Source organism: Methylosinus sp. H3A (assembly GCF_015709455.1).
Classification (GTDB): domain Bacteria; phylum Pseudomonadota; class Alphaproteobacteria; order Rhizobiales; family Beijerinckiaceae; genus Methylosinus.
This window is the reverse complement of sequence record NZ_JADNQW010000005.1, coordinates 53952-111311: the sequence shown is the minus strand read 5'-3', so window position 1 is coordinate 111311 and position 57360 is coordinate 53952. Positions and strand designations below refer to the sequence as shown.

52 protein-coding genes, 3 tRNA genes and 1 pseudogene (2 of these 56 running past the window's edge) are annotated in these 57360 nt (G+C 63.2%); 26 read left to right on the top strand and 30 right to left on the bottom strand.

The window, feature by feature from the left end; all coding sequences use genetic code 11:
• On the top strand, positions 1-1343 hold the 3' portion of the coding sequence (mutL, locus tag IY145_RS03375; protein WP_196406916.1) for a DNA mismatch repair endonuclease MutL. It extends 487 nt beyond the left edge of the window; the window shows 1343 of its 1830 coding nt (coding positions 488-1830); its start codon lies beyond the left edge, outside the window; the stop codon is at positions 1341-1343.
• A gap of 160 nt (positions 1344-1503) precedes the next feature.
• Positions 1504-2577 (top strand): hypothetical protein, encoded by a 1074-nt coding sequence (locus tag IY145_RS03370; protein WP_246721754.1) that lies wholly within the window; start codon positions 1504-1506, stop codon positions 2575-2577.
• 33 nt (positions 2578-2610) lie between these two features.
• Here IY145_RS03370 and IY145_RS03365 read toward each other — a convergent pair whose 3' ends face one another.
• Positions 2611-3075 (bottom strand): YidB family protein, encoded by a 465-nt coding sequence (locus tag IY145_RS03365; RefSeq protein WP_409455318.1) that lies wholly within the window; start codon positions 3073-3075, stop codon positions 2611-2613.
• A gap of 65 nt (positions 3076-3140) precedes the next feature.
• Between IY145_RS03365 and IY145_RS03360 the strand changes: the two genes are divergently transcribed.
• From IY145_RS03360 to IY145_RS03350, 3 genes are all read left to right on the top strand, one after another.
• Positions 3141-3641, top strand: coding sequence for a DUF4265 domain-containing protein (locus IY145_RS03360; RefSeq protein WP_196406914.1), 501 nt, complete (start codon positions 3141-3143; stop codon positions 3639-3641).
• Positions 3642-3752: 111 nt separating this feature from the next.
• Positions 3753-4151 carry a DUF4265 domain-containing protein gene (locus IY145_RS03355; RefSeq protein ID WP_196406913.1) on the top strand — a complete coding sequence of 133 codons (399 nt, stop codon included), beginning with the start codon at positions 3753-3755 and terminating at the stop codon, positions 4149-4151.
• 313 nt (positions 4152-4464) lie between these two features.
• Entirely contained in the window at positions 4465-5211 is a 747-nt protein-coding gene (locus tag IY145_RS03350) for a YebC/PmpR family DNA-binding transcriptional regulator (RefSeq protein WP_196406912.1), read from the top strand.
• Positions 5212-5321: 110 nt separating this feature from the next.
• Here the strand turns inward: IY145_RS03350 and IY145_RS03345 are convergent, their stop codons facing one another.
• Both IY145_RS03345 and IY145_RS03340 read right to left on the bottom strand, forming a co-directional pair.
• Positions 5322-5660, bottom strand: a complete 339-nt coding sequence (locus IY145_RS03345; RefSeq protein ID WP_196406911.1) for an integration host factor subunit alpha — start codon at positions 5658-5660, stop codon at positions 5322-5324.
• A 229-nt stretch (positions 5661-5889) separates the two neighbouring features.
• A complete protein-coding gene (locus tag IY145_RS03340; RefSeq protein ID WP_196406910.1) occupies positions 5890-6714 on the bottom strand; it encodes a carbon-nitrogen hydrolase family protein in 825 nt (274 codons plus the stop codon).
• A 161-nt stretch (positions 6715-6875) separates the two neighbouring features.
• Between IY145_RS03340 and IY145_RS03335 the strand changes: the two genes are divergently transcribed.
• A tRNA-His gene (locus IY145_RS03335) sits at positions 6876-6952 on the top strand.
• Between the two features lie 75 nt (positions 6953-7027).
• A complete protein-coding gene (locus IY145_RS03330; protein WP_196406909.1) occupies positions 7028-7360 on the top strand; it encodes a sensor histidine kinase KdpD in 333 nt (110 codons plus the stop codon).
• Between the two features lie 79 nt (positions 7361-7439).
• Here the strand turns inward: IY145_RS03330 and IY145_RS03325 are convergent, their stop codons facing one another.
• Positions 7440-8615, bottom strand: coding sequence for a DUF5666 domain-containing protein (locus IY145_RS03325; protein ID WP_196406908.1), 1176 nt, complete (start codon positions 8613-8615; stop codon positions 7440-7442).
• Positions 8612-9475, bottom strand: coding sequence for a DUF6502 family protein (locus IY145_RS03320; protein WP_196406907.1), 864 nt, complete (start codon positions 9473-9475; stop codon positions 8612-8614). Before IY145_RS03320 ends, IY145_RS03325 begins: the two co-directional genes overlap by 4 nt.
• Before the next feature lie 227 nt (positions 9476-9702).
• On the opposite strand from IY145_RS03320, the gene IY145_RS03315 reads away from it, so the two are divergent.
• From IY145_RS03315 to IY145_RS03305, 3 genes are all read left to right on the top strand, one after another.
• Entirely contained in the window at positions 9703-11181 is a 1479-nt protein-coding gene (locus IY145_RS03315) for a glycosyltransferase family 1 protein (RefSeq protein WP_196406906.1), read from the top strand.
• 42 nt (positions 11182-11223) lie between these two features.
• Positions 11224-11367 carry a hypothetical protein gene (locus tag IY145_RS03310; protein WP_196406905.1) on the top strand — a complete coding sequence of 48 codons (144 nt, stop codon included), beginning with the start codon at positions 11224-11226 and terminating at the stop codon, positions 11365-11367.
• A gap of 73 nt (positions 11368-11440) precedes the next feature.
• The gene (locus IY145_RS03305; protein ID WP_196406904.1) at positions 11441-11980 is read left to right on the top strand and encodes an NYN domain-containing protein; all 540 of its coding nucleotides are present in this window, start codon (positions 11441-11443) and stop codon (positions 11978-11980) included.
• Positions 11981-12001: 21 nt separating this feature from the next.
• Here the strand turns inward: IY145_RS03305 and IY145_RS03300 are convergent, their stop codons facing one another.
• From IY145_RS03300 to IY145_RS03280, 5 genes are all read right to left on the bottom strand, one after another.
• A complete protein-coding gene (locus IY145_RS03300) occupies positions 12002-15283 on the bottom strand; it encodes an efflux RND transporter permease subunit (RefSeq protein ID WP_196406903.1) in 3282 nt (1093 codons plus the stop codon).
• Entirely contained in the window at positions 15280-18399 is a 3120-nt protein-coding gene (locus tag IY145_RS03295; protein WP_196406902.1) for a multidrug efflux RND transporter permease subunit, read from the bottom strand. Before IY145_RS03295 ends, IY145_RS03300 begins: the two co-directional genes overlap by 4 nt.
• A 41-nt stretch (positions 18400-18440) precedes the next feature.
• On the bottom strand, positions 18441-19841 hold the full coding sequence (locus IY145_RS03290; RefSeq protein ID WP_196406901.1) for an efflux RND transporter periplasmic adaptor subunit: 1401 nt from the start codon (positions 19839-19841) through the stop codon (positions 18441-18443).
• 41 nt (positions 19842-19882) lie between these two features.
• Positions 19883-21373 carry an efflux transporter outer membrane subunit gene (locus IY145_RS03285; RefSeq protein ID WP_312030552.1) on the bottom strand — a complete coding sequence of 497 codons (1491 nt, stop codon included), beginning with the start codon at positions 21371-21373 and terminating at the stop codon, positions 19883-19885.
• Positions 21374-22187: 814 nt separating this feature from the next.
• Positions 22188-23432: an MFS transporter gene (locus IY145_RS03280; protein WP_196406899.1), complete on the bottom strand. Its 1245-nt coding sequence runs from the start codon at positions 23430-23432 to the stop codon at positions 22188-22190.
• Positions 23433-23889: 457 nt separating this feature from the next.
• Here IY145_RS03280 and IY145_RS03275 point away from each other — a divergent pair, with 457 nt between their 5' ends.
• Positions 23890-24897, top strand: a complete 1008-nt coding sequence (locus IY145_RS03275; RefSeq protein ID WP_196410388.1) for an LLM class flavin-dependent oxidoreductase — start codon at positions 23890-23892, stop codon at positions 24895-24897.
• On the opposite strand, the gene IY145_RS03270 is transcribed toward IY145_RS03275, so the two are convergent.
• From IY145_RS03270 to IY145_RS03255, 4 genes are read right to left on the bottom strand one after another with little or no spacing between them, the layout of a single operon-like run.
• The gene (locus IY145_RS03270) at positions 24822-25616 is read right to left on the bottom strand and encodes an ABC transporter ATP-binding protein (RefSeq protein WP_196406898.1); all 795 of its coding nucleotides are present in this window, start codon (positions 25614-25616) and stop codon (positions 24822-24824) included. The two genes, IY145_RS03275 and IY145_RS03270, sit on opposite strands and share 76 nt — an antisense overlap.
• On the bottom strand, positions 25607-26641 hold the full coding sequence (locus tag IY145_RS03265; RefSeq protein WP_196406897.1) for a FecCD family ABC transporter permease: 1035 nt from the start codon (positions 26639-26641) through the stop codon (positions 25607-25609). The genes IY145_RS03270 and IY145_RS03265 overlap by 10 nt, the downstream gene beginning before the upstream one ends.
• Positions 26610-27620 carry an ABC transporter substrate-binding protein gene (locus tag IY145_RS03260; RefSeq protein ID WP_196406896.1) on the bottom strand — a complete coding sequence of 337 codons (1011 nt, stop codon included), beginning with the start codon at positions 27618-27620 and terminating at the stop codon, positions 26610-26612. Before IY145_RS03260 ends, IY145_RS03265 begins: the two co-directional genes overlap by 32 nt.
• Positions 27621-27643: 23 nt before the next feature.
• Positions 27644-29911 carry a TonB-dependent receptor gene (locus IY145_RS03255; protein ID WP_196406895.1) on the bottom strand — a complete coding sequence of 756 codons (2268 nt, stop codon included), beginning with the start codon at positions 29909-29911 and terminating at the stop codon, positions 27644-27646.
• A gap of 616 nt (positions 29912-30527) precedes the next feature.
• Between IY145_RS03255 and IY145_RS03250 the strand changes: the two genes are divergently transcribed.
• Together IY145_RS03250 and IY145_RS03245 are read left to right on the top strand one after the other, a co-directional pair.
• Positions 30528-32087 (top strand): leucyl aminopeptidase, encoded by a 1560-nt coding sequence (locus tag IY145_RS03250; protein ID WP_196406894.1) that lies wholly within the window; start codon positions 30528-30530, stop codon positions 32085-32087.
• A 119-nt stretch (positions 32088-32206) separates the two neighbouring features.
• A tRNA-Glu gene (locus tag IY145_RS03245) sits at positions 32207-32282 on the top strand.
• A gap of 300 nt (positions 32283-32582) precedes the next feature.
• Here IY145_RS03245 and IY145_RS26130 read toward each other — a convergent pair.
• Positions 32583-32831 (bottom strand): transposase family protein, encoded by a 249-nt coding sequence (locus IY145_RS26130; RefSeq protein ID WP_196406893.1) that lies wholly within the window; start codon positions 32829-32831, stop codon positions 32583-32585.
• A gap of 840 nt (positions 32832-33671) precedes the next feature.
• Between IY145_RS26130 and lptG the strand changes: the two genes are divergently transcribed.
• The 6 genes from lptG (at position 33672) to accC (ending at position 40653) form a co-directional block, all read left to right on the top strand.
• Entirely contained in the window at positions 33672-34757 is a 1086-nt protein-coding gene (gene lptG / locus IY145_RS03235; protein ID WP_196406892.1) for an LPS export ABC transporter permease LptG, read from the top strand.
• Positions 34757-37381, top strand: coding sequence for an LPS-assembly protein LptD (locus IY145_RS03230; protein ID WP_196406891.1), 2625 nt, complete (start codon positions 34757-34759; stop codon positions 37379-37381). The genes lptG and IY145_RS03230 overlap by 1 nt, the downstream gene beginning before the upstream one ends.
• A gap of 46 nt (positions 37382-37427) precedes the next feature.
• Complete coding sequence (locus IY145_RS03225) at positions 37428-38210, top strand: DsbA family protein (protein ID WP_196406890.1); 783 nt, start codon at positions 37428-37430, stop codon at positions 38208-38210.
• A gap of 83 nt (positions 38211-38293) precedes the next feature.
• Complete coding sequence (aroQ, locus tag IY145_RS03220; RefSeq protein ID WP_196406889.1) at positions 38294-38737, top strand: type II 3-dehydroquinate dehydratase; 444 nt, start codon at positions 38294-38296, stop codon at positions 38735-38737.
• 6 nt (positions 38738-38743) lie between these two features.
• Positions 38744-39283 (top strand): acetyl-CoA carboxylase biotin carboxyl carrier protein, encoded by a 540-nt coding sequence (gene accB, locus IY145_RS03215; protein ID WP_196406888.1) that lies wholly within the window; start codon positions 38744-38746, stop codon positions 39281-39283.
• An 11-nt stretch (positions 39284-39294) separates the two neighbouring features.
• Entirely contained in the window at positions 39295-40653 is a 1359-nt protein-coding gene (gene accC / locus IY145_RS03210; protein WP_196406887.1) for an acetyl-CoA carboxylase biotin carboxylase subunit, read from the top strand.
• Between the two features lie 9 nt (positions 40654-40662).
• On the opposite strand, the gene IY145_RS26305 is transcribed toward accC, so the two are convergent.
• The 3 genes from IY145_RS26305 to IY145_RS03195 form a co-directional block, all read right to left on the bottom strand.
• Positions 40663-40986, bottom strand: coding sequence for a transposase (locus IY145_RS26305; RefSeq protein ID WP_196406886.1), 324 nt, complete (start codon positions 40984-40986; stop codon positions 40663-40665).
• 203 nt (positions 40987-41189) lie between these two features.
• The gene (locus tag IY145_RS03200; RefSeq protein WP_196406885.1) at positions 41190-42272 is read right to left on the bottom strand and encodes a helix-turn-helix transcriptional regulator; all 1083 of its coding nucleotides are present in this window, start codon (positions 42270-42272) and stop codon (positions 41190-41192) included.
• Positions 42273-42362: 90 nt separating this feature from the next.
• Positions 42363-43319 (bottom strand): UDP-glucuronic acid decarboxylase family protein, encoded by a 957-nt coding sequence (locus tag IY145_RS03195; protein WP_196406884.1) that lies wholly within the window; start codon positions 43317-43319, stop codon positions 42363-42365.
• Positions 43320-43570: 251 nt separating this feature from the next.
• Here IY145_RS03195 and IY145_RS03190 point away from each other — a divergent pair.
• A tRNA-Thr gene (locus IY145_RS03190) sits at positions 43571-43646 on the top strand.
• 325 nt (positions 43647-43971) lie between these two features.
• On the opposite strand, the gene IY145_RS03185 is transcribed toward IY145_RS03190, so the two are convergent.
• Positions 43972-45390 (bottom strand): aminotransferase class V-fold PLP-dependent enzyme, encoded by a 1419-nt coding sequence (locus IY145_RS03185; protein ID WP_196406883.1) that lies wholly within the window; start codon positions 45388-45390, stop codon positions 43972-43974.
• Between the two features lie 199 nt (positions 45391-45589).
• Here IY145_RS03185 and IY145_RS25565 point away from each other — a divergent pair, with 199 nt between their 5' ends.
• Both IY145_RS25565 and IY145_RS26540 read left to right on the top strand, forming a co-directional pair.
• Positions 45590-46090: an Ada metal-binding domain-containing protein gene (locus IY145_RS25565; RefSeq protein WP_246721748.1), complete on the top strand. Its 501-nt coding sequence runs from the start codon at positions 45590-45592 to the stop codon at positions 46088-46090.
• A gap of 99 nt (positions 46091-46189) precedes the next feature.
• Positions 46190-46333, top strand: a pseudogene (locus IY145_RS26540) (DNA-binding response regulator); the annotation flags it as partial.
• A gap of 225 nt (positions 46334-46558) precedes the next feature.
• Here the strand turns inward: IY145_RS26540 and IY145_RS03170 are convergent.
• Entirely contained in the window at positions 46559-47152 is a 594-nt protein-coding gene (locus tag IY145_RS03170; RefSeq protein WP_196410387.1) for a hypothetical protein, read from the bottom strand.
• A gap of 154 nt (positions 47153-47306) precedes the next feature.
• On the opposite strand from IY145_RS03170, the gene IY145_RS03165 reads away from it, so the two are divergent.
• Both IY145_RS03165 and IY145_RS03160 read left to right on the top strand, forming a co-directional pair.
• The gene (locus IY145_RS03165; protein WP_196406882.1) at positions 47307-48095 is read left to right on the top strand and encodes a hypothetical protein; all 789 of its coding nucleotides are present in this window, start codon (positions 47307-47309) and stop codon (positions 48093-48095) included.
• 124 nt (positions 48096-48219) lie between these two features.
• A complete protein-coding gene (locus tag IY145_RS03160) occupies positions 48220-48666 on the top strand; it encodes a hypothetical protein (RefSeq protein ID WP_024881887.1) in 447 nt (148 codons plus the stop codon).
• 164 nt (positions 48667-48830) lie between these two features.
• Here the strand turns inward: IY145_RS03160 and IY145_RS03155 are convergent, their stop codons facing one another.
• The 7 genes from IY145_RS03155 to IY145_RS03125 form a co-directional block, all read right to left on the bottom strand.
• Complete coding sequence (locus IY145_RS03155; protein ID WP_196406881.1) at positions 48831-49382, bottom strand: hypothetical protein; 552 nt, start codon at positions 49380-49382, stop codon at positions 48831-48833.
• A gap of 19 nt (positions 49383-49401) precedes the next feature.
• Entirely contained in the window at positions 49402-50055 is a 654-nt protein-coding gene (locus IY145_RS03150) for a hypothetical protein (protein ID WP_196406880.1), read from the bottom strand.
• A 6-nt stretch (positions 50056-50061) separates the two neighbouring features.
• A complete protein-coding gene (locus IY145_RS03145) occupies positions 50062-50685 on the bottom strand; it encodes a hypothetical protein (protein WP_196406879.1) in 624 nt (207 codons plus the stop codon).
• Positions 50686-50929: 244 nt separating this feature from the next.
• Positions 50930-51244, bottom strand: coding sequence for a hypothetical protein (locus IY145_RS25560; RefSeq protein WP_246721746.1), 315 nt, complete (start codon positions 51242-51244; stop codon positions 50930-50932).
• 451 nt (positions 51245-51695) lie between these two features.
• Positions 51696-52058 carry a hypothetical protein gene (locus IY145_RS03135; RefSeq protein ID WP_210332613.1) on the bottom strand — a complete coding sequence of 121 codons (363 nt, stop codon included), beginning with the start codon at positions 52056-52058 and terminating at the stop codon, positions 51696-51698.
• Entirely contained in the window at positions 52051-52389 is a 339-nt protein-coding gene (locus IY145_RS03130) for a hypothetical protein (RefSeq protein WP_196406877.1), read from the bottom strand. Before IY145_RS03130 ends, IY145_RS03135 begins: the two co-directional genes overlap by 8 nt.
• A 243-nt stretch (positions 52390-52632) precedes the next feature.
• Complete coding sequence (locus IY145_RS03125; protein WP_246721744.1) at positions 52633-53361, bottom strand: LuxR C-terminal-related transcriptional regulator; 729 nt, start codon at positions 53359-53361, stop codon at positions 52633-52635.
• On the opposite strand from IY145_RS03125, the gene IY145_RS03120 reads away from it, so the two are divergent.
• A complete protein-coding gene (locus IY145_RS03120; protein WP_246721743.1) occupies positions 53337-54446 on the top strand; it encodes a sensor histidine kinase in 1110 nt (369 codons plus the stop codon). The genes IY145_RS03125 and IY145_RS03120 overlap by 25 nt on opposite strands.
• On the top strand, positions 54443-55219 hold the full coding sequence (locus IY145_RS03115) for a LytTR family DNA-binding domain-containing protein (protein ID WP_196406876.1): 777 nt from the start codon (positions 54443-54445) through the stop codon (positions 55217-55219). Before IY145_RS03120 ends, IY145_RS03115 begins: the two co-directional genes overlap by 4 nt.
• Positions 55220-55257: 38 nt before the next feature.
• Here IY145_RS03115 and IY145_RS03110 read toward each other — a convergent pair whose 3' ends face one another.
• The 3 genes from IY145_RS03110 to IY145_RS03100 form a co-directional block, all read right to left on the bottom strand.
• On the bottom strand, positions 55258-56091 hold the full coding sequence (locus IY145_RS03110; protein WP_196406875.1) for an ankyrin repeat domain-containing protein: 834 nt from the start codon (positions 56089-56091) through the stop codon (positions 55258-55260).
• 404 nt (positions 56092-56495) lie between these two features.
• Entirely contained in the window at positions 56496-56921 is a 426-nt protein-coding gene (locus IY145_RS03105; RefSeq protein ID WP_196406874.1) for a hypothetical protein, read from the bottom strand.
• Positions 56922-56961: 40 nt separating this feature from the next.
• On the bottom strand, positions 56962-57360 hold the 3' portion of the coding sequence (locus IY145_RS03100; RefSeq protein WP_196406873.1) for a hypothetical protein. 282 nt of this gene lie beyond the right edge of the window; the window shows 399 of its 681 coding nt (coding positions 283-681); its start codon lies beyond the right edge, outside the window — the gene reads right to left on this strand; its stop codon occupies positions 56962-56964.

Sequence of the window (57360 nt, the reverse complement as noted above, 5' to 3'; positions counted from 1 at the left end):
GCGCCGAGACGGCCGCCGTCGCCGATGTCGTCAAGCGGCTCGCCATGGCCAATCCTGCCGTGCGCTTCTCCTTTGCGGCCGATATCGGCGCGGGCTTCGACTATCCCGCCTGCGGCGCCGGGGAGGAGGGGCGGGCGCGGCGCGTCGCCCAGGCGCTGGGGGCGGATTTTGCGGCCAATTCCATCGCGCTGCGGGCCGAGCGGGAGGGGTTTTCGCTCGAGGGGCTCGCCGGCCTGCCGACCTTCCATCGCGCCAATGCGCTGATGCAATATGTCTATGTGAACGGCCGCCCGGTGCGCGACAGGCTGTTCTCGGGGGCCATTCGGGCCGCCTATCTCGATTTTCTCTCCCACGACCGCCACCCGGCGCTGGCGCTGTTTCTCGAATGCGATCCGCGCGTCGTGGATGTGAATGTGCATCCGGCCAAGGCCGAGGTGCGCTTTTCCGATCCCGGCCGTGCGCGGGGGCTGGTGGTGGGGGCGCTCAAAGAGGCGCTGGCCGCCGCGCTCCATCGCAGCGCCGACACGCCGACCCGCGCCGCGCTGGATGTGCTGGCCGCGCGCGCGCGGGCGGCGACGGGGAGCGGGGGCGCTTTTTCGTCTTTCGGCGCGCCGCCGCGGAGCTGGCCGCTCGATTGGAATCTGCGGAGCTCGCCGAGCGCCCCGGCCGGTTTTGCGGAGGCGCCGCAGGCGCGTTTCGACGTCGGGCCGCCCTCTGCCGATAGCCGGCCCGCCGTCGCGCCGCTCCCGGCCGCGGCCGTCGAGACGCCGCTCGGCGCCGCGCGGGCGCAGCTCCATGAGACCTATATCGTCGCGCAGACGCGGGACGGCCTCGTCATCGTCGATCAGCACGCCGCCCATGAGCGCCTCGTCTATGAGAAGCTCAAGGCGCAGCGGGAGGCGGAGGGCGTCGCCCGCCAGCTGCTGCTGGTTCCGCGGGTCGTGGAGCTCGACGCCACGCGGCTCGACGCGCTGCTGTCGGCGGAGGCGGAGCTTGCCGCGCTCGGCCTCTCGTTCGAGCCTTTCGGCCCGGGCGCCGCGCTCGTCCGCGAGACGCCCGCGGCGCTCGGCGACATAGACGTCGGCCGGCTCATCGAGGATGTCGCCGATCTCCTCGCCGAGGAGGGCGACTCCCGCGGGCTGACGCGCCGGCTCGACGCGCTGCTGGCGCGCGTCGCCTGTCATCATTCGGTGCGCGCCGGCCGCCGGCTGACCGCCGAGGAGATGAACGCGCTGCTGCGCGAGATGGAGCGCACGCCGGGCGCCGGCCAGTGCAATCACGGCCGCCCCACCTATGTGGAGCTGAAGCTCGGCGACATAGAAAAATTATTCGGCCGAAGCTGAGCGCTCCGAGCGAAAGCGCCCCTGCGGGAAAACGCTTAAGCCTCGGCGCGGCGGAGCGCTTTGATTTCAGGCCGGCGACGTGGCATTGTCGCAGCGCGACATTCGGCCCCCCGAGGGAAATTCAGAACGCCCGAGCGCCAGAGCGAAGGAACGCCGCGCCTTGATCGAACAAGCGATGTTTTTCGCGCTCGGGTTCCTCGCGGCCGGGCTCTTCACTCTGATGTTCCTGCCCGCCTTTTGGCGGCGCGCCATGCGTCTGTCGTTGCGCCGGCTCAATATGCTGACGCCGCTCTCGATCGAGAAAATGGTCGCGGAGCGCGATCTGCTGCGTGGCGAATTCGCCGTGCGCTATCGCCGGCTCGAGCAGCAGATGGCGGTGGTCCGCTCGACCAAGGCGCAGGATATGGTCGAGATCGGCCGCAACGCCGCCCGCGTCGCCCAGCTCGACGGCGAGCTCACCGCGGCGCTCGCTCGCGGCGACGAATTCGAGCGCAAATTCACCGAGACGAGCGGCTTTCTCGACGAGCGGACGGCGTTGCTGCAATCGACGGAAACGGCGCTGCACGACATGACCGACCGAGTGGAGACGCTGATCTACAATCTGCGCAATATCGAAATGGACAAGGAGCAGCTCGCGCGCATCAGCGACGAGAGCCGCGCGCAGGTCGCGACGCACGAGTCGAGCATCGCCAGCTTTCATGTGCAGAACGCCGAGCTGCGCCAGCGGCTCGACGCATTGCAGACGGAGTTCGCCTCCGTCTCGGCGGTGGCGGAGCGCCTTTCCGCCGTCGACGGCGTGCTGGCGCGCACGACGCGCGAGCTCGATGCGGCGGTGCTGGAGAAGGCCGATCTGAAGAAGGATCTGGACGAGACGCGCGTGAGGCTGGCGGCGCTGGAGCGCAGCTCGGCGGCCGAGATCGAGCATCTCGAATCGGCTCTGCGCGTCGCCCGCGCGGAGGAGCGCGACCACGCCGATCGGCTGGAGGCCGCGCGCTCCGACAATGCGCTGCTGCAGGGCGCGATGGACGCGCTGCGCAAGGAGCACGCGCATATGCGCGAGACGCTCTCGGCCGGCGCGGCGGGCGCCGCTGCGGCGCCCGCCGAGGCGACGACAGGCGACCGCGAGGTTCTGGTTCTGCGGCAGGCGATCGTCGATCTCGGCGCCCGCATGGCGGAGATCGCCGCCGCGACCACCGCCGATCCCGGCGAGGCCGCCCAATCGAAGCGCGCCTGAGCGGAGCTCGTTCGGCTCCGCTCGGCGTCATCCTCAGTGCTGCTGCTGAGGCGGAAGCTTGCCTTCGGGCGTCGCCTTGTCGACGACCTTGGGCAGATATTCCGCCAGAGCGGCCGAGACCTTGTCCATCGGAATCCCGAATTTGCTGCCGAGCTCCTTTACCCGCTCGGAGCCCAGCGTCTGCTGCACCTGCTCGGCGGAGATGGGCAGATTGGGGCCGGTGCCGACCCAGGACTTGACCTTCTCGCCATAGCCGCTCTTCTCGAAGTCCTGGATCACATTCTGCAAGCCGCCGCGCTTCTCGATATAGCCGTTGATGAGCGTGGCGAGCTCGACGCCGATCGCGCCGCCGATGATTCCATCCAACAGACCCATGTGATTCTCCTTCGCGTGGCCTGGACCTTGACCGTTACGGCCGGACCGGCCGCGACGACGCCGGTCACATAGGGCGCGCCATGGCCGAGTCGATGCGGCGCGGCGACGGTCTCGCCCGGCGATGAATTGACGTGGACGCGCACGCTCGTCTACGTATCCCCTGGTCCTAGCATCAGGGAAATTTGGGAATGGCCATGCTGGAAAACAAGCTGAAAATCTTGTTTCGCCTCGACCAAGAGGACTGGCACGGCCATGCGACCGAAACGCTCTGGGCCGAGCATGTCGAAGGAAGCAATTGGACGAGATTTACAATTCTGAATTCCCCGTTCCTCGTGACCGGCTTGTCGTTCTTGGATGTCGTATGCGCCGCCCCGAGGGTCGAGGATCACATTTTTGATTTTACGAGCGTCGCCGAAAGATGCGGTCACTCGACCTATATGCTGCTCGTCGATGACGAAGACGCATTGGCCTGCCGCGACTGGAGGCTGCTGAAGACGATGGGCTGCTTCTATGAGAGCATGCATATAGATCTGACCATCGGGCGAAAATTGCTCCTGAGCGTCGACATTCCCGATCTCGTCGATATCGCCGAGGCGCATGCGATCATCGCGGACGGCGAAGCAAAAGGCCGCTGGCTCTATCAGGTCGGCGACACGACATTCACAGCGGGAATGCTGCCGATATTTTGATTGCCGGAGCCCCAGCATCGAATGGAAGAGCGCAGCCAAATTCTGATCAGTCTGAAATTGGACTCGGACTCCTGGCACGGGACCGACAGCGAAGGAGTTTGGACGAAATTCGTGACGGCGATCGGCGACAAAGCGATTGTCGAAGTCGGCAATATTCCGTTTTTCTCCAAGAGCGTGAGCCTCGGGGACCATTTGCTCGTCGCTCTCGTCGACAATTGCCTCGTGATAGAGAGTGTCGTCGAGAGAGGCGGCCACTCGACATACAGAATATTTATCGAGCAAAGGAATGACGAAGCAACCGCTTTGCTCGGTCTGCTGAAGGACCGCGGGTGCGACTGGGAGAAGACATTCTTCAGAGGCGGAGAGCTATACGCCGTGGACGTTTTTCCGGAGACAGATATTCACGACGTTTACCAGCTGCTCGAAATAGGCCAGAGAGAGGGAGCCTGGCTGTTCGAAGAGGGCTATGTCGGACATGCTTTCGAGGGGCCTGCGCTCCGTCGTGATTAGGCCTGCCAGCGGAAGCTCCGGGCTTGATGAAGCTGGCTTCCGTCGCGATGACACACGCCCTGGCGATGCGCGCAGGGCAAATGGGTGAAGGTTTCCTCATGCTGTGCGCCGCTTTCTGGAGCTCGCCCTCGCGCTTCGAGACGGCTCCTGCAGAGCGTCCTCAGCATGAGGGCGAGGGTGATTGCCCTTCACCCGATTGCTCTGGCGATGCGCGCCGCCTTTCTTTATTTCCGGGATGGGCCGGCGTATATGACGCGACGGAGACCGCGCGGGCGCGCGGGACGAGAGGCGGGACTTTCCAAGGGCTGGGACGATGGCAGGGCATAGTCAGTTCAAGAACATCATGCACAAGAAGGGCAAGCAGGATGCGATTCGCTCCAAGCTCTTCTCCAAGCTCGCCCGCGAAATCACCGTCGCCGCCAAAATGGGCCTGCCCGACCCCAATATGAATGCGCGCCTGCGCGCCGCCATGCTCGCGGCCCGCGCCGAGAACATGCCCAAGGACAATATCGAGCGGGCCATCAAAAAGGCCTCGGGCGCGGACGCCGAGAATTACGACGAGGTGCGCTACGAGGGCTATGCGCCGGGCGGCGTCGCCGTCATCATCGAGGCGCTGACCGACAATCGCAACCGCACCGCCGGCGAAATCCGCTCCTATTTCACGAAGGCGGGCGGCGCGCTGGCCGAGACCGGCGCCGTCTCCTTCATGTTCGACCGCGTCGGCCTTATCGAATTCCCCCGCAAGGCGGCCTCCGAGGACGCCATGATGGAGGCAGCGATCGAAGCCGGGGCGGAGGATGTCTCCACCACGGAGGAGACGCATGAGATCGTCACCTCCGTCGAGGGGTTGCGCGACGTCGCCAAGGCGCTCGAGGCCAAGTTCGGCGAGCCGAAGAAGGCGGCGCTGGTCTGGCGGCCGCAAAACACCGTCGCCGTCGACGACGAGGCCGGCGAGAAAATTCTCAAGCTGATCGGCGCGCTCGAGGACAATGACGACGTCCAGAACGTCTATGCCAATTTCGAAGTGTCCGACGCTCTGGTCGCGAAACTCTCGGGCTGAGCGGCGAGGGAGGGACGACGGCCCCGCTCGAAAGGATGCGAGCCTGAAGGCTCGCGGTCCAATGCATCCTGGACCGCGAGCCTTCAGGCTCGCTGCACGTGGAAGCGGCGTCAGTCCGCCTCTTCCAAATGCTCGATCGGCAATCCATTCACCTGGGCGATGAGCACGGGCGAGGCCTTGAAGGTGAGAACCTTGCGGGAGCAGATCGGCGCTTCGACGCCGGTCTTTGGATTGCGGCCGACGCGTTCGCGCTTGGCGCGGACGTTGAAGCTGCCGAAGGAGCGCAGCTTGACCGACTCCCCCCGCACCAGGGCTTCGCTGATCTCCTCGAAGGTGGCGTCGAGGATTTGGCGGGCTTCTGCTCGCGACAGCGTCGGACAACAGCTGTACACGGCTTCGCGCAGGGCCGCCCGCGTCAAAGTGCGCCCTGGCTCGATCTTCTTCGTCATGCTACCGGTGCGGGCGCAAGCCTGCCCGCTTCGCGGCTCTGATTTCGCGAGGCCATTATTTTTGCTCCCCCCTCTGCCGGCGCCTTTTTGCGGCGCGCCGATCCTGTTTGCGGATTGTCGGCAGTCTAAACAATAATGTAGCCACACTTTGCCGAATCGCGCAAGTGCGCCTCGGATTTCTCCTGACAGCTCCGCTGGTTAGAACGAAACAGAGGCTCGGCTGGCCGGCTCATGCAGGCAGCGTCACCCTATGGCTCGCGACCGGAATCATGGCGCGGACCTTGCGGATGCGGTCGCGATCGATTCGCGTCGAGACGAGGCCGACGCCCTCCGATGCGCGGCCGACGACATGGCCCCAGGGGTCGGCGATCAGAGAATTGCCGTAGCTTGCGCGCGTCTCATGCCCGGCCTTGTGCGCGCCGGTCTGATTCGGGGCGCAGACATAGGCCTGGATCTCGATCGCGCGGGCGCGGGCGAGCACCTCCCAATGGTCCTTGCCGGTGACGAGGGTGAAGGCCGAGGGCAGCGCGACAATGTCCGCGCCCTTGTCTGCGAGGGCCTGGAACAAATACGGAAAACGCAGATCGTAACAAATGGCGCAGCCGACGGTGAGGCCGTCGCAGTCATAGGTGACGACGGCGTCTCCCGGCTTGAAGGCCGCGCTTTCACGATATTGCGCGCCATCGGGCGCGGTAATGTCGAACATATGGATCTTGCGGTAGCGCGCGATCTCTCTGCCGCTGCGGTCGAAGGCGACGGTGGTGTTGTGGAGCCGTTCCTCGCCGGGAACCTTCTCGAGAATGGAGCCGGCGTGGATATAGACGCCATATTCCCGCGCCAGGGCGCTGCAGAGCGAATAGGCGGGGCCGCCCGGCAGCTCCTCGGCGGCGGCGGCCTTGTCGGCGCGATTGCCTCCGATGAAGTCGAAGACCTCCGGCAGACAGATCCAGTCGGGGCGCTCCTCGCGGACGGCCTGGTCGATCAGGGCGCGGGCTGCGGCGAGATTGGCGGCTTTGTCGCTGACCGAATTCATCTGGACCAGTGTGACTTTCATCGCTTGCGTCTCTCGAGCTTCGAGCAGGCGGGGGCGGCCGCCGTCGGAGGGATATTCTAGCCCGGCGCGGCGGCGGCGAAACGGGTAATTTTTCGATCCGGCTCCTGCATTTCCGCATTGCATTGGCGCGGCGTTGCTTCTAGTTTCCGGCCCGCCGACGTGCCGCCATAGCTCAGTTGGTTAGAGCACCAGATTGTGGATCTGGGGGTCCCCCGTTCAAGTCGGGGTGGCGGTACCACTCAACTTACTGAAAAATTGGAGTGTTTGGAGGCCTTAGCCGGGGCGGCCCGGGCCGCCGCCGGAGCCGGTCGTCGTGAAGGGAAGCCGTCGCGCGATCGAAGCGGTCATCGCCAATCTCGTCGACAATGCTCTGCGCGCGGAGCCCGTGGGAGGAGTCGTGAGCGTGGTCGTCGGCGCCGATGCGTCGATCGCAGTCGTCGACCATGGGGCGGGCGTCGAAGAATCGGACCGCGAGCTGATTTTCGAACCATTCTGGCGCAAAAACGACCTCACGCCGGGCACGGGACTCGGCTTGGCGATCGTACAGGAGCTCGTTGGTCTCCACGGCGGCGCGATCTCGGTGTCGACGACGCGCGGCGGCGGCGCGAAATTCGAAGTGACCTTTCCAATGACCGATCGCCGCTGACTCTAATTCGGCGCAAGCCGGTCCGTGATCGTTGCGCTGAGGTTCGGATCTGGTGGCCGGCCGGATGATCGGCTCTCGATTATCGTGTCGGCCGGCCGCCGCCGTGGCTCGGCCCGCCGCCGCCGAAACCGCCTGGCCCTCCGGGCATGCCGGGACCGATGGGGCCGCCCGGGGCGACGGGAGTTCCGTAGCCGCGCGGTCCATCCGGAACGCCGAAGCCCGACGGAAGGTCGACGCCGATCGACGGGGATGTCTCCTGTCCGGCAGGGCGGCCAGACGGGCTCGGCAGCTCAGAGCGCTCGCGCCGCTCCTTGGCGGCTCCCCGGTTGCCGAGAGTCTCGCTGGCGTGGAGCGAGCGGATGGACCAAGCGCCAACGGATGTCGCATCTATGCCGACGACAGCCCGAACGACGCCCTGAAAGGCCAGATCGCCGCCGCCGAGCTCCAAGCCGCTCGCGGTTTTCACTGTCGCGCCGCGACGTTCGAGATAGGTCTCCACGAGGAAATTATCCGGCCCGCGCGGCAGCCAGGCGTCCGCAGAGGTCGACGTCACATCCAACGCGCCCGCCGTCGCGGCGCCGCGCACCATGATTCGTTGACCGAGCATGGCTTCCGCGACCCCCGATAGCGGCTGTGCGCCGATCGCCAATCGTCGATCCGACGATCGGGTGACGACGCCGACGAGCTGAGCCGCGCCCGGCGCGGCGATTTCGACGAGGCTGGCGACGATCGTTTGATCGGGTAGGCGCAGGCCGCTCACCGCGACATGCTGGCCCACCGAAAAAGCGCTGGTCTTTTCGATCTTCGCGCCACGCCCGAACTCGACCGTCTGCCCGAGAACGCGCAGGCCATGGCCCGAGATTTTTTCGATCGGCCCGACCACTTCGCGGAGCACGCCGATCTTCTTTGTCGTGAGCTTCGTCCCGTCGCGCTCTGCGACGAGCGACACCACATGGCCGATTCGCAGATCGCCGACGCTCGCTTGGCGACCGTCGATGCGGACATCGGCGTCTGCGGGATAGGAGACGCGAAGGCCGTTGACGATGATGCTGCCGAAAGCGCGTATCGTTCCGACGACGCCGGTTCCGCCTATGCCATTGTCGCGATCGGGAAAGGCGGAGATGTAGCCCGTTCCGCCTATGCCATTGTCTCGCGGCTTGTCTCCGGCGGCTCGCGCGCGCGTCGAAACCGAGGACAGGAGCCACCCCAGAAGCGTCGTGAACTGGCGTCGGGTCGGATTTCGAAGCGGGCTCACGAGCGGACGCCTTTTTGTCCGTTGGTCGGCTCCTGCGGCGGTCGCTCGTCCTCTCGATAAACATAGATGCCGAAAGTCCAGCGCCAGTTTCCACCTTCCCCACTTTGCTGGAGCGTCTGAGCTTCACGATTGGCGGCGATCAGCCCCTCCATCGCCAGCTCGCGGGACAGCGTCTCGAGTCGCCGCGCGCTGTCTTCCGACAGCCCCTCGTAGTGAACCGCGCGTTCCATGAAGGGCGCCGGCTCGCTGACGATATTGGCGACGGCCGCGGCAATGTGATCGTGGAGATTGCGACCGAAATAATAGAGCTGGCGCTCATCGCTCTTATTGGGAGCGATCGCCGCTTCGCCGAGCGCGACTCTGCCGTCCTTGTCGATCGACACGATCTTGCGGTCGAGCCATTCGTCGAGAACTGCGCGTGGACGCACGTCTCGCGTCACCTCTTCGACGAGGGCTTCGAAAGTCGGCCCGCGCCCGTCCGATCCGGCTCGCCGCAGAGGCGCCGGAGCGCCTTTCCTGTCGGTGAATCGTCGGTCGCCAAGCCATAGCGCGACGATTTGCGACGTGCGCGATACGCTCGCGGGAACGGTCCGCACTGGGGCGCCGGCCTCCCGCAGGCGTCGGACCTCCTTGCGGTGAATGCCGGTGAGCAGGCTGATGCGGCTGTCGGTCTGCTCTTTGTCGGGCAGCGCGAAGTCATGAACCGCGACATTTACGTAGAGCTCGCGCAGCAGATCGCAGAGCGCCGGAAAGGTCGCTCCATAGCGAATGAACAGGCGCACCAGCGGACGCAGCACCCGAGCGATCGGCTGCTGGAGACGCGCGGCGTCGGAAAGCCCATTTTCGTCGCTGTCGGCCATGGCCGAAGGTAACCCGCCGGTGCGTGGGATACAATCCCACGTACTCTTGACAGCCCCGATTTTTGTTCGCAAATTGCGTGGGATATTTTCCCACGCAATGTCGTGGGGCGGTGTCACACCTGGAACGCTCCTTCTCGAGCACCGGACGGCCCGGCGCATGGCCGTTTGTCGCGTTCCAAACGCGCGACAGAGCGACATCCGTCGAAGCCTTCAGGACTCTTCGAGCCATGAACATGCATGCAACGCCAGACTTTCCGATCGACGGCCGCTCATCCGCTCGCTCCACCGGCGTTCAGTCGCCGCAGGATGATGCGACCAAAATCGCTCTCTATCTGGCTGCGCAGATCCAAAAGGAGCATCTCGAGCTCTATCGACAGCGTGTCGCTGGAGCCGTCGATCCGATCACGGCGCATGTCTATCGGAAGATAAAAGAGCTACTTTGGACGACCACGCGATTGCTCGGACTTGCGCATTTGCACGACGGCACGCAGAAGCGCACCCCGAGGCCTCGCCATCCGCCGCTTCCTCTGTGCGACCGAGATCCGACACATGTAATTCTCGCCGCCACTTCGCCTCGTCTGTTCATCGATGTGACGCCCACATTTCGTTTCGGAGGAAACCAGGGAATCCAACGCGTCGTGCGAGAGGTCGCCAAGAGAACGCTTCGCGGTGAGGGATCGATTCCCGTGGTGATCGAAAACGGAACGCTCGTTCCCTATTTCGGGGCTTCGCGCAGGAGGCGGTCTATCGAATTTCGAAAAGGCGACAAATTCCTGATCTTGGACGCGAGCTGGCTGGTGACCGACGAATATGTTCCGATCATCGAAGAGCTGACCGAGGCCGGCGGACAGCTCGTGACGCTCGTCTATGATCTCATCCCTCTGACGCAGCCGCTCAGCGTCGCTGCTCCGATGACAGAACAATTCCGAGCGTGGTTCGACGCCATCGTTCTGAAGAGCGATCGAATCCTGTGCATCTCTCGAAGCGTCGCCGACGATCTCGTGTCCTATGTCTTGCACGAGGGGGTTCGGACAAAGCCTGATCTACGAGTCGGCTGGTGGCGACTCGGCGCGGATTTCGACGATCAGGCCGAAACATCGATCTCGGCGGATGTGCTGGAGCTAACGGCGACAAAGACACCGATTTTCTTGAGCGTCGGCACGCTCGAGCCGCGAAAGGGATATCCGATCGCGCTCGAAGCCTTCGATCTCCTATGGCGCGCGAACATCATCGACGCGCGCTATGTCATCGTCGGCCGCGCGGGTTGGCAGAGCGAGGCTTTGCAGCGTGACATCCTAAACCATCCGGAATACGGCCGTCGTCTCTTCTGGTTGAACGACTCGAGCGATGCAGATCTCAGACATTGCTACGAGCACGCGCGCGCCTTGATTTTTCCATCGATGATCGAAGGATTCGGTCTCCCCCTGGTGGAAGCGGGGCGCCGCGGCATTCCGGTCATCGCCTCGGACATTCCGGTGTTTCATGAAATAGGGGGCGCCGATGTCCGCTATTTCGATCTTCTCGATCCGATCGATCTGGCCGACGAGATCTTGCGCCTGTCACGCGAGGCGCCGACGAGAAGCCGATCGTCTTACGTCACTTGGGACGCCGCCGCCGAGGCGCTTCTGGAACTCGTTTCGACCGACGCCTATCAAGCGCCAATCGGCCGCGCGGCGTCTGCGCGCGGATTCTCCGCCCATGCCTGATCTGCATTGCGCATTCGAAGTCGCGCCGCGAGAGGAGACTCTATGAATCTCTCAGTGATCATGACGATCCAACCGCTCATCGAAAAAGCCACAGATTTTCTCTGGATCTTGGGCAATGGTCTCGTCGTCGTCGATCTCGCGGGGTTCCTCGTGGTTCTCGGCTTTCTGATCTTCGAGCTCTTTTGACGCGGTCGTCCGATGGGCGCGGCGGCGACCGACGCGTCAGCGCGCGAGGCGCCATGCGGATGCGAGAAAGAAAATGCGAAATTTCGAACGAAGCGCAATATTCATCGACGGCGCAAATCTGCATCTGGCGGTCAGTTCTCTCGGCATCGATCTCGACTACGCGCGGCTTTTGCGCCGGCTTCGAGGAAAATCACATTCGGCCCAGGTCTTCTACTACGCTGCGTTGACGGAGGCGCAAGCCAATGGGCCGACAAATCGACTGACCGAATGGCTCGGCTGCAACGGATATGTCGTCGTCAGGAAGCAAATCGCGGAATCGGTCGATGGCTTTGGCCGTCACCGATTTAGAGGAAGCATCGACGTCGACCTCGCGGTCGCCGTGATGGCGATGACCGAGCGTGTCGATGCGATGACCTTGGTTTCCGGCAATGGCGCGTTTCGATCGCTCGTCGCGGCGGTCCAGCGCAAAGGAGTGCGCGTATCCGTCATTTCGACGATCAGGACGCCGCGGCCGATAATCGCCGAAGAATTGCGTCGTCAAGCCGATGAATTCATCGACATCGACGATCTCTCGAATGAAATTCGGCGTGTGTCCGCCCAGCGGGTCGGGTGACGCGCAAACGGAGCCTTCGCTTTAACTGCGCTGCGAGCGGAGCCATCCGAAAAGGCGCGCGATGCGAAGGCCCGCGATCTTGTCGCGCATGTCGCCGAATGTCAGATAGAGAACGGGCGTCGTATAAAGCGTCAGCAATTGGCTGAGCACGAGACCGCCGACGATGGTGACGCCGAGCGGACGCCGAATTTCGGCGCCATCGCCATAGCTCGCCAAGAGCGGAAGCGCGCCGAGAATCGCCGCTGCTGTCGTCATCAGTATGGGACGAAGGCGAAGCCGGCAAGCCTCGACGATCGCGTCATATTCGCTCATCGCCCGCATACGCTGCGCATCGAGCGCGAAGTCGATCATCATGATCGCATTCTTTTTGACGATGCCGATGAGCAGGAACAAGCCGATCAGCGCGATGACGCTGAGCTCTGATCCGAAAGCGAACAGAGCCAGAAGCGCGCCGACTCCGGCCGATGGCAGTGTGGACAGTATCGTGATCGGATGCACATAGCTCTCATAGAGAACGCCGAGAACGATATAGACTGCGACCAGCGCCAGGACGATCAGCAGTGGCTCGCTGTCACGGGACGCTTGAAAAGTGCGGGCCGTGCCCTCCATGCCGCCATGCACGGTCGCCGGCATATGAATCTCGGCGATCGCCCGATCGAACTCCGTGACAGCGTCGCTGAGCGACGCTCCCGGGGCGAGATTGAAGGAAATCGTCGCGGCGGCGAAGGGGCCTTGATGATTGATCGCGAGCGGCGTCGCGCCTCGCTTGAAGCGCGTGAAGGCGATCAGTGGCGTCATGGTCTCGACGGTCGTGCTCACCGCGGCGCCGCTCGAGGCGCCGCCCCGGCCGGAATTGGCGATCGCATTGGTCGAGGCGTTGCGCGCCGAGTCGAGCGAGGCGTTCGCCGTCGATCCGCTTCCGCCGACGGATGTCACGGAGCCGATGGGGAGGACGGAGGCGGCGGAGCCGCTCGCGGGCTTCGCCGCCGTGCTCACATAGATTTCACGCAGGATCTGCGGGTCTTGCCAATAGCGCGGCGCGACCTCCATCACGACATGATATTGATTGAGATCACTGTAGATGGTCGACACCTGCCGCTGCCCGAAGGCGTCATAGAGAGTATTGTCCACCTGCACCGGCGTGAGGCCCAATCGTGACATCGTATCGCGGTCTATCTCTATGAAGCTCTCGACGCCATTCTGCTGCTGATCGGTGTTCACATCCACGACGACGCCGCTCTTCTGCAGCGCCTCCATGAGTTTTGGCGTCCATTCGACGAGGTCGGCGGAATTGTCGGCGAGGAGCGTATATTGATAGAGGGCGCCGCCCGGCCGCCCACCGGCGCGAAGATCCTGAACCGACTGGAGGAACAGCCTCGCGCCGGCGACCTGCGCCAATTTGGGGCGCAATCGCTCGATGATCTGGGCCGGGCTCACGTCGCGTTCGGAGAGCGGCTTGAGTGCCGCGGATATCGATCCGCTGTTCACGGAGCCGGCGCGCCCGCCGCTACCCGCGCCGGTGTTGCCCGTAACCACGTCGACAGCGGGATCGCTACGCAAGATCGAGACGAATTCACCGAGCTTCTCGCTCATCGCTTGAAACGATATGCCTTGATCCGCCTGGATAGAGCCTTGCAGGCGTCCGATGTCCTGCTCGGGGAAAAAACCCTTCGGAATGACGATGAAGAGCTCGATGGTCAGCGCGAGCGAAGCGACGAGGGCGAATATGATCAGTAAGCGATGATGCAGCGCCCAAATAAGGCTGCGCGCATAGCCGCTCGCCACTTTCGAGAAGAAGCCGCTCCAGTGCTTCTCGCGCCGCGGCCCGGCTCTCAGAAAGACGGAGCAGAGCATGGGCGTCGTCGTCAGCGAGATGACGAGCGATACGAGGATCGCCATCGAGAGCGTGACGGAAAACTCACGGAACATTCGTCCGAGCAGGCCGCCCGTGAGCAGCAGCGGCAGGAACACCGCGATGAGCGACAGGCTGATGGAGAGGACTGTGAAACCGACTTCGCGGGCGCCTAGCAGCGCCGCCTCGCGCCGAGGGATCCCCGCCTCGAGATGTCGCTCTATGTTCTCGAGCACGACGATCGCATCGTCGACGACGAATCCGGTCGCGATCGTCAGCGCCATGAGCGAAAGAATGTCGAGGCTGTAGCCGAGAAGATACATCGCCAAGAAAGCGCTGACGATCGACACGGGCACTGCGATCGCCGGCACCAGCGCCGCGCGCCATTCACCGATGAACAGAAAAACGACGGCTATTACGAGCGCGACGGATATGACGAGCGTCAATTCTGTGTCACGGAGCGAGGCGCGGATCGTCGTGCTTCGGTCCGACGCCTCGATGATCTCGATATCATTCGGCAATGCCGCCGCGAGCTTTGGAAGTTGAGCTTTGATCTGCTCGACCGTCTCGATGATGTTCGAGCCCGGTTGGCGAAAGATCGTCACCAATATGGCGGGCTTGCCTTGCGCGAGCGCGGCGTTGCGGAGGTCGGCGACCGAATCCTTCACTTCCGCAATGTCGGATAGGCGCACCGGATTGCCATTGCGATAGGCGATGATCAGCGGCAGATAATCCCGCGCATAGCTGGCCTGGTCATTGGTGTAGATTTGCCAGCGTTCGCCATTGCGAACGATGTCGCCCTTGGGGCTATTGGCGTTGGCGGAGGCCAAGGCCGCGCGCACGTCCTCGAGGCCGACGCCATATTTGAACAACGCCGCGGGATTGAGCTCGACGCGCACTGCCGGAGCGGCCCCGCCATTGATCGAGACTTGCCCGACGCCCGTGATCTGCGACAGGCTCTGTTGAAGCACATTGCTGGCGGCGTCATAGAGCTGCGCGCGGGTCAGCGACGTCGACGTCAAGGCGAGTATCAGGATCGGCGCGTCGGCCGGATTGAACTTGCGATAGCTCGGGTTGGAGGTCAGCCCGGTCGGTAGATCCGCCGCCGCGGCGTTCACCGCCGCCTGCACGTCGCGGACGGCTCCGTTGATGTCGCGATCGAGGCCGAATTGCAAAATGATATTGGTTTGGCCCGTATTGCTCGACGAGGTCATTTCGGTGACGTCGGCGATCGCGCCGAGTCGCCGCTCCAAGGGACCAGCGACGCTCGTCGCGACCGTTTCCGGCGAGGCGCCGGGAAGCGACGCGGTGACCGAGATCGTCGGCAGATCGACCTGAGGCAGCGGCGCCACCGGCAGCCGGGTGAAGGCCAGCGCGCCAGCGAGCGTGAGGCCTATCGTGAGCAGAGTGGTGGCGATGGGCCGCGTGATGAAGGGCGCCGAAATATTCATTCCGTCGCCTCGCTTCGTTCGCTTTCGTCGGAGGCGCCGACTCGGGCGAGATAGAGCGCGAGCCGATCGAAATAGAGATAGACGACTGGCGTCGAGAAGAGGGTCAGCATTTGGCTGACGACGAGTCCGCCGACGATCGAGGCGCCGAGTGGCTGACGCAACTCCGATCCGACGCCGGAGCCGAGCATGAGCGGCACGGCGCCGAGCATGGCCGCCATCGTCGTCATGAGGATGGGCCGGAAGCGCAACAAGCAGGCGCGATAGATCGCGTCACGGGGCGAGAGGCCGTCGACGCGCTCTGCCTCGAGGGCGAAATCGATCATCATTATCGCGTTTTTCTTGACGATGCCGATGAGAAGAATAATGCCGATGACGCCCATGACGTCGAGATCATGGCCGGTCAGGATCAGCGCGAGCAAGGCGCCGACGCCGGCCGAAGGCAGCGTCGAGAGAATGGTGATCGGATGGACGAAGCTCTCGTAGAGCACGCCGAGCACGATATACATCGTCACGATCGCGGCGAGAATCAGCAGCACTTGGCTACTCGAGGTGGCAGTGAAGGCTGCCACTGCGCCTTGCATGGCGAGCGCGAAGCTTTCGGGGAGCTCGATCTCTCGACGCGCCGCCTCTATCGCTTGAACCGCGGCGCCGAGCGATGCGCCTCGCGCGATGTCGAATGAGATCGTCGTCGCCGGGAACTGGCCGAGATGTGTGATCTGGAGCGGCCCGTCGCGTTCTTCCATATGCATGATCGCGGCGAGTGGAACTTGACCGCTCGACGAGGAGGACGATGACGGGAGATAGAGGCCAGACAGCGCGTCATGCGACGCTCGGCGCTCGGGGTCGAGCTCGAGAATGACGCGATATTGGTTCGACTGTGTATAGATCGTCGAGACGATACGCTGTCCGAAGGCGTCGTAGAGCATATTATCCACAGCGGCCATGGTGATGCCGAAGCGCGCGGCCGTGGCGCGATCGATGACGATATCGAGGGCCTTGCCGCGGTTCTGCAGGTCGCTCGCGACATTCGCGAGCTCTGGAGCCTCGCGCAGGCGTTCGACGAGCTTCGGCGTCCACTCTCTGAGCGACGCGACATTGGCGTTCTCGAGCACGAAATGATAGGCGGCCTTGCTCACGGTCGAATCGATCGCCAGATCCTGGACCGGCTGCATATAGAGCTGCGCGCCGGGAATTTGCGCCGCCGCAGCCTGCAAACGCGCGATCACTTCGGTCACGCTCGACTTTCGTGTCGATGTCGGCTTCAGAGCGATGAAGAAGCGACCGCTGTTGAGCGTCGCGTTTTCGCCGTCGACGCCGACCGAGGAACTGATGGAGGCGACGTCTGGATCGCGAAGGATCGCTTCGCCGAGCTCATGTTGCTTTTCGACCATGCCGACGAAGGAAATCTCCTGCCGCATTTCGGAGATGGCCTGGATCGCGCCCGTATCCTGCGGTGGAAAGAAGCCTTTCGGAATGACGGCATAGAGCACGCAGGTGAGCGCGAGCGTCGCGACGGTCGCGGCCAGCATGAGCGGCTGGCGTTGCAGAACGACATCGAGCGCGCGCCCATAGAGGCGAATCATTCCGTCGATGCAGCGTTCGGAGGCGATATCGAAGCGGCTGCGCTGCGCAAGGGTTCTGTGGCGCAGGAGTCTCGCGCAGAGCATCGGCACGAGCGACAGTGCGACGAATGCAGAAATGACGATGGTCACGGCGAGCGTGACGGCGAATTCATGGAAGAGCCGCCCCACCACATCGCCCATGAACAGCAGAGGGATGAGCACTGCGACGAGGGAAACGGTCAGCGAGACGATGGTGAAGCCGATCTGCGCGGAGCCGCGCAGCGCCGCCTGCATCGGCGCCATTCCGGCCTCGATGTAACGCGCGATGTTCTCGATCACGACGATGGCGTCGTCGACGACGAAGCCCGTCGAGATGGTGAGCGCCATGAGGGACAGATTGTCCAGGCTGAAGCCCATCAGATACATGGCGACGAAAGCGCCGACGAGCGACAGCGGCGCCGAGAGACTGGGGATGAGAGTCGCCGGCAGATTGCGCAGGAACACGAAAATGACGAGAACGACCAAGATGACGGCGAGCATGAGCTCGAGCTCCACATCCTCGACGGAAGCGCGGATCGTCGTGGTGCGGTCGCTGAGCACAGAGACTTCGAGCGAGGGCGGCAGCGAGGCCTGCAGCCTCGGCAACATGGCTTTGACGTTCTCGACGACGTCGATGACATTGGCTCCGGGCTGGCGCCTTATGTCGAGGATGATCGCCGGCGTCGAATTGGCCCAGGAGGCGATCTTGTCGTTCTCGGGACCGTGTCGGACTTCCGCCACGTCGGAGAGGCGAATTGGATTGCCGTTTCGATAGGCGATGATGACATTGCGAAATTGCGCGGGATCGTCGATCTGGTCGTTGGCGTTGATCGTCGTGGATTGCTTCGGCCCGTCGAAGCCGCCCTTGGGCGCATTGGTGTTGGTGTTGCCGATGATCGTGCGCAGATCGTCGATATTGAGCCCATATTTTGCGAGCGCCTTCGGATTGAAGCGAACGCGAATCGCGCGCCGCTGACCGTGTCCGACGCCGACGAGACCCACTCCAGGCAGTTGCGACAGCTTTTGCGCGAGCCTTGTCTCGATGTAGTCCTCGACATCGATCAGCGGCATCGATTTCGAAGTGACGGCGAGTGTCATGATCGGCGCATCTGCCGGGTTTATCTTGGCGTAGATCGGCGGAGTGGGCAGATCCTGAGGCACGAGATTGCCGCCGGCGTTGATCGCCGCCTGCACCTGCTGCTCGGCGACGTCGAGGCTCAGGCCGAGATCGAATTGCAATGTGATGATGGACGCGCCGGCCGAGCTCGACGAGGTCATCTGATTGAGGCCCGGCATTTGTCCGAATTGCCGCTCGAGCGGCGCGGTCACAGCGGAGGTCATGACTTCCGGACTGGCGCCAGGGTAGAAAGTCTGCACCTGTATCGTCGGATAGTCGACAGCCGGCAAGGCGGAGAGTGGCAGCATCCGATAGGCGAACAGCCCTGCGAGCATGATGGCCGCCATCAGCAGTGTCGTGGCGACCGGACGGTTGATGAAGAGCTGCGACGGGTTCATGGATCAGACGCGCCTCGGTCGAATGGAAGTGGTCGGCGAGATCACTGCGTTTCCGTCGGCTGGCGTTTCGGACGGCGCTCTCTCGCCCGCTCGGGATCGAAGCGCTTTTCGGAAGGTTGAGCCTCCGGCGCAAGATTGTGGGGCGGAGGCGGCTTCGAGGCGTCTGCGGCCGTGCGATGCTCGCGATCGCCGCCGTCGGCGATCGTGACCTCGGCTCCTTCGCGCAGGCGATCCGCGCCTTCGACGACGATGCGATCGCTTTCGGCCACGCCCTGCAGGATCTCTATGCGGCCGTCATTATATCCGGCGACATCATCGAAATTCTCGCCTCCCGCGGGAATGACAGGTTGCATTACGACACGATTCTCGCCCGTCACTTTATAGACGAAATGGCCGGCGGCGCCCTTTCGGATCGCGGTCTTCGGCAGAGTGAGCGCCTGCTCGCGCACCTCGACGAGGAGATGAATATTCACGAATTGATTGGGATAGAGCTTCTCGTCCCTGTTCTCGAATTCGGCTCTCGCGCTCACCATGCCGGTCGACGGGTCGATCGTATTGTCGAGCGTGTGTAGTCGTCCGATCGCGAGTTGCTTCGTGTCGGAACGATCGAAGGCGATCACTTCCAGCGCGCCATTCTTCTTTTGCGCGCGTAGAATGTCCGGAATATAATCCTCGGGCACGCCAAAGATCACGGAGATGGGATCGATCTGGGCCACGAGCGCAATGGCGTCCTGCGTCGTGACATAGCTTCCTGCGTCGACCTTTCGCAGGCCGACGCGTCCTGCGATAGGAGACACGATGCGCGCATAGGTGAGGTTCAGAGTCTGATTGTCGACGAGGGCTTGATCGGCTTTGACGGAGCCTTCGTATTGCTTGACGATCCAGACTTGGTTTTCCGCCTGTTGATGTGCGATCGAATCGAGCTTCTTCAAGGATTGATAGCGGCGCAGGTCGTCGCGCGCTTGGTTCAGGAGGCCCTGATCGCGAAGCAATTGTCCTTCATATTGCGCCTTCTGCGCTTCATAGGGACGTGGATCGATCTGCGCGAGAAAATCGCCCTTTTGAACGTATTGTCCTTCCTTGAAGCCGATCTCGGTGAGATAGCCGCCGAGCTGCGTCTTGACGGTGACATTGGCGATGGGCGTCACGGAGCCGAGCAGGCCGTGGCGGACGATTTTGATGTCGCTGCGCGCGACGGTCGCGACTGCGACAGGCGGAGGTCCGCCAAAGGCGCCGCGCCGTCCAGGCTTTTGGATCGACTGATCCTTCGGAGAGATCACTCGATAGCTCACATAGCCGAGTGACGCGACGATGAGCGCTGTGAGACCGATCGCGACTGGCGAGCGCCGCGAGCCGTTGCGCTTCAAAAAAGCAAGACCTTTTCGCGCGCCGGAAGGTTCGGCGCAGGCGGCGGGCTCGTGTTGGGTGACCTTCTCGTCCATGTTTTTCTCTTCGACCTGTGCGACCCGAATGGCTCGATCCTCTACTGCGCGTTCGCGGCCGAAAGGGCGGCGGAAAGCGCGCTCGCCGGGACAGGCGGGGGCGGGGTTGCGATGTCGGTGAGCGAGTCGATCGCAGGCAAATGCGAGGCGGCCCAGCCGCCGCCCAGAGCGCCGATGAGATTGACGGTGGCAATGAACAGATTCTGCCGCGCCGTCAATGAGGCCTCAATTCCGGAGAGCAGAGTCGCCTGAGCGGTGACCACCGATGTGAAGGAGACCGTGCCGACGCGATATTGGTTGAGATAGACGTCCACGGCCTCGCGCGCCTCTCGCACGGCGCGATCCAAGCGTTCGACTTCTCGGGCGATCAGCCGGATCGCAGCGAGATCGTCCTCGACCTGCTGGAACGCGGTGAGGACGGTCTGGCGGTAGTTCGCGACCGCTTGCCGGTAGGAGGCTTCGGCGGCCTTGTGTTGCGCGTCGAGCAAGCCGCCGTCGAATATAGTCTGCGTAGCGCTGCCCAGGAGCGACCAGGCCTCGTGCGCGGCCGTCACCGGCCAGGGTTTCGTCGCGGCGAAGCTCAGCGCGGGAGAGAGTGTCACGCGCGGATAGAAATTGGCGACGGCGACGCCGATCAGCGCATTCTGCTGCTGCAATTGCCGCTCCGCTGCTGCGATATCGGGACGACGCTCCAACAATTCGGACGGAACGCCAGCGGGAACGGCCGGCGGCGTCCGTGTCGTCCATCGGCGCTTGGGAAGCGAGAGCTCGGAAGGGCTGCGCCCGATCGAGACGGCGATCGCATGCTCATATTGCGCGCGTTGCAAGCCGACGCCGATCGCCGTCGCCTCGGTCGAGAGCACCTGATTGTCGGCGGTGATGTAATCGGCTCGCGACGTCGTGCCGATCGTATATTGGTTTTTCAATATGTCGCGCGTGCGTCGGAATAAAGCGAGCGTGTTCTCGATCGAGGCCTGGAGCTCGTCCGAGGCGCGCAAATTGAAATAGGCGACGGCGAGCTGGACTTGCGCCGCGAGCTTCGCATTGGCGAGATCGGCGGCGCTCGTTTGCGTCGCGGCGGCGTCGGCCTCGATTGTTCGCCGGATACGTCCCCATACGTCGATTTCCCAGCCGGCGTTGGCGGCAACCGAGAAGTTTTTGGAATAGACGCCGGAGCCGGTCGAGGAGGTCGACCGGGATCTCGACGGCGTGTAGCCGGTCGTGATGGTCGGGAAAAGGCCGGCTTGGCCCTCTCGAACGATCTGCCGCGCTTGGTCATAGGCCGCAGCGGCGGCCGCTACGGTTTGATTGGAGATTTCGACCTGGTCGACGAGCTTGGTCAGTTCTGGGTCTTTGAAGACGAGCCACCAGGAGCCGCGATCCGCTTCATCGAGCGGCGTGATCGGCTTCCAACCCTTGCGCTGCTTCGTATCCGCCTCGTTTGTTGCGCCTTCTTTGAATTTGGTCGGGACGACATCGGCTGGCCGGACATAGTCGGGCCCCGCCATGCAGCCGGCGAGCGATGCGATCACTGTTCCCGCCACGCCGGCGAACCCCATCCCGCGACGTAACCCATCCGCCGAGAGAGGCGATCGCCTTCGTGTTGTCGTCCATGCGCGCGCGATCGCCTTTATCACGAAGCGTCCAGCCCTTTTTACATGCGGCTCCGATGCGCCGCGTCGTTCGCATTCGTCGGTGCGGCGCATCGGAGCCACCGTCGGCGGGAGATTGTCGCCCCGAGTCGCTTTCGCGGGCTTTCCTCGTCGCCGAGCGAGGCTATGCCGGATGGAGGACACGGTCTAGTTACAGTTATTTAATTTAGATTCGAAGGGCCATGTCGCGCCGCAATGAATAGCCTGGGCGGTCGCGCGAGCTCGCGCCGCGACGATTCGAAATTCGCACGTGCGTGCGCGTCATTCGAGATGATCGGGGCCGCGCCGAGAATGATGTGAAGGCCGACGACGCAGCGCTGGCTCGCAACATAGGCACAGTGCTTCAGAACGCTTGACCGCTCGTCGCCTCCTGGGCGTCAGCGTATGCCGCGGGCGATGGCGCCCATCCGGCGGGGGACGGCGGTCCCGATTTCAGGGGGGCGGCGGCCACATGTGATCGCCGCGGCCGATGTCGCGAATTCTATGTCGAGAACGGTCAAGGCGGCAGTTCTCCTCGGTGGTAACGTTCGGAGTGGCCCGAAAACGATGGCCGACGGGTGTCGGCCGGCTCGGTAGAAGCATGTACTTTTATAGCTGACATGGTCCTTTCATCGACCTTCGACAGGAATAGAGTCGTCGCCTTCGCCGACTGCGCGTGGTCGAGGCGGGGGCCGGACATTGTGACCGTCCGTTTCTATTTGCTGTTCGAATGTTCCATCATGCCATCGCTATGGCGATGCGCCGTCCTTTGCGTCTCAGCGGGAAGGAAGACGGCGAGCAATCCGATCAGCGGCAGGACCGAGCAGGCCCGAAACACGAATTCTATGCTCGTCCAATCTGCTAGTTCGCCGAGCGCCGCCGCGCCGACGCCGCTCATGCCGAATGCGAAGCCGAAGAACAGGCCGGAGACTGCGCCGATACGGTTGGGCGTCAGCTCCTGCGCATAGACGAGGATCGCCGGAAAGGCCGAGGACAGCATGAAGCCGATCACGGCGCCGAGACCGACTGTCGCGGGTAGGCCGACATAGGGCAACGCCAGAGTGAAAGGCAGAACGCCGAGAATCGAGCCCCAGATCACGCGCTTGCGGCCGAGCCGATCGCCGACGGCTCCGCCGATGACCGTGCCCCCGGCCGAGGTGGCGAGGAAGACGAACAAATAGACCTGCGCCTCCTGCGGCGGCGTGTCGAACCGGCTCATCAGATAGAAGACATAGTAATTGCCGAGGCTGGCCAGATAGACGAATTTCGAGAACATCAGCGCGACAAGAACGGCGAGCGCGCGGCGACGCTGCTTGGCGGAAAGGCCAATGTTCCCGTGCGGCGCGACGCTCGACCGCGGCCGGGCGTGGCCATTGTTCCGGAACCAATGTCCGAGCGCCGTCACCACGCCGACGCCGCCGAGCGCCACGAGCGCGAACCAGGCGAGGCTGCTCTGCCCGCGCGGCAAGATGAAGAAGGCGGCCAGCAGCGGCCCGAGCGACGCGCCGAAATTGCCGCCGACCTGAAAGAGCGATTGCGCGAGTCCATGCGCGCCGCCCGACGCGATACGGGCGATGCGCGACGATTCGGGATGAAAGATGGAGGAGCCGATTCCCATCAGCATCGCCGCGGCGAGCAGAGCCGCATAGCTCGGCGCAAAGGCCAGCGCCAGCATTCCGAACAAGGTCGAGCACATGCCCACGACCAGCGAATAAGGTTGCGGCCGACGGTCGGTATAAAGGCCGACGAGCGGCTGCAGCAGTGAGGCGGTGATCTGATAGGTGAGGGTGAGCAAGCCGATCTGCCCGAAGTCGAGATCGAATCCGCCTTTCAACAGCGGATAGACCGCCGGAAGGAGCGATTGCATCATGTCATTCAAGAAGTGGCAGAAGCTGATCGCGCCCAGCACCGGAAATGCGGGAGCGCCGGCGTCCGGCCGGTCGGCGACGGAACGATTCAAGGATATCGACCTTTCTCACTGGGCGCGTAGGCTGCTGCGGCCCGCGGAACGAGGGGCCTCGACAAAATTCGGCGCCCGAGCGGGGCAATTCATACGAAGCAAAGCGCGGGCCGTCTACGACCGAAACCGGGCGCCCCCTCTGCGACGTCGCTCTCCATGAGGCGATGGTCTCGTCATCCATCTTGCGAAACGCGATAGCGCTCTCAGCCGCGATCGTTTGCCGCCGAGCTGCGTCAGAAAACCGTGCTTGAGCATGGAGTTGAGGCAATATATAACAGACTAACATAACGCATTGGAGGGTCGATTGATCCATGAGGAGAGCGGACCGGCGATCCCGGTCCCCGACGGCGCGCCGATTTCCGCGACGTCTTCGAGTGAAAATGGTCGGTCGCATGAGCGCTTCCGCATTGGCCTGTCCGGCTGCGGCGGCGGGCTGGAATCGGTGTCGACCTCGCAATTGCTCGAGCTCGCCGAAAAGGTCGAGGCGCTCGGTTTCGACGCGATCTGGATCAACGAGGAGCATTTCCAGGGCAGCATCATCGAGGTGGAAGGGCGGCGCTGCCATTCTCCCATCGCTCTGGCCGCGGCCGTTCTCGCGCGCACGCGGCGACTGCGCGTCGGCTTCTCGGTCCTGCTGCTGGCTTTGCATCACCCGATACGCTTGGCCGAAGAGATCGCGACGCTCGACGTATTGTCGAATGGCCGCGTCGACTTCGGGATTTCGCGCGGCGGCAATGGGCGTTATCTCGACGCCTATGGCATTCCCGCGGACAGGGTGAACGACTTGTTCCGGGACAATCTGGCGCTGATCCTGAAGGCCTGGGGAGAGGAAAAGATCATGATCGGCGAGAGCGCGCTCTCCGTCGAGCCGAAGCCGCTCCAACGTCCGCATCCGCCGATTTTCATGGGAACCTACACAGATGAAACGGCGGCCTGGGCGGCGCGCGAGGGCCATGCGATCATCTTCCACGGCATCACCAGCATGGCCAATCAGCGACGCCTGATGAAGGCCTATGTCGAGGCGGGAGGCGATCCGGCCTGCGCGCCCTTCGGCCGCTTCGTCTATGTGAGCGAGACCGACGAAAGCGCGCGTAAGGAGCTGTGGCCGACGATCGAGAAGCTGACCGCGCGTCTGCGCGGCTTCGGCCTGTTCAACCGCAAAGGCGTCGTCGCGGAGGCGGATCTCGAGCCGGAGAATTTCTATCGCGACATGGTCATCGTCGGCTCGCCGCAGACTTGCGCGCGCGCGATGCTCGCCTTGCACGACGAGCTCGGAATTGCTTACCTCAATGCGTTGAGCGCATTTTTCGGCTTTCTGCCGCTCCCGCTGCTGGAGAAATCGCTCGAGCTGCTCGCCCGCGAGGCGCGGCCGCTCGTCGAGGCAGGACTTCAGTCGAGGTCCGGGGCGAAAGCGACGACGCCTTTCGCGTCTTCGGCGACGAGCGTCAGCATCGGCGCGCCATAGAGTCGGCTCACCGAGTCGCGGTCGCAGACCTCTGCGGCCGCGCCGACCGCGACCAGCCGTCCGGAGCGAAGCAGCGCGACGCGCGCTCGGAGATTGAAGGCTTGATCGGGCAGATGCGTCGTCATGACGACGGTCTTACCGGCCGCCGCGAGATTTTTCATCAACTTCAGCACGCGGCCTTGATTTCCGAGATCGAGGCTGGAGGTCGGCTCGTCCATGACGATGATCGGCGTATCCTGCGCGACGGCGCGCGCGATCAACGCGAGCTGCTGCTCGCCCCCGGAAATCTGCGTGAAGGGTTTCTTTCGCAGATGGTCGACGCCCATGTCGATCATGGCGCGTCGCGCGATCTCATGATCCTGCGCGGAAGGCGAACCGACGCCGTCGATATGCGTCGTGCGGCCCATCAGCACGATTTGCTGCACGGTGAAGGCGAAGGCGCTGTGCCCCGCCTGCGGCACATAGGCGATGCGTTTGGCGATTTCGCGCCGGCCTAGCCCACGCAGCTCGTCGCCCAGCGCGCGGACATGACCTTGTTCCGGCGTCGTAAGTCCGAGCAGGCAATGAACCAGCGTGCTCTTGCCGGCGCCATTGGGGCCGAGCAGAACGAGCAATTCGCCGGCATGGGCCGTGAGCGAGATCGAATCGAGGACGAGCTCGCGCCCGGCGGCGCGACGGAAGGAGAGATCGGCGATCTCTATGGCTGCGGTCAGGACCATTGCTCGTTGCGCGTCCGTATCACCAGGAAAAGGAAGAATGGCGCGCCGATCACCGCCGTCATGACGCCGAGCGGAATTTCGATCACCGACGCCGAGCGCGCCACATCGTCGACGCCGAGCACGAAAAGTGCGCCCAGGATCGCCGTCGCGATCATCGCGCGGCCGGGCTCCATGCCGAACAGCATTCGCGCAATGTGCGGAACGAGCAGCCCGACCCATCCGACGATCCCCGCGACGCAGACTGTCGCCGCGGTCATCGCCGTCGCACAAAGGATGACGATGGTCCTGAGCCGCGCGACATCGGCCCCGAGCGCCGCCGCTTCATGCTCGCCGAGCGCGAGCAGGCTTATGCGCCATCTCAGCGCGAACAGCGTCGCCCCGCCGAGAACGACGGGGGCCGAGATCGTGGCTGCGTCGACCACATTGGCTTTGGCGAGGCTTCCCATCAGCCAGAAGGTGATGGTCGCGAGCGTGTCGACCGGATCGGCGACATATTTGACGAGAGAGATCATCGCCTGAAACAAGGCCGACATCACCATGCCGCAGAGAATGAGCGTGACGAGCGAATTGCCTTTGACGCTGCTCGCGGCGAGGAAGGAGGCGGCGACCGCGGCGAGCCCGCCGATGAAGGCGGCGGCCTCGACGGCGACGGTGGGAAGATGGAAGAGCAGCGCGAGCGATGCGCCGAATCCGGCTCCCGCGGAGACGCCGAGCAGAGAGGGCGAGGCCATGGGATTGCGAAACACCGTCTGATAGGCGGCTCCGGCCAGTGAAAGTCCGGCGCCGACCATCACCGCCGTCGCGACGCGCGGAAGGCGAACGAGCAGCAGAATGGTCTCGGCCGTCGCGCGGTTCGGCGAGCCGTCGCCGCGACCGAGAAGCGTGTCGACGATCGTCGCCAGCGACAACGGATAGCGGCCGATCGCGAGCGACGCCACGATCAGCGCGCAGAGCGCTGCGACGAGCGCGAGCAGCAGCCCGCGTCCTTCGACGTCAGCGGCCGGGGGAGCCCGCCAATATTTCATCGAGCTGCTCTTTCGAGAGAGAGATGTGAAAGAAACGATCGTAGAAGGATTGCATCTCGCTCTCGAGCATCTCGCGCGCAAATTTCTCGGGATGGAGAATCGAGGCCGCCCAGAGAACGGTGAGCGGCTGCTCGATCGTTCGATTCGCCCAAAGATGCGCGCCCGCCGGCGCGACATGCGCGCGTTTGCTTCGCACGGCCGCGACGTCGCGCAGCCGCGGCTCGGCCATCACCAGATCGAGCTCGCCGCGATCCGCGACAATCAACACCTGCGGATCCCAGGCGATCAATTGCTCCAGTGAGAAGGTGACGCTCTCCTCATTGCGGCCGTCGTCGGTCAGGCTGCGGCCGCCGCCGCGCGGAATCCACCATTCGGCGATTCGGTGCGGCTGCGTGAGGCGTCTATAATTCACATAGAGCACGCGAGGGCGCTTCGACTCCGCGACGGCGCCGAGCGTCGACGCGATCCGCGCGAGCGTGGCGTCGAAATAGCGGATGTATTCCGCGGCGATGTTTCGCTGGTCGAGAATGTCGCCGAGCAGCCCCATCAGCTTTTTGATATCGTCAGGCTCCCTCCATTTCAGCAGCACGGCCGGCAGACCGAGACTGGCGAGCTTGTCGGTCATGGCGCGGTCCATCGTCAGCACGAGATCGGGACGTAGCGCGACAATGTCCTCCACCGCGAGACCGCTCGCCGAGCTCTGCACGATCGGGCGCGTCGCGAGATCGGGCGCGAAGACGAATTGGAATTTCCGCGTCAGCTCGCGCGGCAGCCCATTGGCGATCGCCTGCTGCCGGCCGAAGGCGAAGAGAAAGCCGTTGAGAACCGGAACGGGGCCGACCGTGACGATGCGCGAGATTTTCTCGGGCAGCGTCACGCTCCGCCCCTCCATGTCGACGATCGTCCGGCATTCGCCCGCGACAGCCGAGGCCAGCAGCGCCGCAGCGAAGCAGATGATGCGCGTGATATGCGACGCCATGAGCGCTCCTCGACGCATCGCCCTCAGAATGACGCCGTGACGCCGGCAAAGATCGTTCGCGGCGCGCCGACATAATAGGAGGTGCTGCTGAGATTCGTCTCATTGACGGAGATCGAGCTGATATAGCGATGATCGAAGAGATTGGTGACGCCAGCCGAGACGGTCATCGGCGCGAGGCCGAGCTTCGTGCCGAATTCGTAAGAGGCGGTGACGTCGACGATGGCGAAGGGGCTCACCGCCTGCGTATTGTCGGCGAGGCCATAGCGTGTGCTGTTGAAGCGGAAAACGGGTGTGATCTCGAAGTCGTCGCGGTGATAGCTCGCCGCGAGCTTGGCCTGATAGCGCGGCGTATAGGGTGTCTGCTTGCCGCCGATCTGCATCATGGAGGACGAGCCGGCGACGATATCCGCCACATAGGTCTCGGCGGCGATCGTCGCGCTGCCGGTGAGCGTCAGCCATTCATTCGCTTTCCAATTCGTCTCGAGCTCGAAACCGCGGCCGACGGTCGCGGCGTTGCTCTGATAATAGCTCTGCCCGACGGCGGGATCATAGACGAGCACTTCCTTCTTATGCGTCCAGAAGCCGAAGAAGGTTGGCGCGATCGTCACATCGCCGCTCTGATACCGCAGGCCGACATCGACGGCGTCGACGGTCTCGGGACGAATCCGCCCCATGAGCGTCGCGAGCGTGATTCCCTTGGCCAGAAAGGCGGCTTCCGCGCCGAGGAAGGAGCTCGCCTGCGGTCCCCAATCCGGGCGACCGACTTTGCGCGAATAGCTCGCGCTGGCGCTCCATTCCTCGGAGAGGCGATGACGCAGGCCGAGATTGGGCAGCCATTCGTAATAGGTCACCTCCGGCGCGCCGGCGTTCGCATCCGGCGCCGGATGGAAGCCCCACACATCGTCGTAGGTGACGTCCGGCAGCCTGGTTCGGTTGAAATATTGCAGATGCGGCGTGCTCTCTATGTGCAGGCGCAAGCCGCCGGAGACGGTCGTCGCTCCGAAGGTCTGCGTATATTGCGTGTAAGGGCTCACGAATTTGTGTGTGTCGCTCGTCGCGAGAGTGGACCAGCTGGCGAAATTCAGCGTGCCGAGCGGCGTGACCGTATAGAGCTTCTGATGCAGCGGCGGCGGCTCGGGCTCCGCCGACTGGCCCCAGAAGCCGAGCGCGAAATCGGCGTCCCAGGGCAGATGCTTGCGATATTCGATCGTCCCGCCGAGATTGTAATTGCTGACCGGCCACAGGCGGACGCTCGCGCCGGAGGTCGTCTCCTGATAGCCCGTGTTGCGCCAGTAATAGGGCTTCAGCACGATCGATTGCGTAGGATCGATATGATAGGCGATCTCCGCGAAGATCGCATTGGTGACATAGCGCGTGCGATTGAATGCGTAATAGCTCGCGTCGACGCCGGATTTTCCGGTGAAGCTCGTATTGTAGTCGAAGAAGGCCGTTGCGCCGAGGTTTTGCGTCTGCACGAAAGTCAGAGGCAGATAGGTGTTCGCCTTCTGATCGTTGTGAACGCCATAGACAGCGACCTCGAGCTGGTCGCCGAGCGATTGCGTGAGGCCGAAGGCGACATTCTTGCGCCGCGCGTCGCCGTCGCCCTTCCATTTCTCGGCGTCGGAAATCGAGCCGGAGACGAAGAAGGAGGTTCCGGTCGGCAGACGGCCGGAGTCGATGCGGGCGAAGGTGCGGTGAAAGCCGTTCGATCCTGCGCCCTGGGAGATCGTCCCGCTCAATTTTTCCTTGGGCGGAAGAAGGTTGAGATCGAGCACGCCCGCAGCGTTGGCGAAACCGAGTCCCTGATTGGCGGGAATGCTTCCGCGGTAGAGATCGACGCGGCCGATGTCGTCGAGATCGAACAGATCGGCGCCGCCGACGATGCCCTGGATCGGCAGGCCGTTGATGGTTCGCGCCAGAAAAAAATCCGACACGCCGCGCACGGTGATGCTGCGGTTGAAGGAGAGACCATAGGGGTCGGCGGAATCCTCGATGACGCTCGGCAGCATATCGAGCGCCTTATAGGAGCTCGCCTGCGCCGGGCCGCCGAGAATCTGTATGCCTGCCCGCGTCACCGAGCTCTTGGGAGTCGGCGCATTGTCGGTCGCCGGATCGCTCAGCGCATCGCCGGGATGCGCGGATCGAAACGGATCGTGGGAGGCTTTCGCCCCGGCGATCCGTGGAGCGCTTTCGCCGCCGACGTCGATTGTCGGCAGCTCTTCGAGGCCCAGGGCAGGGGAGGCGATGCAGAGAAGAGCTAGGATGGATACGCCATATACATAGCTTTCCATGACACGAAATGGCTTCAGATTTCGTTTCATTTGCAGTCCCCCATTCCGTGTCGGAGCATATTCGTCATATAGTAGCGCTATATAGACACGGTCGGCATCTGTCTATGGCCGAGTTCGCGTTTGCCCGCGATTAAAAAAATGCCTATTTTCCAACATCATGCCTCAATTCTCGTCATATCGATCGCAAAGACGTCAATGTGCCGAATGGGCGGACGAACGTCGCGGAGAGACGTCGATCGGCGCGGTTGCGCTCGAGGTTATTATCGATCCGTCCAAACAAAGCACAATAAAATGCTCGAGCTATGAATGTATTGTTGGATTTCTGTCGCTCGCGGACGGAGCGTCTGCGCAGGGAGGACGCTCTATATCGGCATGCTCGACGAGCAGATTTAGACGCACGACTTCGAGCGCTTGGCGCGCTGGACGCTATCGCTTTGCTCGAGCCGTCAAATTTTCGAAATCACGCCGAGTTCTGCGAAATCGATCGCAGGAAATTCCAACCGACCTGCGTCCCGTCGACGACCAACGTTGACCCTCGGCGGCGTCGGGACGATAGTGCGTCAACGTCTCCGCGTAATCGCGGTAAGCGCCTGTTTTCCCTGTGAGAGGTTCAGAAATGTCCGCCTATGTGAAAATCGAAGCATTGTCTTTCGGCGAGGCGGAGCGGCGCTTGTCGGCGGCTCCGGAGGAGGGCGGCAGACCTCTCGTCCTGATCGTTCTCGCCGGCGCCAAGCTCCGCTTCGGCTCGGAATCAGAAACGATCCTGAAAGAGACGCTTCCCCAACTGACGCGCGCCGCCGCCGCGGCGAAATTCACAGGCAAGCGCGGAACGTCGCTCGATCTCTACGCCCCTCAGGGGCTGCCTGCGGTCGGCCGCCTGCTCGTTCTCGGCGTCGGCGCCGCCTCGGAGGGCGAAGCCGCCGACAAGGTCGAGACGTTCGACGATTTCCTCGGCCTCGGCGGCCATGCGGCGGCCAAGCTCGGTCAGGGCCAGGCTGCGCTGGTCGTCTTCGATCCGCCCGAGGCCCCGGCCGATCTTTCCGCCGCGGCAGGCCAATTCGCGCTCGGAGCGGAGCTGCGCGCCTATAAGTTCGACCTCTATCGCACCAAGAAGAAGAAAGACGATTCCGAGCGCGAGGGCGCGAGCGAGGCCGCTGTGGCCATCGCCGATCCCGAAGCCGCCCGCGGCGCGATCGCGCAATCGCTGGGCCTCGCGGAGGGCGTCGTCATCGCCCGCGATCTCGTCAACGAGCCCGCCAATGTCCTCTATCCGGAGGAGTTCGCCCGCCGCGCCGCCAAGCTCGCCGATCTCGGCGTGGAAGTGGAGATTCTCGACGTGCCTGCGCTGCAGGCCCTTGGTTTCCGGGCGCTTCTCGGCGTCGGCCAGGGCTCGGCCCGTCCGAGCCGCGTGGTGATTCTACGCTGGAACGGCGGCGCCCCCGGCGCGCAGCCCGTCGCCTTCGTGGGCAAGGGCGTCTGCTTCGACACCGGCGGCATTTCCATCAAGCCGGCGGCCAGCATGGAGGATATGAAGGGCGATATGGCCGGCGCCGCGGCGGTGACTGGCCTTCTCCATGCGCTCGCGACGCGCAAGGCCAAGGCCAATGTCATCGGCGTGCTCGGCCTCGTCGAGAACATGCCCTCGGGAGAGGCGCAGAGGCCGGGCGACATCGTCACCTCGCTGTCGGGCCAGACGATCGAGATCATCAATACCGACGCGGAAGGCCGGCTCGTGCTCGCCGACGCGCTCTGGCATGTGAAGGACAAATACAAGCCGGCCTTCATCATCGATCTCGCGACGCTGACGGGCGCTATTCTGGTGGCGCTGGGGCAGGAGCATGCGGGCCTCTTCTCCAACAATGACGAGCTGGCGGGTCGCATCCTCGAGGCCGGCAAGGCGACGGGCGAGAAGCTCTGGCGCCTGCCGATGGGCCCAGCCTATGACAAGCTCATCGATTCGAAATTCGCCGATATGAAGAACACGGGCGGCCGCCACGCCGGCTCGATCACGGCGGCGCAATTTTTGGAGCGATTCGTCGACAAGACGCCCTGGGCGCATCTCGACATAGCCGGGACCGGCATGGGCTCGCCGAGCTCGGACATCAACCAGAGCTGGGCTTCTGGCTGGGGCGTGCGGCTGCTCGACCGTCTGGTGAAGGATTATTACGAAGGCTGACAAGCGCGCCGCCCCGCCGACCGTCGGCAGGGCGGCAAGTCGCCGATGGCGCGGCGGATAACCTCTGTCGGATAACCTCTTGCTCGACCGACCGGAGCAGTCTATAGACCCCCTCGTCCGCTCCCTTCGTCTAGTGGCCCAGGACGTCGCCCTCTCACGGCGAAAACACCGGTTCGAGTCCGGTAGGGAGCGCCACGGTTTAAAAACTATTATTTTTCAATTAGTTACGAGATTTCGGCAGACCGAAAAATCGGCCTGAATGCCGAATAAATCCCGACGGAATGACGAAAATCCGGCCCTCCGATTCGAGCCTAAAAGTCGATGTAAGGTTTAGGTTCACGGCACTCGATGGGCTTGGCGATGGCGGCTAGAGTAGGGGGCCTTTGGAGCCCCCTCTTAACCATGTCGGAAGATTTTTTGGGGAAATCGCTTCGCGTAGACGTCAGCCCCTTGACAATCTGGTATCGACTTTATCGGCTTCGTCACGCTTAGGCTCTATGTTCCATAATCTGTTTTAGTGTTGCGTCGTGCGAGCGGCTTGGCGGGGTCGGGACCATGCGGCAGATCGATGATCTCGGCGAGATCGTGTTCATTGGCGGCGGCGAAATCGGCGATATCGACGCAATTCTTGGCCCCGCACAGCGTCGCCATCAGGGCGACGAACAGCATAGACGCGCAATCGTGCCGGGCGTTGATGTCGCGAGGATCGTGAACTTGGCGGAAAATCGAGATGAGAGCCTGCACGGGAGCCTCCCCGAATCGAGAAGCCTCCTGAATGAATCCTTCTCTACCTCCCGCGCAATGCCCTTATACTCATCTGCGATTCCCCTGCCTACTGAGGAGGCCAGCGAGAGCTGGCATGAGGGATTAGGAAGAGCCGGCCTCGCCTATTTGGACAGCGCTCCGCGAAAATAAGGTGGAATCCTGCCGGGGTTTGCCGAACGCGGGGCTTTCGCGATTTTGTTGCGGTGTCGGGAGGGCGTAGGCCGAGCAGACGGGGCGGAGCGAGAGGGCGGCCAACCACAACTCCCGACGCAATCGGTACGGCGCAAGAAACCTGGGAATGAGAAGGAGGCGGGTCGCCGACCCGGCGCCCTCGGCCCAGCGGCCGAGGAAAATAGCCGGCTCCGCCCCAGTGGGACCGAACCCGAGGGCCGCACGCGCTCGGCGATCAACATTATGATGTTGCTATATTTTTGTCTCGCTCTAGCTTCGGCTGGCCACGAATGCCCGGCCGACGGGAGACGGCGCCCGGCGGCGTGATGTCTTCGCAACGCAGGGCGGAGCGGTCGTCGGACTTGGGGCGCAAGGTGAGCGCTCGCCCCGGCGGCGTTCGGCCGACAGAGCGCCGGCGAGGCGCTTCGCCCAGGAAAAGCCTCGAGCGCGAGGCAGCTTCTATCGGGCGCGACGGACCTCGGCGCCGGCCTCGGCTTGCGCCGCGGCGGCGGAGCGTCTAGCGAAGCGGCTCGGAATATGGGGCGCGCCGGACCGGGGAGCGCGGCGCATGGGGGAGGGGCGGCGACAGGCGATGGCGATCGATTCCGCGCGACATATGCCGCCGTCGCCCCGCCGCGCGAGGTCCGCATGATCGGAGCCACGATCACGCGCTATCTGGCGGCGCGATTCGCCAAGACGATCATGGCGATCTTCGTCACCATGTTCTGCCTCATGTTCGTCGTCTATTTCGTGGAGCTGCTGCGGCGCGCCGGCGACATTCCGCAGGCCGGCGCCGGCACGGTGGCGCTGATGACGGTCCTGCGCGTGCCGGCGACGGCGGAGATGATTCTCCCCTTCGCAGTGCTGTTCGGCTCCATGGCGACTTTCGTCGATCTGACCCGCAAGCTCGAGCTCGTCGTGGCGCGCGCCTCCGGCATGTCGGTCTGGCAGTTCCTGCTGCCGCCGGCGCTGGTCGCGGGGACGATCGGGGTCGTCTCGGTCACGCTCTATAATCCGGTCTCGGCGAATATGAAGATGCGCTCGGATCAGATGGAGCTCGATCTCTTCGGCGTCGAAGGCAGCGTGCGCGTCGACCATGGCAAATGGTTCCGTCTCAACGGCGTCGACGGCCAGGCGATCATGCATGCGGTCAATGTGCGGGCGGGGGGCCTCGCGCTCGACGGGATCAGCGTCAATGTCTATCAGAAGGACGGCGTCTTCCTCGAGCGCGTCGAGGCGGCGCGCGCCAGGCTGCTCGCCGGGGTCTTCGTGCTCGAGGACGCCCGCGTCAGCGCGCCGGGCGAAGAATCGCGTGCGGTCGGCTCCTATCTGCTGGCGACCGATCTGACGCCCGAGCAGCTCGCCTCGGCGGCGACACCGCCGCAGGGGGCGCCCTTCTGGGATCTGCCGCGGCTCGGCGACAGCACGCGCGACGCGGGCCTCGACGCCACCGGCTACACGCTGCAGTTTCAGACACTTCTGGCGCGGCCGCTACTGCTCGTCGCCATGGTTCTCGTCGCCGCTTCCTTTTCATTAAGATTCTTTCGATTTGGCGGAATCGCACGGACCATTTCGGGTGGCGTCGTATCGGGCTTCGTGCTTTATATCGGCACGAAAATCTTTTCCGATCTGGGTGGCGCAGGCGTCATCAGCCCGCTGGTCGCTGCTTGGTCTCCTGCTCTTGTCGGAAGCATGTTGGGTGCGCTCGCTCTTTTGCATTCGGAGGACGGCTGATGGGCCTTCGCCGTCGTCGCCGCTCTCGCGAAACTAAGCTGGAGGCGGAGCTCGCTCGCTCCGCGCCCGCGCGTTCGCGTATCGTCTCTAGGCTCTTCCCCGTTCTGGCGGCGCTCATCGCCGCGGCGCCCGTTGCCGCACGCGCGCAGCCGCTCGCCGTTCCGCCGCCCGAGAGCGCGCAGCGCATGGTGGTGGAGGCCAAGGAGCTCGCCTATGACGAGCGCCGCAACATCGTCACCGCGCGGGGCGCGGTGCAGATCTATTACAAGGGCCGGGTGCTGGAGGCGGATCGCGTCGTCTATGACCGCAATACGCAGCGCGTCTTCGCGGAAGGCCACGCCAAGCTGACCGAGAAGGACGGAACGGTCGCCTACGCCGATCGCTTCGACTTCACCGACGACTTCAAGAACGGCTTCATCGACAGCCTGCAGGTCGAGAGCGCCGAAAGCACCCATTTCACCTCGCCCCACGCGGAGCGCACGGGCGAGGTCATGACCTTCGAGCAGGGCTCCTATACGGCCTGCGACGCTTGCCAGGACGATCCGAGCAAGCCGCGGCTGTGGATGGTCCACGCCAAGCGCATCATCCACGACAATGACGAGAAGGTGATCTATTACGAGGACGCCTCGCTCGAGCTGTTCGGGACGCCGATCGCCTATGTCCCCTATTTCTGGTCGGCCGACCCTTCGGTGAAGCGCAAATCGGGCTTCCTCAATCCGCAGCTGACCTATCGCCAGCAGCTCGGCCTCGGCATCGGCGTGCCCTATTACTGGGCGCTCGCGCCCGATTACGACCTCACTGTCACGCCGACGGGCTTCACCCGGCAGGGGCCTTTCCTCTCGGCGGAATTCCGCCACCGGCTGGAGAACGGCTCCTATATCATCCGCGCCGAGGGCACGCATGTCAGCGACCCCAGCGCCTTCACCATCGCGCCCTATGGCGCGCGCAACGAGCGTTGGCGCGGCTCGGTTTATTCGAATGGCGAGTTCGCGATCAACGACTATTGGCGCTTCGGCTGGGACATCACCGCGCTCAGCGATCGCTATTTCCTGCAGGACTATAAGCAATATAACAGCTTTCTGCAGAACTACTTCTTCCGCGAAGCGTCCTCGACCGTCTATTTGACCGGGCAGGGACCGCGGAGCTATTTCGATCTGCGCGGCTACTACTTCCAAGGCCTGTCGGCCAATGACGTGCAGGCGCAGCAGCCGGTCGTGCATCCTCTGCTCGACTATAATCGCGCTTTCGACGTCGATCCCGCCAAGACCTTCGGCATAGGCGGCGAGATCACGCTGGACGCCAATTTCACCAGCACCTCGGCGAGCATCGCCAATTACGAGTCGATCCAGCCGCGCACGCTCGATTCGCTCTATGGCCTCTACAATGTCTGCCAGCTCTACTCGCCGTCGGTCGACCCTTACAAGAGCGGCTGTCTGCTGCGCGGCATCGGCGGCGACTATCAGCATGCGACGGCGATGGCCTCCTGGCGGCGCCGGATCATCGATCCCATCGGCGGCGCCTGGACGCCCTTCGCCTTCACGCGCGTGACGGGCTCCTATCTCGACTATGACACGAACAATTCCTACGCCGCCTACAACAGCATGGGTCAGCCGATCCCCAATTCCGCGCAGTCGCTGTTCGTCAATGGCGCGGACAGCGTGTTTCGCGGGCAGGCGACGCCGGGCGGCGGCGTCGAATGGCGCTATCCCATCCTCGCCCGCAGCAATCTCGGCGATCTCGTCGTCGAGCCGATCGCCCAGGTGGTGGCGCGGCCGAACCAGTCGTCGATCCCCTCGCTCGTCAATATGGACGCGCAGAGCCTCGTCTTCGACGATTCGAATCTGTTCGAATGGAGCAAATATTCCGGCTACGATCGTTTCGAGACCGGCACGCGCGTCAATTATGGCGGCCAGGGCACGCTGACCTTCGCCAATGGCGGCTTCGTCAACGCGCTCGTCGGCCAATCGCGGCAACTGGCCGGCAAGAACGGCTATTCCACCGCCGACGCGGCAAATGTGGGCCTCTCCTCCGGCCTCGACACGCGCACCTCGGACTGGGTCGGCCGTCTCGCCGTCGCGCCCTCGTCCTTCTTCAGCATCGTCGGCAAGGGGCGTTTCGATCCGGACGGATTGCGCGGACGCCGCATCGACGTCGTCGCCTCGTTCAAGCTCGATCCGCTCACGGTCAATCTGCAATACGCCAATTACGCGTCGCAGCCGGTCATCGGCTTCGACCAGCGCCGCCAGGGCATGTCCGTGAACGGCCGCTACGATATCACCAAGAATTATTTCCTCACCGGCTCCGCCACCTTCGACATGAGCCGCTATCTCTATAATTCCTTGACCATATCTCCGGCGAGCAATATCACGCTGACCGGCAGCACCATCACGGGATCGGCACCTTTGTTCTCGGTCGCCGCGCTGGGCCTCGGGGGCGGCTACAAGGACGAGTGCACCACTTTTTCGATCAATTATTCGTCGGTCTTCCAAGGGAACACCTCGACCGGGCTCTCGCGGAACCAGACGATCATGGTGTCGTTGCAATTGCGCACGCTGGGCGACGCCAAGTTCAACTATGGGCTCGGCTCGCTCCAACTCAACGACGGCGTGCGCACACTGCCCTGACGAGCGAACGTCGCCGCGACGTTCCGAACCCTTCGAGGAGATCCCCATGCGGCTCGCCCAATTTTTTGACGGAAGCGCTCTGGCCCGCGCCACTGTCGCCGCGGTCGTCGGCCTCGCCGTCGTCGCGCCGCTGCGCGCGCAGACCGCCGTCCCGCAAAAAGCCGAGATCGAGAAGATCGTCCACGACTATCTGATCGCCAATCCGGAAGTGATTCGCGACGCGATCGACGAGCTCGATCGCCGCCAGAAGGTCGCCGAGGCCGATTCCCGGCAGAAGGCCGTGACTCAGAGCGCCGACCGGCTGTTCAATTCGCCCAATCAGGCGGTGATCGGCAATCCGTCGGGCGACGTCACTCTGGTCGAGTTTTTCGACTATAATTGCGGCTATTGCAAACGCGCGCTGGACGATGTCGCCAAGCTCATCGACGGCGACTCGAAGCTGCGCGTCGTGCTGAAGGATTTCCCCGTGCTCGGCGCCGGCTCGGTCGAGGCGGCCGAGATCGCGACCGCCCTGCGTCTGCAGTTCAAGCCGGAGAAATTCTACGAATTCCACCGCAAGCTGCTCAATACGCGCGGCTCGGTCGGCAAGGCCCAGGCGATCGCCGTCGCCAAGGAGCTGGGGGCCGACACCGCCAAGCTCGAGAAGGACGCCAAGAGCCCCGAGGTCAAGGCCTCGATCAAAGAGGTCATGGAGCTCGCCGACAGCCTCAATCTGAGCGGCACGCCCTCCTGGGTGCTGGGCAAGGAGGTCATCGTGGGCGCGGTCGGCTATCAGCCGCTCAAAGCCAAGATCGACAATGCGCGCAAATGCGGCAAGACGGTCTGCTGACGGAGGCGGGGCTTCCTTCGCGGCGGCAATGAGGCTAGAAGGGGCCCCGCCGGCGCGGCGCGCGCCCTTCGTCCAGGATCCTCATGCCCGCCGTCCACGTCATCAACGGCCCAAATCTCAATCTGCTCGGGACGCGCGAGCCCGACATTTACGGTCGCGCGACCCTCGACGATATCGAGGCGCGGCTGGCCGAGATCTGCGCCGCCCGCGGGCTCGGGCTCATATTCCGGCAGTCCAACCATGAGGGCGACCTCGTGGACTGGATCCAGGAGGCGGGCAGGGCGGGCGCGCCGGTGATTCTCAACGCTGGGGCCTTCACCCATACGTCGATCGCGCTCCACGACGCCATCAAGGGCTCGGGAGCGACGGTCGTCGAAGTGCATCTCTCCAATGTGCATGCGCGGGAGAGTTTTCGGCGGCACTCCTTCATCGCGCCCGTGGCTCGCGGCGTCATCGCCGGTTTCGGAGCCCAATCTTATGTTCTGGCGCTGGACGCTTTGTTCGATCGAGAAGAAAGAAAGACCTGAGCAATCATGGCGCGCAAAGTACAAACTCGTCGCCCTTCCACCCCCGCCGCGAAACCCAAAGCCGCCGCCGGAGCCGCCGGCGTCGACACCGAGCTGCTGCGTGAGATCGCGCGCCTGCTCGGCGACAGCGATCTGACCGAGATCGAGGTCCAGAAGGGCGATCTGCGCATTCGCGCCGCTCGCACGCCGGCCGCCGCGCCGACCCATGCGACGATCGCTCTGCCGGCCTATGCGCCGGCGCCCGTCGCTCCGCCGCAGGCGCCCGCCGCTCGGGGCGCTACGCCGGGGCCCGCCGCCGCGCCGGCCGAGCACGCCGACGCGCTGAAATCGCCCATGGTCGGCACCGCCTATCTGCGGCCGAGCCCGGACGCCAAGCCCTTCGTCGAAGTCGGCGCGCGCGTCACCGCCGGCGACAAGCTGCTGCTCATCGAGGCGATGAAGACCTTCAACGACATTGTCGCGCCCAAGGGCGGCGTGGTGACGGCGATATTGGTCGAAGACGGACAGCCGGTCGAATATGGCGAACCGCTCCTCGTGATCGAATAGGGCGGGCGCGCATGTTCGACAAGATTCTCATCGCCAATCGCGGCGAAATCGCGCTTCGTATTCTACGCGCAGCCAAGGAACTCGGCATCGCCACGGTGGCCGTGCATTCGACGGCCGACGCCGACGCCATGCATGTGAAGCTCGCCGACGAATCGGTTTGCATCGGGCCGCCGGCGGCGCGCGAATCCTATCTCAACATTCCGGCGCTGCTGTCGGCCTGCGAGATCACCGGCGCCGACGCCGTGCATCCGGGCTATGGCTTCCTCTCCGAGAACGCCCGGTTCGCCGAGATCGTCTCCGAGCACGGGCTCACCTTCATCGGGCCGAAGGCCGAGCACATTCGCCTGATGGGCGACAAGATCGAGGCCAAGGCCACGGCGCGTCGCCTCGGCATCCCCTGCGTGCCGGGCTCCGACGGGCCGATCACCGACGACAAAGAGGGCGCCGAGGTGGCCGCGAAAATCGGCTATCCCGTGCTGGTGAAGGCGGCCTCCGGCGGCGGCGGCCGCGGCATGAAGGTCGCCCGCAGCGAGGCCGAGCTGCACTCCGCCCTCGGCACCGCGCGCGCCGAGGCGAAGGCCGCTTTCGGCGATGACACCGTCTATCTCGAGAAATATCTCGACAAGCCGCGGCATATCGAAATCCAGGTGTTCGGCGACGGCAAGGGGGAGGCGATACATCTCGGCGAGCGCGACTGCTCGCTGCAGCGTCGCCATCAGAAAGTGTGGGAGGAGAGCCCTTCGCCCGCCCTCAATGACGAGCAGCGCGGCGAGATCGGCGAAGTCTGCGCCAAGGCGATGCGCGAAATTCAATACGCCGGCGCCGGCACGATCGAGTTTCTCTATGAGAACGGCTCCTTCTACTTCATCGAGATGAACACGCGCATCCAGGTCGAGCATCCGGTGACGGAGGCGGTGACCGGCGTCGATCTCGTCAGCGAGCAGATTCGCGTCGCAGCCGGCTCGCCTCTGTCGCTGCGGCAGGAGGATATCTGGTTCTGGGGCCATGCGATCGAATGTCGCGTGAACGCCGAGCATCCGTCGAGCTTTCGGCCCTCGCCCGGACGCATCGCCTATTATCATCCGCCGGGCGGCGTCGGCGTGCGCGTCGATTCCTCGGCCTATCAGGGCTATACGATCCCGCCCAATTACGATTCGCTGATCGGCAAGCTCATCGTCCACGGCCGCAACCGCACCGAGGCGCTGATGCGTCTGCGGCGCTCGCTGGACGAGTTCATCATCGACGGCGTCGACACGACGCTGCCATTGTTCCGCACGCTGGTGCGCAACGCAGACGTTCAGAACGGGGTCTACGACATCCACTGGCTCGAGCATTTTCTGGCGACGGGCGGCATAGATCCGAGCTTCTGATCGGCGTGCTCAGCGCGGCGTGCGGCGGCCGGGCAGGGCGCAGACGGCGGTGAGCGCGGCCTGCAAATCCGCCCTCTCCGCGCATGTCGCCTCCGCGAGCAGAACGCGCCATAGGCCGCTCTCGGACCACCGCAGAAACTGCCGGTAGACCGAGCTCCAATTGCCGAATTCTGGAGGCAGGTCTCTCCAGGCGGCTCCCGTCAGCGCGATCCAGAGCACGCCATCAATGACGCGGCGATGGTCGCGCGGCGGTCGTCCGCGCTTTGCCCCCGTTTCGATGACGAAGCGCGCGCAGAGCGCCCATTCGTCGTCGTCTAGTCGATCGTCGATCACCTTGGTCTCTATCGGCTGCGCCGACGGCCGGGCGCGGCGTCGCTCGCCGCCGCCGGAGCTCTCCCAATGTGATCGTCTAGACTGGACATGCGTTCCCCCCGAAAATCCTCGACTCGCGCCGAGAACGCCGCGCCCTTCCCTATATCGGGCGCGTTCGGGGCGTATCCCCCAAATGGAGGAGATGGCAGGGAAGAAGGGGCGGCTCAGGGCAGCGTCGCGCCCGACAGCAGCCGGACGAGGTCGACCTGGCGCGAGACGCCCGTCTTTGCGAAAACAGCTCTGAGCTGGGTCCGAACGGTCTCCGCCGAGACGCCGTGCGCGCCGGCGATCTCGGAGGCTGGCCGGCCCGCGGCGATGGCGCGCGCGACACGCGCTTCGGCGGGGGTGAGATCGAACAGGCCCTGGAGCAGAGCGGCGTCGGGAGTCGCGCCGATCGTCAATTCGGTGACGATCAGCAATATGTCGCCGGCCGCGAACACATCCTGAGCCGCGCCGCGGATCGGCGCGAGATGCAGGACCAGCGGCCGGTTCCCCTCTCGAGCGGGAACCGGCAGGGATTGCAGGCCCGCCGGCGCGCCGACGATGCGCAGCCGGGCGAGCGCCTGCGCGAACAGCGCATCGACGCGCATATCGGTGATGATGGCGCGTTCGCGCCGATCCTGCACCAGCGACGGGACGAAGCGCGCGAACAGATCATTGGCGAGCAGCAGCCGGTGCGACCGCGACAGCACGGCCGCCGGCAGGCCTAGGGCGCGCATGGTCTCGGCGGCGGCGCGCGCCCGCTCGAGGCCGAGTCGTGCGGCGATGAGCGCAGCGCGGGCGAGATGGCCGCCGATCGCATCCAGAGAATCGAGCATGGCGCGATCGAAGGGACCATCGGCGAAGCGCTTCTCCCAGCTGAAGATGAGCGTGTCGCCCGTGGGCGGGATGGCGATCTTGCCAGCGCACCAGCCGAGGCCCTGGCTCCGCAAATAGGCATAGGTCGGATCGGCGTCCATCTCCTCGGGCGAGAACAGCTCGTGATCGCTGACGAAACCCGCGGCGTTGAAGGCGCGTCCGCGCGCCGGACGCGGATTGCGCGCCGCCCATCCTCGTTCGACGAATTCGGCGAACATGGGCGCCATGCGCGGCGACGCCGTCCAACCCGAAAATTGCGCATTGGTCGCGAATAAAATGCCGCCGACGGAGCCGCTGAGCGTGGAGATCGCGTCGAGAACCTCCGGCCAGAACTCCGGAACGACGGCGGCCTCGTAGATGCGGTCGGCCAGGGCTTCGAATTTCGACATGGGCGACGTCCGCGACGATCGAAAACGGCGGAAGCAATACTTCCGCCGCTCGGCTTCGAACGAGAGCCTCGGCCGCGCGCGATTCCGTCGCTACGCTTCGCGGGCGCGGCCCAGCTGCTCGTCGAAATAAGCGATGGTGCGCAGCAACCCCTCGCGCAATTGAATTGTGGGCCCCCAGCCGAGCAGGCGCTCCGCGGCGGAAATATCCGGCCGACGCTGCTTGGGATCGTCCGCCGGAAGCGGCTCGAAGACGAGCTTCGACGTGGAGCCGGTGAGATCGATCACCTGCTCGGCGAGTTGCCGAATGGTGAACTCCTGGGGATTGCCGATGTTGATGGGCCCGACGACGTCGTCGGGCGAATCCATCAGCGCGGTGAAGCCGCCGATGAGATCGTCGACATAGCAGAAAGACCGTGTCTGCTGGCCTTCGCCATAGATGGTGATCGGCTCGCCCCTCAGCGCCTGCACGATGAAATTAGAGACGACGCGACCGTCGCGGGCGTGCATGCGCGGTCCATAAGTATTGAAGATGCGCACGACTTTGATCTTCAGCCTATGCTGCCGGTGATAGTCGAAGAACAAGGTCTCGGCGCAGCGCTTCCCTTCGTCATAGCAGGCGCGGGGTCCGAGGGGATTGACGTTGCCCCAATAGGATTCCGGTTGCGGATGCACGGAAGGATCGCCGTAGACTTCGGATGTCGACGCCTGGAACACTTTGGCCTTCACCCGCTTGGCGAGGCCGAGCATGTTGATCGCGCCGATCACGCTGGTCTTGGTCGTCTGCACCGGATCGAACTGATAATGGATCGGTGAGGCGGGGCAGGCGAGATTATAAATCTCGTCGACTTCGACGAACAGCGGATGGGTGACGTCATGGCGTAGCAGCTCGAAATTCTCATGGTCGAGCAGATGGTGGATATTCTTGCGCTGGCCGGTGAAGAAATTATCGACGCAGAGAACCTCGTGTCCCGCCGCGATCAATCGCTCGCACAGATGCGAACCGAGAAAACCCGCGCCGCCCGTGACCAGAATCCTGCGGTTTTCCATGCGAGCGCCCTAGGTGATCTTAAAAAACAGCGTGTTCTCGCATTTCGATTCCGCTGCGTTGCTATTTCAAATAGCATCTCGTCCCATTGGGCGCAACGCCGCGGCTCTCGTTGCGACAGCTCGCCTGCGTAGGGTTTTTGCGGCCGCGCGGAGAGGTGGAGCGGATGCGTTTCGCGCACGCTCTTTTCCAGAGGAGCGCGGGAGCGTATAGAGGGTGCCGACGTCGAAACGCCAAGTCGTTCGGACGAGGCGCCGGTTTAGCTCAGCTGGTAGAGCAACTGATTTGTAATCAGTAGGTCGCGGGTTCGAATCCTGCAACCGGCACCAATAAAATCAATATCTTGCGAGGCTTTGGAAGGGTCGAGCAGCCAACGAGATTTATTTTTAGAAGCCGTTTAGAAGCCGGCGAGGATCGGGCCTTCCGGGGTGGTGGATGATCTGCCGAGCGGGCCTCCATCAGGCGTCTCTCCTTTTTCCAGGCGAAGCACCATGGCGTGGGCAAACGGTCGACGGAATGCAGGAGCAATCCGTCTCAAGTCGGCGCTCCTCATGCTCGAAGGCGAGGCGCTTTCCCGTTCCGTCAGCGCCAGAATCTCACTCGTGCACGATGGCTCCCGCGCTACGCGCTCCCGGTTCCTCCAACACGAGCGCGCTAGCCTTCGATGTGCAAAGAGGAGCCCGCGTGCGATTGGGCGAGCGCGGCGCAGGTGGCTGCAACTGCGCGGTCCACATCGTTCTCGCTCGTGCGCCAGTTCACGACGATGATGCGCATGGCGCGGCGACCGCGCCATGTCGTACCGGAAAAGAAGGCTTCGCCTGTGGCGTTGATCTTCTCGATGATTTCGTCCGTGAAGGCGTCGTTCTCTTCTGGCGTGTCGGCGATGCGATTAAATCGCACGAGGCCTTGATTCAAGCTCGCCGGAGACAGCACCTCCACACCGGCGAGGGCGCCGAGCCCATCCACCAGCGCCTCATAATGCGCGCAGCAGCGATCGATCAGGGCTTCGACTCCCTCGCGTCCCAATTCCTTCAGCGCCGCATAGACGGGGACGCCGCGTGCGCGCCGTGACCATTCGGGATTCCAGTCGATCTGATCGCGCGCGTCCGATTGCGCCGCGATATAGGCGGCGCTGGTCGTCATCGCGGCGCGATGGGCCGCGCGATCTCTGACGATCGCGATCCCGCAGTCGAAAGGGACGTTGAGCCATTTGTGGCCGTCGGTCGCCCAGCTATCGGCCAGCTCCACGCCCGATAAGCGATGGCGATGCGCGCGGCTCGCGCGTGCAAATAGCCCGAAGGCTCCGTCGATATGGACCCAGAGCCCGGCCGAATGCGCCATTGGAATGAGCTCGGCGAATCGATCGCAGGCGCCGATGTTGAGGTCGGCCGCATTCAAGACGAGGATCGCCGGACCGCCCGAGCGCGATATCGCCTGTTCCAACGCCGTCGGCGCGATCCTTCCCGAATCGTCGGTCGCGAGCGGCTGGATCGCCCGGCGGCCGAAGCCGAGAAAGCGCGCCGCGCGATCGATCGAGCCATGTCTTTCCTCACTCGCCAGAATGGTCAAACGAGGCGCGCCGAAGAGTCCGTCCTGCTCCACGTCCCATTCGGCGCGCTTCAGCAGCGCGTGGCGGGCGGCGGCGAGGCAGGTCGTATGCGCGAGCTGACAGCCGGTCGTGAAGCTGAAGGACGATTCGCGCGGCAGATCCAGCAATTCCTTGATCCATGCGCCGGCTGTGTCCTCGATGACCGAGGCGGCCGGGCTGCAGGCGTAGAGCGCCGCATTCTGATCCCATGTCGCGACCATCCAATCTGCGGCCAGCGCGGACTCCACGCCGCCTCCGATGACCCAGGCGAAAAAGCGACCGCCGGCGCTGCCGAGCATTCCGTCGCCGGCTTGGCGCGTCAACCATTCGACGACCTCTTCCGATCTGGTTCCGAACTCCGGCAGCCGTCCGTCGAAGATCGCGGTGAGGTCGTCGCGCGTCGCGCGCGCCGCCACCGGCCGCTCGTCGAGGCCATCGATCCATGCGGTCGCAGCGCGGTAGGCGCGGTCCAGAGCTTTACTCATTCGTTTCGGTCTCTCGTGGGCGTATCGGTTCGCCCTCGAGCTTAGACGCCCGACCGGAATGCGCACTCCGGAACTTGCGGTCAAATCGCGGTCGTCGTCTCGTTTGGGCGGCCGGACGGATTTGGCGGCAGGAAGCGGAGCGGCGATCCTCATCCTTCGAGGTATGTTCGCGGCGAGGACAGTTCGGACAAAAATGAAAATGGATCGACCAGCTCTCCATGCTGAAGAGATGCTTCGGGCCGTGGCGACGCGCGACAGGGCCTATGAGGGCCGGTTCCTCTATGGCGTCGAAACCACGCGAATATTCTGCCGCCCATCATGCCCATCGCGCGCCGCGAAACCGGAAAATCTCCGTTTCTTCGCGGATGTTCCAGAAGCGCAGGCGGCGGGCTATCGCGTGCACAGTCTGATCCTCCAGCCCCTGATTGAAAATGCAATCAAGCATGGCGTTGGCGCGATGGCCGGCAAGGTCAGTATTTCGCTTTCCGCCCGTCGTGAAACCGACCGGCTGCGCGTGATCGTCGAGAACGACATGCCGATGGAAACGGTCGGGCCAAAGCCCGCTGGCATGGGGGTCGGGCTGAAGAATGTCGCCGACCGCCTTCGAGCGCGGTTTCAGGATGACGGGCAATTTTCGGCCGGTCCTGCCGCACCGGGTGTCTATCGGGCGGCATTGGATATGCCGTGGAGGACGGAATGACCGAACTGACGGTTCTTGTAGTCGATGATGAGCCGCTGGCCCGGCGCCGGCTGACACGACTGTTGAAACAAGCTCGACTGGGTAAGCCATGTCGATGAGGCTGGCGATATCATGAAGGCCCGCGCGCTCGTAGAGGAGCGCGTGCCGGACATCCTCTTGCTCGATATCCAGATGCCGGGCGGCGCCGGGTTCGAATTGCTCGATGGTCTTACGGATGCTTTGCCGGCGGTCGTGTTTGTCACGGCGTTCGACCACCATGTGCCAAAAAATGGCGTCACCGTCTCTGATCGAGTCGAAGAAACCAAGCAAGGCCGCAGGCACCGATCATGTGCCGAGGCGAGAGCCCGTTTCCCGGTCTTCGGCGGCGTTGCAAAACCGTCACCCGCGCTTTGCGCCGCAGTTCCAGCCGCATCCGCTGAGCATTTGCATTCAACCATGCCGTGGCTCGCTCGATCGCCATCGCGGCGCTTACTTGACATAACGAATATCCGCGACGAGTTCCCAGCAATCTTTGGTCGGGTCAAGAAGCAATCGGCCATCGACTCGCCTTCCCCGACGGTAAGGTTTGCCGTCGAGGTCGTACGCCGTCCCCAAAATCTCCTCGCCCACATACGGTCCTCGGTAATGCACACGCGTCCACTCGACGGAAATCTGATTGCTCTGGTTCTGGTCGAACTCTATCATCACATATTCTTCTTTGTCGCCGGGCTTCGCCGGGACGGTCGTTTTCCAATAGAAATCGAACATCTGGATCGGAAATTTGTCGTAGCTCTCTTTCGGAATCGCGCTCTTCCTCGTCTCGTTCTTTTTGCTGCGTTCCTCATAATCGATCTGAGGCGCGGCGTATTTTTTTCGCACGGCTGCCGACCGGATCATCGTGGTGAACAACTCTTTATAACTCCGAGACCGGCACGCGAGCGCAGCCTGTTCGAGTTCATGCTGTTCGAGTTCAGCAATTGGATTTTCGGCGCCGCCCCATGCCGGCACGGCTGACAGAATTTGAGGCAGCGTCAGAGCGACCAAAAGTCGGCTGATGAACGAAGTCGAAGAGAAGGTGCACATTGTTCGCACTCATGTCAGATCCTGCTTGCCAGTCGAACCTATCGTCGGTGCGGGTCGAAGTTGAGCGTAAAAGCGAACCGGTACTTCATGTATGTTGACCGCGTGCGGCGCCGGGAATAGCCACGGATCGAATGGCTCGACGCGAGGACTGGCGATGTCTCGAAGACGATGGCGGCAAATCGCCACGGTCGGCTTTCTAGCCTGGTCATATTGCCTTTGGCCGTCTGCGCTCGGCTTTGCAGGACTAGGCGGCTGCGATAAAGCAGCTCGCGACTATCTCACCGAATATTGTACGGAAATCGCGCCGGAGGATCAGGTCAGCAACAAGGGGGAGGCCTTGTCCGACGCGGTCGCCATTCTCCAGCAGGACCGCTTCAATGTCCATGTAAGAGGTCTGCGCCGGAAGGGCGACAGCGTCGACGCTTATTTTGCGGGGACGACGCACTGCGTCGAGATCGCCGGCGCCATGTTGACGATCGACAAGGAAACGAGCGCGGCCATCGTCGACGGCAATCCGTCGCTGCTGCTGGACGTCTACCGCCACAAGAGCAACGGACGGTTGGAATTCTCTGTCGGAGTCTCGGACGAGGCCCCGCCCAAGGGAATTGATGCTGCAGAAACGCTGCGCCCGTTGCACGAGATTCCCCTGCAATATCACGGAAAATGGGCCTATTCGGCCCATAATTGCACCGGGGGAGAACCGACCGCCATCATCGCAATCGATTCCAAAGGTCTGCATCAGTCGGAAGGGGAAATGATCGCTCTCGGGGTTCTCCCTATGGGGAGCTCGCGCCGCACGATTATTATCAACGCTCGAAATTCGGGCGGCGGAGGAAAGTGGGATTCGGAGGAGGAGTTCACCCTTTCATCCGATGGCGACATTCTCCAATGGCGGACGGTGCGGCCCGATCAGCCAGTCTCGCGATTGTTCCGCTGTCGATAAAGCGGCGTATGAAGCAGCGCCACAAGTGGAAAAGACTGTTGGGAGACACGGGATGATGTCGAGACGAAAACTTTTTCTATGCTCCTTTGTCGTCGGCGTCCTCCGCCTCGCGGCCGGGGACGTTATGGCGGCCGGGCGCGATACCGTACGCATGCCGCATTTCACGGCGCGACTGGTCGATGTCCATGAGGTCCCCGGCAAGGGAGTCGAATGGCTCGAGATCGAGTTCGCTTCCGGCGCGATCTCGCAGGTGGAGACGGCGCTGATCCGCATCGATCCCTGGACCTGCGAGCGATCCGCGTATCTGTCCGACGCCAGGGCCCGCAGGTTCGTGGCGAAGCGCTGTGTCCCGGGAGGCGGCGCCACGAGCGCTTCGAAGGGTTGGGACGTCAAGCTCGACGCCGACGGACGGCAGACCTACCGAATTCCCATCGCTCTTTCTCCCGAGGCGGCGCCCGAGCCGCCATTCGATATCGAGGTCCCCATAAGTTACGCCTTGAGCGGCGAGGAAGATGCGCCTCCGAAGGAAACGGCCGCGGTGCTGGCGTTTCGCTGGGCGGGCCGGCAATGAGAAACGCCGGCGCGGGCGCTTGCACGCTGCGGCCGGCCTCTATCCGATTCAGCCAGCCGCTTCCGTCAGCCGGCGCGTATGGGCGCAGTGGCGGATATTGTCCCGCTCCGAGAAGCGAGGCGCGACCCTCCGAAATTCTCCCGTCGTCTTGGGCATGAGACGGTTCATTTGCAAAGTTTCAATGTGACGCGCTCACGGCCGGCTTCCTCGATCACGAGCGTTTTCTTCTCGTCCGAGAGGCTGAGCTGATAGAAATGGCTTTCGCTTTGCCGAAGCGGGCGCAGTTCGACGAGCATCTCGCCAGCGTTCCGCTCCTTCTCGGACGAAAGGACGATTTTGCGCTTCTCGGCCAGAGCGGCTTCTACGTCTCGCGGCGTCATCGTCTCCGGCGTTCGGACATAAGCGCCGGCGACCGCCAACGGGCCGGATTTGGTGAAGATGCGATCGGCGGCGATCCAGACGAATCCGTTGGGAGTCCGGTCCGGGAACGAGGATGAGCGCTGCGCCTCGCCACAGATTTCCGGACGCATGGCCCAGGCGCCGAGGAAGCCCGGCAAGATACCGGCCGCATCCAGAGGCGCATAGGCTTTGCGCGCGCCCCAGGCGCCGGCGACCACTACGCCGCTTTCGTCCACAGTCACGCTGGACGATGCGGCGTAAGCGGGCGAGGCCGTCATGAGGACGACGACGAGAAATTGCTTCAGCCTATCCGACATCGAGATACTCCTTCCGTGCTCACGGCGCGGCGCAGGGAAGCTTGGGCATCAGGTGGAGACCACTGGCCCCAAGAGCGCGCGTATTGAAGACGACCCTTGGCGTCTCGACGCGGATCTGCGACGCTTCCGTGAAGCTCTTGACCTGTTCGCGCGTCAGACGCCCGGTTTCCAATGTGCCCCAGGTTGTCGCTCGAATGGGAACGCGCTTAAACTCCTTGTCCATTTCGTCAAAAAGGATGGCCGTGCCCGGCGCGCCGAAGTAATACGCCTTGTTCTTCATATTGGCGGTTTCCTCCTCGCCCGAAGCGTCGGAGCCTAGCGGCGCGAGTTCTACGAGGAATCGCCAAACGCTCTTTCCGGGGTCGATGCTGTCGCAGCCGAGCGCAAAATTGGGCGTCAGGTCAGTCGGGCCGGATTTATGTTTCGCATTGGGAAAATAGAAACGGACGCCGCCACCCCAGGCGCGATCATCCATAATCCATTCCGACCGAGTGCTCGAGTCGATGACTTCGAGTTTCTCCCGAGGAGCGGCTTCGACGGGCAGCGACGCGAGAATCCACGGAACTGCGATGGTGACGACGAGCGCTTGGGCGACGCGGCGCGCGGCGCGCTCTGCTTCTGACATTTTCTGACCCTGACCTTTGAGAGAGAAGGAGCGGATGCCGATCGACACGCGAGCTCACCGCGTCGCGCAGGGAAGCTTCGAATTGCCGTCGATCGTCGCTTTCAGCGCCGACGTTGCGGATTCGAAAAAAATCCGCGGCGTTTCGGCGCGGATCGCCGATGCGTTCAGGATAGCTTGGACATCGTCTTGCGTCAGAGCAGCGGTTTCGAGCGCGCCGTTCCTCGGCGTAAGCAGAGTGCGCCTTATCTCCTTGTCCACCTCGTCCAGGAGAACGAGCATCCCCGGCGCGCCGAAGTAATATTTCATGCCTTTCTCGTGGGCGATCTCGTCCCTGCTCGTGATGCCCGATCCGGGCGGTGTGGCTCCCACGCGGAAGCGCCAGTAGCTCTTTGTCGGATCCTGGTCGGCGCAACCAAAAGAAAATTCCGGCGCTCCTCCGGCGAGAAAATTCAGGGAAGGCGCGCCCGCTTCCTGGCTTTGTTTCAGATCGAACACAAAGCGAGCGCCGCCGCCCCAGTCAAAGGCCTCGATCCAATTCGCCCGAGGATTGCGATCGACGGCTCTGAGCGGCGCCGGAGAGGCGGCCATCGCGGGAAGCGCCACGAGCATTTGAAGAGCGACCATGGTTGCGAGGAGGGAGTTGGCGCCGATTGGCATGGAAGGCGTCTTTCTGGGCATTTTGTGACCTCGATGAATGAGAGAGCGGATAGTGTTCGCCCGATGAGCAAAAGAGAACGGCGGCGTGGCGGGTGGACTCATCGCCGTGTCGGCCGCCGAGGGGCGGCCTCTACCGAGAGCGATGCGAGACTCCGAGCCCTGTGATCGTGACGACACACGCTCTGGCGACGCCGTGCGCTTTGCTTCTGACATTTTACGCCCCTGACTTTCCAGAGAGAGGGGGGATGCCGATCGACACACGAGCTCACCGCGCGGCGCAGGGAAGCTTCGGATTACCGTCGATCATCGCTTTCAGCGCCGAGGTTCCAGATTCGAAAAAAATCCGCGGCGTCTTGGCGCGGATCACGGACGCGTTCAGGATGGCTTGGACATCGTCTTGCGTCAGAGCGGCGGTTTCGAGCGCGTCGTCGCTCGGCGCAAGCGCAATGCGCTTTATCTCCTTGTCCGCCTCGCCCAGGAGAACGAGCATTCCCGGCGCGCCGAAGTAATATTTTATGCCCTTCTCATACGCGATCTCGTCCTTGCTCGTGATGCCAGATCCGGGCGGCGTGATTCCCACGCGAAAGCGCCAGTAGCTCTTCGCCGGATCCCGGTCGACGCAACCAAACGTAAATTCAGGGTCGCCTCCCGCGAGAAACTTCAGGGACGGCGCCCGGACTTTTGTTTCGAATTCGGTTCCGGCGAGAAAATCTCGGTGTGCCGCGTCCGCTGCTAGGCTCTGTTTCAGATTCAACACAAAGCGAGCGCCGCCGCCCCAGCTACGGTCCTCGATCCAATAATTCGACGGAGAGTCGCGATCGACGGCTCTGAACGGACCTGGCGACGCGGCCAATGCGGGAAGCGATGCGAGCGCGAGGACGGTGACTAGGCGAGAACCGGCGCCGACTGGCAGGGAAGGCGTCTTTCTGGACATTTCGCGACCTCGAAGAATGAGTGAGCGGATAGCGTTCGCCCGATGAGCAAAGGAGAACGGCGGCGTGGCGGGGAAATTCATCGCCGTGTCAGCCGGTTCAGTCGAACGATGGCCGCTTACGTCGCCGCCATGAGTGAACCACGAGGACCAGCAGCCACAAGACGAACAATCCGGCGCCGATGGGTAGGGTGAAGATCATCAGCCAGCCGCCGACCGCCATATTGTAGAGGGTCTGTCCCACGTCCGAACCGAGGATGAGGCAGGGGTGCGGATTGCCTTCATCAAGCGCGCAGCTGTTGGCGCTCGCGACGAGGCTCGCGGCGAAGAGAGAGAGCAGCGGCAAGAAGGCGAAGAAAGTGATCGCGACGAGCGCCAGTCCATAGCGCCAAGCCAGCCTATGCCGGCTCCAGCCGGGGAAGTCGATCATCGCGGTCACCATTTCCACATGCGCTTCAGTCATCGATCCCGTAGATGCTCGCGTCGTAAACGAGTCCAATCTCCGCTCCATCCGGCGCCTGGACACGTAGGGCGGTCCATTCCTCGCCCGCCTCCGGCCCGTTATCGATTTGCGAGACGTTGCCGAGCTGGAGCGGCCGGTATTGTCCGGCGGCCGCGGGTTCGCAGGCTTGTCCGGCGAGCGAGCGCAAAAGCGTGGCGCGCAACATTTTCGGCTTTTTCTCGTGCAGATGGGCCTTCTCGACGATAGAAACGACGAAAGTCGCCGCTTCGTAGCTCGGGCAGCGATAGCCGCGATGATAGTCTCCGTGCTTCTTGCCGCTCAGGGGGATCATCCCCTGGAAGCTTCCATGACTCGGATCGCCGATCCAATTTTGGAGCGCTTCTCTCGAATCCTGCGCAGACGCCGAACCGAAGGCGAGGAGCAGGATGGGCAGGGCGCAAATATTTCTCATAATTTTTGAAATCCCGGATCTTCGGATAAGGCATGGAGCCATCCGATCCTCGCGAAATCAATCACGCCGACGCACCGGTACAATGCGCGCGTTGCCGCTGACAGAGACGCGGCAAATAATATGCTATGACGCCTCGGGGCTATGAACACGTCTATCAGAAAGGGGCAGGACATGCGCATCGACGGAGAGGCTGTCGTTCAGCAAGGCGACGACTGCCTTGCGCGAGGGGACGTTCAACTGTCTCAACAGTTGCGAGACATGATTGCGTACCGTGAAATGCGACAGTTTCAAGCGCCGGCCGATCTCCTTGTTCGACAGGTCATGCATCAAGAGCCGCAGAATGTCGTGTTGTCGCGCCGTCAGCGTGGACAGCCTGTGTGTGAGGGACAAGTCGCGCGCGCCGGCCGCTTCGCGCCGCGCATACAGCACGCTGCCCTCCGGCAGCATGTGACGCACCCGAGCGAGAATATCGTCCGCGTCTTTGGTCCGCACCGCGAACAAGACGACGCTCGCGGTCGCACTGTGCTCGATCATCGAGCGGCCTCCTGAATGCCCTCTGTCCCGAAGGTTTGGCGCGATGTCCGAAATGTCGTATTTGTCCATGCTGAAACTTCCGCGTGGTCCCTTTCCCAGCTCCGTAGCATCGCTGGAGCGCGGGTTCATTCGACTTCCGGCGACGAGCGCGAGCGCGGCGACGAGCGGCGGCGAGAATCTGCGAATGGCGACTGTGGAGGGACGAACGGCACGGCTTTGCGGAAGCGCTGCGGATGGCGCCACGAGTCGGTGAACGGAAGTCGCCGTGGGTAAATCTGAAGAGGAAATGAAGGATGATGAAGCGATCGTCCAACGCATGCGCCATCCGTCAGGCCACAATTCGTTTCGGCCTGATCTATTGGGGTGGCGCGTTCCTTTCATCAGTTGTTCTTTGGATTCTTAAAACAACAGAATCTGTAGACTACACCCAGCGCGTCGCATATATTGCAGAAAAAATTCTTCGATATGGGTCCGGATGGCTTATTACAGCTGGAATTTCGTATATTTTGTTTTGCTTAGATAGGTGGGCGAGCCGTCGCGGGCCATCGGAAAGCTCCCTGCCGATTTTCGTCGTATCCTCCTTCTTGATCTCCCTAGCAGCGGCGCCGGTTTGGGCTGCATTGGGCTATGCCGCTCAAACTGTCTACCCTTTGCCACAACTGGCAGCTCACGACTGGAATAGTTTCATCAACGACACAGCCTTAGGTGCGGCGTTGTTTTTTGGCTGGTCCTGTCTGTTCGTCAGCCTCATCTTCAGTTTCGAACTCCATGACCGCGGACGTCGGCTAGCCGCTGCCCGTGAGGAAGCGCTGTCGGCGCAAATGCGCGCGTTGCGGTACCAGGTAAATCCGCATTTTCTCTTCAACACGCTGAACTCGATCGCCGGCCTGATCGAGGAGGGATCGGCCACCCGCGCCGAGCGCATGGTCCTGTCGCTCTCGACATTCCTGCGCGCGACCTTGTCGCTCGATCCCATGCATGACGTGTCCTTGGCGGATGAGCTGGCTCTTCAGGAGGAATATCTGCAGATAGAGCGTGAACGCTTTTCCGACCGGATGGCGTTCAGCATCGACATGCCCGACGATGTGCGCAGCGCCCTTGTGCCGAGCCTGATCCTGCAGCCGCTGATCGAGAATGCCATCAAGCACGGCGTCGGCGCCACTGTCGGCAAGGTCGAGATCGCGCTGCGCGCGCGCCGTGAGGCAAACCGGCTTCGGGTCACGGTCGAGAACGACATGCCGATGGAGGATGACGGCAAGAAGCCTGCCGGCATGGGAGTCGGATTGCGCAACGTCGCGGAACGTCTGCACGCCCGCTTTCAAGGCGACAGCTCGTTTTCATCCGGCCCGGTCGCGCCCGGCCGCTACCGCGCGTTCATCGAGCTCCCGTGGCGGCTCGCATGAGCGAGCTCACGATTCTCGTCGTCGACGATGAGCCGCTCGCGCGCCGCAGGCTCTTGCGTCTGCTCGCGAAGATGGAATGGGTCGGGCGGATCGACGAAGCCGCCGACGCCAGGGAGGCTCGTCGCGCGGCGGAACAATCTCGGCCCGACATTCTTCTGCTCGACATTCAAATGCCGGGCGGTAGCGGCTTCGATGTTCTGGAAAGCTTCGGACCGGAGCCGCCGGTGGTCGTTTTCGTCACCGCATTCGACCATCACGCCCTACGCGCCTTCGAGGCCAATGCCGTCGACTACGTCACCAAGCCGATCGAGCCGGGGCGCTTCGCTCGCGCCCTGGAGCGCGCGCGGATCGCCGCGGGCGCGCGCCTTCAGGCGGACCGAGTCGCCGAATTGCAGGAAACGATCGCTTCCCTGAAGCGCGCTTTGACCGAACAGCCGAAAAAGCCGACCGAGTTCTGGGTGAAGGCGCAAGGCGAATACTTGCGCGTCACGCTGGCCAATGTGATCCGCTTTCAGGCGGAACGCGATTATGTGCGTATTCATGTCGTCGGCGCGGACTATCTCTTTCAGGAGAGCCTGTCCTCGCTCGAACGCCGTCTCGACGGTGAAGAGTTCCTGCGTATCCATCGCGGAGCGATTGTGCGCCGCAGCGCCATCACGCGTATCAAGCAGGCGCCTTTCGCGGCGCTGATCGCGGTTTTGAGCGATGGTTCGGAAGTGCGCGTGGGGCGAACCTATGCGCCGTCGATCCGCGCGAGGCTCACGCGGGCATAGCGTGAGCGCCTTCTCGGCCGACTTCCTTAGGACCGTGCTCACTGTTCGAGCGGAACGCCGTTCTGTGCTAGCCACTCGGCGACCGCCTGCCGCGCGCGCCGCGCCTCTGCGGTGAGCAGACGCTCCTGCGTCATGAAGAGATAAGGCTGGAAAGTCTTGCCCTGCCGATTGCGTGCCGCGGCCGGGGCTCCTCGCTGCAAGATTCTCAGGACCCGTGCCGGATCGCCGATCTGCGCCGCGACGTGCAGAATTGTATTGCCCATGTTGTCGGAATGATTCAAACGCGCTCCGGCGGCGAGCAACATTTCGAACTGTTGCTCCCGCTCCCACATCAAGGCCGCCATCAAAGGCGTCCTGCCGGTCAACTCATTGCGGGCGTCGACCTCGATGCGGCGCGTCAGCAGCAGGCGCAGATATGCCGGATCGTTCGCTTTGGCGGCAAAGTGAATCGTCGTATCGCCGTCGATTCCGGGCTGCGCAGGGTCGGCGCCGACATTCAGCAGCGCTTGGAAGGCGATATGGCTTTTGTTGAGCATAGCCCATTGCAACAGCGTGACGTTTCTGTCACCTCTCGCTCGCACATCGGCGCCCGCGGCCACGAGCTCTGCGGCGCGCTTGCTGTCCCCCTGCATGGCTGCGTCGAGCAGCGCGACGACCTTAGGGCCGAAGAATATCTCGCGAGAGCTCGGCTCGGCTCCGCTCGGCTTCGGCAATAAGAACTGGAGCAGGCTAATTGCACCCAAGAGAAAATTCCGGCGAGAAAGCCTGGCCGATCGCTTCGCCCAGTTCATGGCGCGGACTTCTTCCACGGCTCGAATGTGCTTAAAGTGTAGCCCGTCTCGCCACTGATGTGGAGCGTCGCGCCTTTGCATTCCCGCAGGCGGGTCTCGAAGCTGTGGCTCGTTTCGATCTGTTCGAGATCTGTCCGAACGCGCCCATGGTGATGCCATACGGTCGCCTGATAACGGGCGCTGTCGGTCTCCGTCCGCTCTATGCCCGCTGTTTCCAGCGACGTCTCATGGTCGGAGCCGTCGGCATCGAGAGTCTTCTTGACGACGCGTTGCTGTTCCTCGGCATATTGGCGCTCGAGTTCCTCGACGCATGCTCGATGCGACGCGAGCGTTTGCGAAGATGGCGGGACTGGCAGCCTGCCGCTCGCATCGGCCGGCTGCGACGCCAGAAAGATCACAAGACCGAAAGCCTTCGCCAGCGATCGGAAACGCATCCCTGCCATAGACGTGCTGCTCCATCGATTTGCGATCGATTTCGACTCGAATCAACGAGTCTCGCCAGAATAGGGGGACTCTCCGCCTCGCGAGTCGTTCGTGTGCTCTTTCAAATTTGCGCAAACACAAACCGCGTCGGCGCAATTATTGGAAAGCTGTTTGCGAATGAAGGAGCAATCCGGCTTCGAATGAACCATCTGTGTCTTGGTGGCGTTCTCATAGGCGTAGACGGCGGCCTTGGTGTCCAGAATTTCCATGAGTCTCAATCCGCTGTTTTGGCAGATCAGCCGCTCGATCGGCTTGCTTTGCCTTTGACAGTCGAGGCAGGACGGAACGTCGCCGTAAAAATCCGACAAATCGCCAATCGCGCGCTTGACCTTGTCGACGTCTACGTTCGGGCAATCGACCGCAAGTGCGCGCCTCGCGACGCCCGTGAGAAGCAAGATCAACAAGGACGCCAACAAAGCTGTTCGCATATCATCCTCCTTTGCGTTCGTGTTCCGAATCGCGACGAACTCATCGAAGCGGCTCGATGCGGGTGACGCAGGATCTCTTCGTCATATCGCTCCCGGGCGTGAACAGAGAGAAGGAAAAGAACGTCTCTCCTGGGCTGTTTTTGCCGCCATCCTCATTGCGACCGGCGCGGACAAAAATCGGCCTGGGCTCGGCGAGAAGATTGATCCGGAAAAAGGCAGTGTGTTCGTCATCGATCTGATCGCCATATCCGTCCGTCTTGCAATTGTCGGAAAGCAGGGTCACGGTCCCGGCGCTCAGCTGCCTTTGGAGAATTTCCTGATAATTGCTGCTCGGATAAAACTTCTGAAGCTCTATTCCGCGAGCCCCTTTGGCGCTGTGGAAAATGACGTCGATCGAGGCGTCGCCTTCGTTGCCTCTTTTGCTCGTTGCTTTCGCGCC

Excerpts from the sequence above, each read along its gene's own strand:
- IY145_RS03360 (WP_196406914.1), top strand. The coding sequence starts at position 3,141 with ATGGCCATGCTGGAAAACAAGCTGAAAATCTTGTTTCGCCTCGACCAA.
- IY145_RS03350 (WP_196406912.1), top strand. The coding sequence starts at position 4,465 with ATGGCAGGGCATAGTCAGTTCAAGAACATCATGCACAAGAAGGGCAAG.
- IY145_RS03345 (WP_196406911.1), bottom strand. The coding sequence starts at position 5,660 with ATGACGAAGAAGATCGAGCCAGGGCGCACTTTGACGCGGGCGGCCCTG.
- IY145_RS03340 (WP_196406910.1), bottom strand. The coding sequence starts at position 6,714 with ATGAAAGTCACACTGGTCCAGATGAATTCGGTCAGCGACAAAGCCGCC.
- IY145_RS03320 (WP_196406907.1), bottom strand. The coding sequence starts at position 9,475 with ATGGCCGACAGCGACGAAAATGGGCTTTCCGACGCCGCGCGTCTCCAG.
- IY145_RS03315 (WP_196406906.1), top strand. The coding sequence starts at position 9,703 with ATGAACATGCATGCAACGCCAGACTTTCCGATCGACGGCCGCTCATCC.
- IY145_RS03310 (WP_196406905.1), top strand. The coding sequence starts at position 11,224 with ATGAATCTCTCAGTGATCATGACGATCCAACCGCTCATCGAAAAAGCC.
- IY145_RS03305 (WP_196406904.1), top strand. The coding sequence starts at position 11,441 with ATGCGAAATTTCGAACGAAGCGCAATATTCATCGACGGCGCAAATCTG.
- IY145_RS03300 (WP_196406903.1), bottom strand. The coding sequence starts at position 15,283 with ATGAATATTTCGGCGCCCTTCATCACGCGGCCCATCGCCACCACTCTG.
- IY145_RS03295 (WP_196406902.1), bottom strand. The coding sequence starts at position 18,399 with ATGAACCCGTCGCAGCTCTTCATCAACCGTCCGGTCGCCACGACACTG.
- IY145_RS03290 (WP_196406901.1), bottom strand. The coding sequence starts at position 19,841 with ATGGACGAGAAGGTCACCCAACACGAGCCCGCCGCCTGCGCCGAACCT.
- IY145_RS03270 (WP_196406898.1), bottom strand. The coding sequence starts at position 25,616 with ATGGTCCTGACCGCAGCCATAGAGATCGCCGATCTCTCCTTCCGTCGC.
- IY145_RS03265 (WP_196406897.1), bottom strand. The coding sequence starts at position 26,641 with ATGAAATATTGGCGGGCTCCCCCGGCCGCTGACGTCGAAGGACGCGGG.
- IY145_RS03260 (WP_196406896.1), bottom strand. The coding sequence starts at position 27,620 with ATGGCGTCGCATATCACGCGCATCATCTGCTTCGCTGCGGCGCTGCTG.
- IY145_RS03255 (WP_196406895.1), bottom strand. The coding sequence starts at position 29,911 with ATGGAAAGCTATGTATATGGCGTATCCATCCTAGCTCTTCTCTGCATC.
- IY145_RS03250 (WP_196406894.1), top strand. The coding sequence starts at position 30,528 with ATGTCCGCCTATGTGAAAATCGAAGCATTGTCTTTCGGCGAGGCGGAG.
- lptG (WP_196406892.1), top strand. The coding sequence starts at position 33,672 with ATGATCGGAGCCACGATCACGCGCTATCTGGCGGCGCGATTCGCCAAG.
- IY145_RS03230 (WP_196406891.1), top strand. The coding sequence starts at position 34,757 with ATGGGCCTTCGCCGTCGTCGCCGCTCTCGCGAAACTAAGCTGGAGGCG.
- IY145_RS03225 (WP_196406890.1), top strand. The coding sequence starts at position 37,428 with ATGCGGCTCGCCCAATTTTTTGACGGAAGCGCTCTGGCCCGCGCCACT.
- aroQ (WP_196406889.1), top strand. The coding sequence starts at position 38,294 with ATGCCCGCCGTCCACGTCATCAACGGCCCAAATCTCAATCTGCTCGGG.
- accB (WP_196406888.1), top strand. The coding sequence starts at position 38,744 with ATGGCGCGCAAAGTACAAACTCGTCGCCCTTCCACCCCCGCCGCGAAA.
- accC (WP_196406887.1), top strand. The coding sequence starts at position 39,295 with ATGTTCGACAAGATTCTCATCGCCAATCGCGGCGAAATCGCGCTTCGT.
- IY145_RS03200 (WP_196406885.1), bottom strand. The coding sequence starts at position 42,272 with ATGTCGAAATTCGAAGCCCTGGCCGACCGCATCTACGAGGCCGCCGTC.
- IY145_RS03195 (WP_196406884.1), bottom strand. The coding sequence starts at position 43,319 with ATGGAAAACCGCAGGATTCTGGTCACGGGCGGCGCGGGTTTTCTCGGT.
- IY145_RS03185 (WP_196406883.1), bottom strand. The coding sequence starts at position 45,390 with ATGAGTAAAGCTCTGGACCGCGCCTACCGCGCTGCGACCGCATGGATC.
- IY145_RS25565 (WP_246721748.1), top strand. The coding sequence starts at position 45,590 with ATGGATCGACCAGCTCTCCATGCTGAAGAGATGCTTCGGGCCGTGGCG.
- IY145_RS03170 (WP_196410387.1), bottom strand. The coding sequence starts at position 47,152 with ATGTGCACCTTCTCTTCGACTTCGTTCATCAGCCGACTTTTGGTCGCT.
- IY145_RS03165 (WP_196406882.1), top strand. The coding sequence starts at position 47,307 with ATGTCTCGAAGACGATGGCGGCAAATCGCCACGGTCGGCTTTCTAGCC.
- IY145_RS03160 (WP_024881887.1), top strand. The coding sequence starts at position 48,220 with ATGGCGGCCGGGCGCGATACCGTACGCATGCCGCATTTCACGGCGCGA.
- IY145_RS03155 (WP_196406881.1), bottom strand. The coding sequence starts at position 49,382 with ATGTCGGATAGGCTGAAGCAATTTCTCGTCGTCGTCCTCATGACGGCC.
- IY145_RS03145 (WP_196406879.1), bottom strand. The coding sequence starts at position 50,685 with ATGCCCAGAAAGACGCCTTCCATGCCAATCGGCGCCAACTCCCTCCTC.
- IY145_RS03135 (WP_210332613.1), bottom strand. The coding sequence starts at position 52,058 with ATGACTGAAGCGCATGTGGAAATGGTGACCGCGATGATCGACTTCCCC.
- IY145_RS03130 (WP_196406877.1), bottom strand. The coding sequence starts at position 52,389 with ATGATCCCCCTGAGCGGCAAGAAGCACGGAGACTATCATCGCGGCTAT.
- IY145_RS03120 (WP_246721743.1), top strand. The coding sequence starts at position 53,337 with ATGATGAAGCGATCGTCCAACGCATGCGCCATCCGTCAGGCCACAATT.
- IY145_RS03125 (WP_246721744.1), bottom strand. The coding sequence starts at position 53,361 with ATGCGTTGGACGATCGCTTCATCATCCTTCATTTCCTCTTCAGATTTA.
- IY145_RS03115 (WP_196406876.1), top strand. The coding sequence starts at position 54,443 with ATGAGCGAGCTCACGATTCTCGTCGTCGACGATGAGCCGCTCGCGCGC.
- IY145_RS03110 (WP_196406875.1), bottom strand. The coding sequence starts at position 56,091 with ATGCAAAGGCGCGACGCTCCACATCAGTGGCGAGACGGGCTACACTTT.
- IY145_RS03105 (WP_196406874.1), bottom strand. The coding sequence starts at position 56,921 with ATGCGAACAGCTTTGTTGGCGTCCTTGTTGATCTTGCTTCTCACGGGC.